At 36.0% G+C, this 57,671-nt stretch carries 33 protein-coding genes; 16 read left to right on the top strand and 17 right to left on the bottom strand.

What is annotated here, in order from left to right:
* Positions 1-260 precede the first annotated feature (260 nt).
* From C1634_RS24695 to C1634_RS24735, 10 genes are all read left to right on the top strand, one after another.
* Entirely contained in the window at positions 261-3,755 is a 3,495-nt protein-coding gene (locus tag C1634_RS24695) for a caspase family protein (protein ID WP_109739306.1), read from the top strand.
* 25 nt (positions 3,756-3,780) lie between these two features.
* Positions 3,781-6,204 carry a S8/S53 family peptidase gene (locus C1634_RS24700; protein WP_109739307.1) on the top strand — a complete coding sequence of 808 codons (2,424 nt, stop codon included), beginning with the start codon at positions 3,781-3,783 and terminating at the stop codon, positions 6,202-6,204.
* Positions 6,205-6,234: 30 nt separating this feature from the next.
* Positions 6,235-6,390: a hypothetical protein gene (locus tag C1634_RS26190; protein WP_165835402.1), complete on the top strand. Its 156-nt coding sequence runs from the start codon at positions 6,235-6,237 to the stop codon at positions 6,388-6,390.
* A gap of 12 nt (positions 6,391-6,402) precedes the next feature.
* Positions 6,403-8,289: a caspase family protein gene (locus C1634_RS24705; protein ID WP_109739308.1), complete on the top strand. Its 1,887-nt coding sequence runs from the start codon at positions 6,403-6,405 to the stop codon at positions 8,287-8,289.
* A gap of 5 nt (positions 8,290-8,294) precedes the next feature.
* Positions 8,295-9,473 (top strand): AAA family ATPase, encoded by a 1,179-nt coding sequence (locus C1634_RS24710; RefSeq protein ID WP_109739309.1) that lies wholly within the window; start codon positions 8,295-8,297, stop codon positions 9,471-9,473.
* Between the two features lie 12 nt (positions 9,474-9,485).
* Positions 9,486-10,706, top strand: coding sequence for a hypothetical protein (locus C1634_RS24715; RefSeq protein ID WP_103233991.1), 1,221 nt, complete (start codon positions 9,486-9,488; stop codon positions 10,704-10,706).
* 5 nt (positions 10,707-10,711) lie between these two features.
* On the top strand, positions 10,712-12,883 hold the full coding sequence (locus C1634_RS24720; protein WP_103233992.1) for a hypothetical protein: 2,172 nt from the start codon (positions 10,712-10,714) through the stop codon (positions 12,881-12,883).
* A gap of 5 nt (positions 12,884-12,888) precedes the next feature.
* Positions 12,889-15,483, top strand: coding sequence for a pYEATS domain-containing protein (locus C1634_RS24725; protein ID WP_109739310.1), 2,595 nt, complete (start codon positions 12,889-12,891; stop codon positions 15,481-15,483).
* A 581-nt stretch (positions 15,484-16,064) separates the two neighbouring features.
* The gene (locus C1634_RS24730; protein ID WP_109739311.1) at positions 16,065-17,201 is read left to right on the top strand and encodes a helix-turn-helix domain-containing protein; all 1,137 of its coding nucleotides are present in this window, start codon (positions 16,065-16,067) and stop codon (positions 17,199-17,201) included.
* A 102-nt stretch (positions 17,202-17,303) separates the two neighbouring features.
* Positions 17,304-18,737, top strand: a complete 1,434-nt coding sequence (locus C1634_RS24735) for a serine hydrolase domain-containing protein (RefSeq protein WP_109739312.1) — start codon at positions 17,304-17,306, stop codon at positions 18,735-18,737.
* Between the two features lie 69 nt (positions 18,738-18,806).
* On the opposite strand, the gene C1634_RS24740 is transcribed toward C1634_RS24735, so the two are convergent.
* The 4 genes from C1634_RS24740 to C1634_RS24755 all read right to left on the bottom strand — a co-directional run bounded on the left by C1634_RS24740 (position 18,807) and on the right by C1634_RS24755 (position 24,677).
* Positions 18,807-19,325: a DUF2911 domain-containing protein gene (locus tag C1634_RS24740; RefSeq protein ID WP_109739313.1), complete on the bottom strand. Its 519-nt coding sequence runs from the start codon at positions 19,323-19,325 to the stop codon at positions 18,807-18,809.
* 35 nt (positions 19,326-19,360) lie between these two features.
* Complete coding sequence (locus tag C1634_RS24745) at positions 19,361-21,052, bottom strand: sodium:solute symporter (protein ID WP_109739314.1); 1,692 nt, start codon at positions 21,050-21,052, stop codon at positions 19,361-19,363.
* 100 nt (positions 21,053-21,152) lie between these two features.
* Positions 21,153-23,657 carry a PIG-L family deacetylase gene (locus C1634_RS24750; protein ID WP_109739315.1) on the bottom strand — a complete coding sequence of 835 codons (2,505 nt, stop codon included), beginning with the start codon at positions 23,655-23,657 and terminating at the stop codon, positions 21,153-21,155.
* 348 nt (positions 23,658-24,005) lie between these two features.
* Positions 24,006-24,677, bottom strand: a complete 672-nt coding sequence (locus C1634_RS24755) for a hypothetical protein (protein ID WP_109739316.1) — start codon at positions 24,675-24,677, stop codon at positions 24,006-24,008.
* A gap of 1,315 nt (positions 24,678-25,992) precedes the next feature.
* Between C1634_RS24755 and C1634_RS24760 the strand changes: the two genes are divergently transcribed.
* The gene (locus C1634_RS24760) at positions 25,993-27,207 is read left to right on the top strand and encodes a hypothetical protein (RefSeq protein ID WP_103235287.1); all 1,215 of its coding nucleotides are present in this window, start codon (positions 25,993-25,995) and stop codon (positions 27,205-27,207) included.
* Between the two features lie 314 nt (positions 27,208-27,521).
* Here C1634_RS24760 and C1634_RS24765 read toward each other — a convergent pair whose 3' ends face one another.
* The 6 genes from C1634_RS24765 to C1634_RS24790 form a co-directional block, all read right to left on the bottom strand.
* On the bottom strand, positions 27,522-28,376 hold the full coding sequence (locus C1634_RS24765; RefSeq protein WP_103235286.1) for a glycosyltransferase family 2 protein: 855 nt from the start codon (positions 28,374-28,376) through the stop codon (positions 27,522-27,524).
* Positions 28,377-28,386: 10 nt separating this feature from the next.
* On the bottom strand, positions 28,387-28,719 hold the full coding sequence (locus tag C1634_RS24770; RefSeq protein ID WP_103235285.1) for a transposase: 333 nt from the start codon (positions 28,717-28,719) through the stop codon (positions 28,387-28,389).
* A gap of 15 nt (positions 28,720-28,734) precedes the next feature.
* On the bottom strand, positions 28,735-29,166 hold the full coding sequence (locus C1634_RS24775; protein ID WP_109739317.1) for a helix-turn-helix domain-containing protein: 432 nt from the start codon (positions 29,164-29,166) through the stop codon (positions 28,735-28,737).
* Positions 29,167-29,177: 11 nt separating this feature from the next.
* A complete protein-coding gene (locus C1634_RS24780) occupies positions 29,178-29,387 on the bottom strand; it encodes a hypothetical protein (RefSeq protein ID WP_103233467.1) in 210 nt (69 codons plus the stop codon).
* Between the two features lie 141 nt (positions 29,388-29,528).
* On the bottom strand, positions 29,529-37,238 hold the full coding sequence (locus tag C1634_RS24785; RefSeq protein ID WP_109739318.1) for a PA14 domain-containing protein: 7,710 nt from the start codon (positions 37,236-37,238) through the stop codon (positions 29,529-29,531).
* Between the two features lie 8 nt (positions 37,239-37,246).
* A complete protein-coding gene (locus tag C1634_RS24790) occupies positions 37,247-37,927 on the bottom strand; it encodes a hypothetical protein (RefSeq protein WP_103233465.1) in 681 nt (226 codons plus the stop codon).
* A gap of 26 nt (positions 37,928-37,953) precedes the next feature.
* On the opposite strand from C1634_RS24790, the gene C1634_RS24795 reads away from it, so the two are divergent.
* The gene (locus C1634_RS24795) at positions 37,954-38,253 is read left to right on the top strand and encodes a hypothetical protein (protein WP_123921575.1); all 300 of its coding nucleotides are present in this window, start codon (positions 37,954-37,956) and stop codon (positions 38,251-38,253) included.
* Positions 38,254-38,826: 573 nt separating this feature from the next.
* On the opposite strand, the gene C1634_RS24800 is transcribed toward C1634_RS24795, so the two are convergent.
* The 3 genes from C1634_RS24800 to C1634_RS24815 all read right to left on the bottom strand — a co-directional run bounded on the left by C1634_RS24800 (position 38,827) and on the right by C1634_RS24815 (position 45,173).
* Entirely contained in the window at positions 38,827-40,326 is a 1,500-nt protein-coding gene (locus C1634_RS24800) for a helix-turn-helix domain-containing protein (protein WP_123921577.1), read from the bottom strand.
* 704 nt (positions 40,327-41,030) lie between these two features.
* Positions 41,031-41,993, bottom strand: a complete 963-nt coding sequence (locus C1634_RS24805; RefSeq protein ID WP_228410162.1) for a beta-1,6-N-acetylglucosaminyltransferase — start codon at positions 41,991-41,993, stop codon at positions 41,031-41,033.
* A 504-nt stretch (positions 41,994-42,497) separates the two neighbouring features.
* Positions 42,498-45,173 (bottom strand): KAP family P-loop NTPase fold protein, encoded by a 2,676-nt coding sequence (locus tag C1634_RS24815; RefSeq protein ID WP_109739320.1) that lies wholly within the window; start codon positions 45,171-45,173, stop codon positions 42,498-42,500.
* Between the two features lie 186 nt (positions 45,174-45,359).
* On the opposite strand from C1634_RS24815, the gene C1634_RS24825 reads away from it, so the two are divergent.
* From C1634_RS24825 to C1634_RS24840, 4 genes are all read left to right on the top strand, one after another.
* Positions 45,360-46,484 carry a helix-turn-helix domain-containing protein gene (locus C1634_RS24825; protein ID WP_109739321.1) on the top strand — a complete coding sequence of 375 codons (1,125 nt, stop codon included), beginning with the start codon at positions 45,360-45,362 and terminating at the stop codon, positions 46,482-46,484.
* A gap of 156 nt (positions 46,485-46,640) precedes the next feature.
* Positions 46,641-47,681 carry a serine hydrolase domain-containing protein gene (locus C1634_RS24830; RefSeq protein WP_103234169.1) on the top strand — a complete coding sequence of 347 codons (1,041 nt, stop codon included), beginning with the start codon at positions 46,641-46,643 and terminating at the stop codon, positions 47,679-47,681.
* Positions 47,682-47,790: 109 nt separating this feature from the next.
* The gene (locus tag C1634_RS24835) at positions 47,791-48,945 is read left to right on the top strand and encodes a helix-turn-helix domain-containing protein (RefSeq protein WP_109739322.1); all 1,155 of its coding nucleotides are present in this window, start codon (positions 47,791-47,793) and stop codon (positions 48,943-48,945) included.
* Positions 48,946-49,034: 89 nt separating this feature from the next.
* Positions 49,035-49,577 carry a DUF3575 domain-containing protein gene (locus C1634_RS24840; protein ID WP_103234171.1) on the top strand — a complete coding sequence of 181 codons (543 nt, stop codon included), beginning with the start codon at positions 49,035-49,037 and terminating at the stop codon, positions 49,575-49,577.
* Between the two features lie 182 nt (positions 49,578-49,759).
* On the opposite strand, the gene C1634_RS24845 is transcribed toward C1634_RS24840, so the two are convergent.
* The 4 genes from C1634_RS24845 to C1634_RS24860 form a co-directional block, all read right to left on the bottom strand.
* Entirely contained in the window at positions 49,760-52,618 is a 2,859-nt protein-coding gene (locus tag C1634_RS24845) for a pyocin knob domain-containing protein (protein ID WP_103234172.1), read from the bottom strand.
* 1 nt (position 52,619) lies between these two features.
* Positions 52,620-54,038, bottom strand: a complete 1,419-nt coding sequence (locus C1634_RS24850) for a phage tail protein (protein WP_109739323.1) — start codon at positions 54,036-54,038, stop codon at positions 52,620-52,622.
* Positions 54,039-54,040: 2 nt separating this feature from the next.
* Complete coding sequence (locus C1634_RS24855; protein WP_103233963.1) at positions 54,041-54,892, bottom strand: hypothetical protein; 852 nt, start codon at positions 54,890-54,892, stop codon at positions 54,041-54,043.
* Positions 54,893-55,663: 771 nt separating this feature from the next.
* On the bottom strand, positions 55,664-57,574 hold the full coding sequence (locus C1634_RS24860) for an amidohydrolase (protein WP_109739324.1): 1,911 nt from the start codon (positions 57,572-57,574) through the stop codon (positions 55,664-55,666).
* Between the last annotated feature and the right edge of the window lie 97 nt (positions 57,575-57,671).

A 57,671-nucleotide genomic window follows, 5' to 3' on the forward strand; every position in this document is an offset into this window, starting at 1 on the left:
GCTTTCCCAGATTCATATTCTTTCAGAATATTGATAATCTGATGTTCTGAAAATTTGCTCTTTTTCATAATGTTTAACAAACTAAATTTAATAATTTTAATTGGTCTGAAAAACAGGGAAGTTTACCTCTCCATTACTATAAGTTTTGCTTTTATTATTGTTAGCAATCTGAATGATCAATAAAAATCATTGTTAAATTTTATAGTTAAACAGTTTTTTCAGTTTTTTGATTTACATCATCACCAAACATTTATAGCAGTATGTCAAAACGGAATCTCTATGCCACACTTATTGGCATTAATAATTACAGGGCAGTTAATAAACTGAACGGATGTATACAGGATATTTTAAATATTGATGATATCCTGCGTAAAGTATGTACTTCTCAGAATGATGATCTGAATTATATGCCGTTGTATTTACTCGCTCCCAATGAAAATGATCATTCTATTGCAGAGCATGGACACAATATTCAATATAGTGAACCAAGCTTTGAAAATATTACAGACATAGGTTTTAACCATCTCGCCCAGGCTGGTGAAAAAGATATCTGTCTTTTTTATTTTAGCGGACATGGCTCTACAATAGCCTCCCCTCCCGAGTTTAAAGATTATAAAGGAAACCCTCAGAATGAAACTCTTGTTTGTGTGGACAGCCGTACTTCCGGCGCGCGTGATATTTTAGATATAGAACTGGCTTACTTACTGTCTAATGCACTGAAAGATAAGCCGGATGTACACTGTCTTGTCATCATGGATTGTTGCCACAGTGCTGATAATACGCGGTCACTTGAAGCAGCGTTCGATGTGATGATGGTTCAGAACAGGCAGGCTCCCCAATCTACTTATATAGTGAAATTCAAGGAGTGTATAGGCTCTGATACAGATTTTTTCAGTTTAAAAGGCGACAAGGTTAGTTATAAACCGGCCCGATATGTACAATTATCTGCTTGCCGGGATCATGAACAGTCAAGAGATAATCCCCAAGGTGGGTTATTTTCCAGAAAACTGGTAGAGCTGCTGCAGAATGAGGGAACAGCATTAAGTTATTCCAACCTGATGAAAAGCGTAGCTGCTGCAGTATCTGTTGCCAACGCAGCCCAGAACCCGGTTGCCGATGCCACCAACCCAAAAGATCTGAATCAGCCGTTTCTTGGAGGTGATATGACTCCTTACCGTGCCAGTTTTAAAGTATATTTCGATCACCAAAAAAAGCAGTGGGAGCTTATGGCCGGGCTTCTGAATGGAATTACCGGGCCTAATAACAACCAGAAAACCATTATAAAAATAGAAGGAACTGATGTGGAAGCAGAAGTCAGCCAAGCCGGTATGAAAACCAGTTTTCTTCAGGGAAGTGATCTTGATCAACTTGATCCAGCCAAACTTTACAAGGCACAGATTATCAGTCTGGCTTTAAAGAAAAAACGCATCGGGGTTTCACAAAAGATCCGGAGTAATGATACAATACTAGATTCCCTGAAAAATGCAGCCAGCCAGAACCTATTATATGTTGAACTGATAACTGACTCATCAGAGGACATCGATTATCTTGTAAACATATATGAAAAAGGCGGGATTTTTTATTATTATCTGTCTGAAATACAGCAAGACATCCCGATATTCAAAGCAGAATCTTCAGCAGATATTTTCTGGAATAATACCGATTCGGTTGCCAAATGGTATTTTGTGAAAAAGCTTGAAAACGGAGCAACCCGCTGCAAAGCCAGCGATTTCATATTTACCGTAGAAAAAATTGAAGGACAAAACATTACCCGGCAAAATGCAAAAAACATAGCAGGTACAGCTTCTGATGTTCCTCCTGAAAATCCAATTGAATTCTCATACAGAAATAATCATGCTCCGGCATTTCGTTTCAGTATCCGTATTCATTCCAAATCGGCTCTCAAGGAGTGCTATATTCACAGTATCTATTTAGACAGCCTTTTCGGTATTGATACTAAAAAAACAAGACAGGCTATTAATCATCTGACAAAAGACGGAGTCATCCGACTGATAAGCTCTGATAATGGTGATGAATACGATCTGACCGGTTTGTTTATTGACCCTGATTATGCTTCCTATGGCATTAATGAAATCACAGACTATCTGAAAATTGTGGTATCCTCCCATCCTGATATTAATCTGGATCATTTTGACCAGCCCAGCCTTCAATTGGATGAGTTGGAAGCCCTTGCTTTTAGAGACGTTGCAAATGAGGAAGAACTCTTTAAAGGTGCAGGATCACCCTTCGCTCAAAAGCCCCCGGAAGCTGATTGGGCGGTATTCAATTTCCCAATAAGAATCATTGGTCCTAATAAAAGTAAAATATTGAAAGCAGGAACACCTGCTGCTTTCGATGCTTTTGAAATATCAGCTCCCGATAATTTTGAAGGATTTGTAACAGCAGTTTCCGGATCCGATATTCAGACATCCCGCAGCATTAAAGACCTTTATGGATCTTCAATCTGGGGAGAAGCTCTTACCGACAGTACTCCTTTTGAATCCGGGCTGGGGTCTGATAACAACTCCATTATAGCCCTTGAAATCAGTGGTGAACATACCTTTTCTCAGCTTGAGGAAGGAAATCCTTTGAAAATAAAATTAACCCCTTCTGTACAATCAAGATCAATAGACGAATATGATTCTACTATTATTCCTTACGGCTTTGATGAAGAAAGCGGATTATTCTACCCCGTGGGTTATATGAACAATGAAGAGGAAATCATTATTGAACAGCTTCCAAAAGCGACTTCAGGCTCGTTGGTAAGTGAAGCCATTACCAGCAGAAGTATTTACAGCTCTATAAAACTGTATTTCAAAAAACTATTCCGGTTATCTACAGAAACCCTCACATTACATTATTTTGAAAACGGCTGGAATTCTACCTCCAATGTAAATATTATAAAAGAAAAACTAAGGCCATTATCCCCAGAAGCTACTTTACCGCTTATTATTCATGGTATATTTGGAGATACCCGATCCATGATTGAATCATTAAAGGCCGATAAAAGAATAGGAAATGACCTGAAAATGATGCTGAGCTTCGATTATGAGAACCTTGAAAATACAATTCCCGAAATTGCGAAAAAACTGGCCTTTCAGTTGAATACAATTGGCCTTCCCGATCAGTCAATGCCTAAGCTCACAGTTGTTGCCCACAGTATGGGAGGATTGGTTACCCGCCAGTTTATCTGTGAAAACGGAGGAGCAGATATGCTCTCAAAATTTATTATGGCCGGAACCCCTAACGGCGGTTCAGAATGGGGAAAGGCATCGGGACTGATTGTACAGAGTCTGCAATTATTACTGACCCATGCACTCAACGTAACCGGTCCTGTAAAATGGGCTATTACCGGACTGAGTTTTTTGATAAAAAACTTTTATAATCCGGGAAATACGCTTAAAGACATGACCATTGCAAGTCAGTTTCTGAATGATCTCAGTAGTAAAACGTTCCCAGCATCTCTTCCTTTTTATATAGTGGGCAGCAATACTGAGTTGGTAGATAATGATTATGCTACCGATGATCCTTTTTTAAAAAAACTTCCCCAAATATTAAAAACAGGAGCGCTATACCCCGCCCTTACAAAAGTATTATTTAAAGGCCATCCCAATGATATGGCGGTAACGCTGGAAAGTATGAAAAAGATCAAAGAATTTAATAACAACATGACAATTTTCCCGGGAGACCATATCTCTTATTTTAGCGAAAAACAAACAAGAGATGCTATTATAGACCTCATCTGTAAAAACTAAAAACTAACCTTAAAAACTCTACATCATGAAAGGCTACAGTATACACATTGGTATCAATACCACAAATCCTGATGTTTACAATAACTTACCTTCTCTCAAAGCGGCTGTAAACGATGCCAAATGGTGGCAGAAATATGCAAAAGGACTTGATTATGAAACTCTGCTATTAACAGACCAGGAAGCCCAGTCAGGAAAAATTTTATCAGAAATTGAACAGCGAGCCCAGGCAATGCAGCCTGGTGATATTATCCTGATTACCTATAGCGGCCACGGAGGTACGCTTCCTAACGAAAAACCCTCGGATCTGGATACGGAACCAATGGACCAAACCTGGTGTTTATACGACAGGCAGTTAATTGATGATGAACTGTACGAAGCATTTAAAGCATTTAAAGCAGGGACCCGTATTCTAATCGTTTCAGACAGCTGCCACAGCGGTACCGTTACAAAAGATATAGAAACGATGGAAACTCCGGGCAAAATTAATCTTACCGAAGTTTTAATTGGCGGAATAGAACAATCGCAAACCTCCAGAGGATTTGCCAACAAGAAACTTCCGGCAGAAGTGGAAAAAGATATTCTGACCAGAGATTATACGAGCATCTACGTTCCCATTCAGGAAAAGTTTAAATACGAATCCAAACGAAGTGAGGTAAAAGCTTCAGTAAAGCTGCTTGCGGCATGCCAGGACGACCAGTCAACTTATGATGGAAAGGAATACGGGTTATTTACCGGTACGCTGAATAAGCTTTTTTTACAGGATGGATTTTCCGGTAACGCCAGAGAAATCATAGCAAAAATAAAAAAATACTATACGTACCCACATCCGAATTGTTTTGAATATGGATCTGTCATTGAAAGTTTTGATAAAGGCTTCCCTTTTACAATCAATATTGAAAATGCAGATACCCTATCAGGATACCTCAACCCTACTCAAACTTCAGTAAAAGATATTGTTTCAGACAATAACATCACAACAGGTAACGTTGATAAAAATGCTTTATTACTGGTTGAATTCCAGGGAGAGGTTCCTCAGATTGAGGAAGGAGATCAGATCAAAATCATCAAACAAAAAGGAACACGGTTCACTCTGGAAGCTTTACATATTCCTTATGAACAGGGCTGGACGGCAGCGCATGCCCTTAAACTTCGTTTGAAACAATCAGGATACACTGCAACGGTGGAACCTATTTTAAGCTTTAGTCCTGCTGATGATCAAAAAATAACCCGGGCAAGCAACGGTAATGATGAATACATTACTGAATGGCCGCCTGCACTTGACAATCCTAAGGTAAAAATAGGCTGGCATTTGGATGACCAGCATTCCCAGCTTTCTGCTGCGGCACAAAAAGTAATGGCAAAAACAGGTTCTTACGTTACAGTCGGGCACCTTGATACAGGATATTTACCCGGCCATATAGGACTTCCTGAAAAGCTTCGGACAGACAAAGAGAAAAACTTTGTTACCGGTAAAGATGAAACAGAAAATCAAGCTCATGATAAAATAGACTCAGGTAATGATGGCCATGGTTTGGGCACTCTCTGTTTATTGGCAGGAAACAACGTTCCTCTCTCTTCCACATTCGATGAATTTCAAGGATATATAGGAGGAGTTCCCATAGCTGATGTCATTCCGATGCGTATCAGTGATTCTGTAGTTATTTTAAATACTGAAAATTTCTGTGATGCTATAGATTACTCTCTGGAACAGGGATGTGAAGTGGTAACCATGAGTATGGCCGGAAAACCAAGCCCACGCATGGCAAAAGCCGTGAACAAAGCTTATGAAGCCGGACTTGTTATTGTCTCCGCGGCAAGCAACTGCTGGTACGCAGGATTTTTCAAAACCTTACTTCCTAAATGCGTTCTGTATCCCGCCGCTTTTCACCGGGTTATTGCCGCTACGGGGGCAATGTATAACCAGCAACCTTATGACAAGGACTTTCTGAATACAGCAAAAGGTGACTTTACAAAATATATGCAGGGAAGCTGGGGACCACCTTCATCAATGACAAGGGCTCTGGCCGCATATACCCCCAATACCCCATGGGCAGAGCATGGAAATAAATTTGTAAGAAGCGGCGGGGGGACTTCAAGTGCGACCCCTCAGATCGCTGCGGCAGCAGCTTTATGGATTGCTTATCATCGGGATGAACTGGAAGCAAAAGGTTATTATCAACCGGGACAGCAATGGAAAAAAATAGAGGCAGTAAGGTATGCACTTTACACATCCGCAGCAAAAGCAAGCGCCTTTAAAGACTGGCAGAAATATTATGGTAACGGAATTTTAAGAGCAATGGATGCGCTCAGCATAGGAGTGCCGGACGAAAGCCTGCTCAGTAAATCTCCGGAAGCGGAATCTTCTTTTGGTGGTATTACCCAGATTCTGGGATCTTTCTTTAAAAACAGGAAACTATTCCGCGATACCAATACCCTAAAGCCTGAATAGGAGCAGCTCGCACTGGAACTGATGCACCTGATGCAGACCGATCCTGCTTTTTTTGAAGATTTTTCTCATTTAGATATGAGCAGTACCACCGAAGCTGAAAATCTTATCAACAATGAGGATTTTCAGAAAAAAGTACTGGAGTCTCCTTTTGCATCGCCTTATCTGAAAGAGGCATTTATTAAATAAAAAACGATAGCCATGCCCGGAAACAACAGACGAAGTTTAACAGTGCAAACAGGAAAGGCACCATCTGAGACCCTCTCTAAAACTGAAGCACTGGCTGAGGATGCCGTTTCTCAATCAGAAAGTAATGCTTCAGCATGCAATAATACGGTATCACAAAACAGTACTGAGCATGAGACTAAGGGAGCGGGACTTCCTTTTAATATACCGAAAACCGATACTCAAAGAAATAAATTCGATGGATTAAATTATCTTTTGTTGATTGCAATTAATGATTATAATAAGAGTACAGGATGCAAACCTTTGAACAATCCTGTCCGGGATGCTGAGAACCTTGAAAAAATATTACAAGAAAGGTACGGATATGAGAAAGAAAACATTAAAAGTCTTCTAAATAAAAATGCAACAAAACGGAAAATAAATCAAAATATCAATGATATAATAAAAAAAATGACAACCCAGGACCAGCTGTTAATCTATTTTTCCGGTCATGGGATAGGAGGTACTGATATGAGGTTGATTCCTTATGATTATGAAGAAGACATTGAAGATTCTACCATACTCTTAAATCAACTACTGAATTTTGAGGTTTTAAAAGGCGGAGTTACTACAATTCCCAATAATTTCAGGAGTGTACTGACCATTGTGGACGCATGTTATGCAGGAAAATCTATGATTGGCAAAATAGATATTAGAGAAAATAAAGAGGTATCAGCAAGAGAAATCATCGCTCCATGTTCCTATGATCAAGTTACTCTGGATCAGGCATTAAATGCTGCAAACGGAGAACTGGGAAGCCCTTTCTCTTTAGCACTATGTAAATTTCTGAAATATAATACAGCTGACACATTTTTCCCTGCAAGTTTAATTCCTGCAAGAATCAAAGCTGATTTCGATAAGATTATCGGTAAAGATTATACACGTGAAGTAATTCATGGTTTAGCCGCAACCAAGGAAAATTCTATTCCTAAATTTTGTTTTTCTCTTTCTGAACAGGAGTATATTCCAACAGACGCACTCGCCGGAAGTATTGTCAATTATCTAAACTTCAATGGAGAAAGAGACTATTTTGATAAATTAAATATTGACAATTACAATAAAAATTATTTTTTTATAAGCTCGGTCTCAAAATGTTTAAAGACAGAATCAATCCGTTGGTATGTTTTTTCAAAACAATTTTATAAAATAACAAGTCTTGCCATTGATTCAAATCTTAAAAAATGTCACACCATCAGTTTTAAGATTGACATGCAGAAAGTTAATAATGATGCTGATTTAATTTTTGCTATCGACAAATATATGGCTTGGACATCTTCATCGGATCAAAAAGCAGAATATCGGTATGATAATATAACCAGAAATATATGTGCCAGGATCAAATTAGCAAATTTTGAAAATTCATCACAATCACATAACCCTTTAATTATTGCTTTTATCGTTACCAACTGTAAATCAGATCAATTTCATATTATTTCTTCTTTTTTACAGGAACTTATAAAACAGATTGAGACTCAAAGAGAAGATAATCAATCTACTCCTCTATTTTTTAATATTATTTCAAATTATGATAGTTCCATATCTGAAGGGGATGAACATTATTTTGACAAAGATCATATGAAGCATCTTTATTATTTATCTGAAAAAGAAACCAGCTTTGTTCAGTTCAAAAATGTAGGTAAAATAAACAAACCAAATGTGAGATTCTGGTATACACATACCAATAATGAATTGAAAAGTGAACTACTTTCCCACTACTTCAATGCCAATTATGATGATATCTGCAGCTCAAATGATGAACTGGACATCATCAAGTTTATTGAAAGGCTTGTTTCTAAAATTTATAAAAACAATCAAAAAAAATACGACGAAATCTATTCTACACTATTCTTTAATAAACTCTAAACAAAATGAAAATCAAACCATATCCACACCCGAATCCTGATGTAGAAGGAAGCATCAGCCGTTTTGAACAGCTAATAGATAATAAATTGCAGCCTTCAATAGTAATCCCTCATTTTCCTGAAGGTAAATTTGAAGAAGTATACAATGAAGGAAAGCTGACATCCCTGGAATTTAAAAAAAATAAAAAAAATACAATAAAAGGAAGACCTATAGCTCCTTATATTCCTTCATCAGAAATCAAAGAAATTGTAAGGCTTGCCCAGATTCTTAAGCGTCCCATACTGATAAAAGGTGAACCAGGCAGCGGTAAAACCCAGTTATCCAAAGCTATCGCTTATGAATGGTATGGGGATGACTATAAACAGTATTATTTTGAATGGATCATCAAATCTACATCAAAAGCCATTGACGGAATCTACAGTTTTGATCATATTGAAAGACTCCGTGACGCTCAATTATCCCAGCAGTTCAGTGAATTAAAAGATAAAAAAACAGCAGACTACCGGAAATTCGGACCTATGGGAATGGCATTTCTTACCTCTACTGAAGAAAATCCCAGCATACTTCTGATTGATGAAATAGATAAGGCAGACATAGATTTCCCTAACGATCTTTTAATGGAACTGGACGAACAGCGGTTCCAGATTCCTGAATCTGAAACAGGAGAGATTATAGAGGCAAAATTTCCTCCCGTTATATTTATCACGAGTAATGATGAGCGTGAATTGCCAGAAGCTTTTCTTAGACGTTGTCTATTTTTATACATTAAATTTCCTGATGATGAACAGATGAAAAGAATAATAGAGGCCCATTTACCAGACCTGGTAAGATCACAAAGATCAGACAAAAGTTTTGTTGAACTTACCATTGAAAAATTTAAAACCCTGAAAAAAGAAAGAGAAGATGATCCGGCGGATAACAAACGCGTAAGCACCAGCGAACTATTAGACTGGCTTACCGCCTTTGATTATGACAGACAGAATAAAATAGATACACCTGCCGCACCTATTCACGATTATCTGAAACATTTTTTTGAACCCGGAAATGATGAAAAAAATACGGAAGCTACAATTGATAGTGATAAAGGTAAATCATTAGGAGCTCTTCCTTTTTATTTTCAGACGATTCTCAAGTCCTATGCCGCTGTACAAAACCATAAAGATAAAAGCAGCCAAAAACCTTAAAACAACTAAATCATGAACGTATTTCCCGATGGACAGTTACCTTTCTGGCCGTTTTTCCATCAGCTTGAACAGCATTTGAGCTACGAACGCTGGATTGATAAATATAAGCTCTTTTTGCAGCTTCTGTTAGATTCACATATCAGTTATGATGATGAGGGTGATGCTTTACTATCAGCCTGTAAAATATTGTATTTACAGGATATAAAAGATGAAGATCGATTTACGCAGCTCTTCAGGAAGACATGGTCTGAGGAAAAGAGCAAATGGGAAGCGTTTTTCAAAACTATAGAGCAGGAAACTCAAAAAGAACCTGTGGAAAAGAATAATTCATCAGAACTTCAACAGCCTCCTTCTGAAAGCAGCCCTGCAGCCAGTGAACCCGCAGAAATAAAAAAAGAAGAAAAAAAAGACACCATTTCACAGCAGGAAAGTAAAAATGAAGAAAAGATTATTGAAGAAAAAGAAAATTATTACTTTACCCCAAGCATCAGCTTTGACAGCCTAATTAAAGATGATGAATCCCCGCAGGATACCACCTGCATCCCTCTATATAATTTTCAGGATGAATATTTACCCATCAACCGGCGTGAGATGATCAAAGGATGGCAATACTTGAGAAGGCACGAAAAAGGAAAACTGACCAGTGAAATAGACATCTACTCTACCGTAAAAAAAATAGCCAGAGAAAACATCTTTACCGAACCGGAATACCTGCATGGATTGCGCAACCGCGAAGATACCATTATTTTCTTTGTAGACTGTAACGGCTCTATGATGCCATTTCATGAGCTTAGCCGCAGGCTGGTAAAAAGCGCCCGGAATTTCGGAGGTCATAAAAACGCACCGGTTTACTACTTCCAGAATGCACCTACAGATTATGTATTTAATGAGTTTCAATTGACATCACCGATTAAAATCGCACAGGCGCTTTCAAAGACCAATTATAACTTCAGCATCGCAGTGGTCATCAGCGATGTGGGCTTTGCAAGAGGATACGGAGCTCCCGAAAGACATAAAATAAGATGGCAGCAGCTGCAGCCCTTCCTTAAACAATTGAATGAAAACTGTGCCCATATACTCTGGCTCAACCCTGTTCCGGAGAACAGATGGCATGAAGAAACAGCACAAAACCTAAAAAAAGAAGTGCTTAAAATGGCTTCTATATTTGATGCAGGAATGAATCCGTTTCAGACCATCACAAGGACATTATTAAAATATCAAAACAAAACTTAATAAAAATGGCAGTTTTACCTGAAAATTTTCCGATAGATGATCTGAGTACTATTGAACGTATTCAGCTGGAATGGTTTTACTCCAAATTTACAGAAGAGTACTACAGTGATTATTTTTTCGGTCATATGATGCTGGCGGCCTATGCCGCAGTTCCTGCTTACCTTACCCCAGATCTGCTTTCCAAATTGTGGCAGAACTTTGGAGAGTATACCTGGAATGAAGAGAAAAAATTTATCCACAGAATGGCTATACCTGATATTTTACTAGCTCCGTTCTGCACCCAGATAAGTTACGAAGTATACCAGATGGATTCCGATACCAGATTCCGTTTTTTAAAATGGATGAACAGTGATGATAAACTATGGACTTTACGTAAACCTTTCAGCATAGCTGATATCGCCAGGTTTGTGGAGCAATATCATAATAATCCCAATGACATTATTACCAGAGAAGGTGCCAAATATCTGGAAATACAGAAATCGGAGGCTCAAATGTATTATAACCCTAAAAGTGTGGTTAATAATTATCTGAAACAGCTTAAGGAACTGCATGAAAATAAAGTTAAAAATGAAAATGAAAAAAATAATGAAATTGTAAATCTGCTAGAAACCATTGAACAGGCCAGACAAAAAGAAGATTACGTAAATCATCATGATAAAAATAAAACCATATTCGGTTCCCTGTTTAAAAGTGAAGAACTTAGCCTATGGAAGCACTCACTATTACAGAATGTACATACACTGGGAAATATTATCACCAATAACAATATTCCTGACTCACTGCTGTCAAAAAGTGTAGAAAGAAAAGAAAATTCTATAGCCATCACTGTTGAAAAAAAGCAGACAACACTGGTTTCAAAATTTGAAAGTGCACTTCCATCAAGAAAAATAGCTCTGATAATAGCAGATAGCGATACCAATATTACAAAAATAAGAAAGATATTGGAAGCATTCGAAGAATGGAATCAATATATCATCGAGGTAACAAAACCTATTTCATCAAAAGAGGAAAACTCTCTAAATGCGAAATATAAGATCACAGAAAAAGATCATTTATTACTATATATCCATGCAAAAAATGCCAGAATGCATGAGAGCCACTGCTATTTTCAAATCTATAAAGAAACATGGATAAGTGACTCTAATATCAGTGTCATTGCTTCTGAAATGAATCCTCTGTCATTTACATTAATACTGGACGGAGCCCTTAAAGCTACTCCCTATTGGATGGATACCACCAAAACAGGATACTCTTTGTTTGCCTTTGAGCAGGATGAAGTCATTGAAAATTTGACTGTTTCTCAACCTAATTCCACAGATTGCGAGGAACTGGTCAAAAAACTGATCAATGATGGTCAAAGAGAAGCCATCAGAAGTGTATTTGTAAAAACAGTCTTCACCAATGAAAGCACCAGCCTGCCTAACTGGATTCAAAACAAGCAACTTATAATGATGAGTAACCGGGAAACCTATTTTGCTCCTTTAGGAAAAGCTTCCGATGAAGCGCTGAGAGTACAGCACCTGCTGAGACTTTCCGGTAAAACGAATACAAGAGAATCCCAATGGCAAGATCAGGAAACTGATTATGCATTAAAGAAAATAGCCGCAGAATTAAAAATAAATCCGAACGTCTACGAAGTTCTACCCGCTTTACAAAACTTACATAAAAAGAACATCCAGCATCAAAAACCCCTCTTTATATTTATTTTTTCGGACCCGGAAAAGATGTTAACCAATTTAGACAGGGAAGCCAGGTCTATCAGAAGTTATTTGCTTAACAGTGAAATAGGCTTATACAATGAAGTTCGTTTTTTCAAAAACAGGGAGTTTAAAGAGATTGAAACCTTCATTCTGCATCCGGATAACAGAAACCGCGTACAATGGATTTACTATTCAGGATTTGATGCGCAGGGATCTCCCAATATCAATGGAAAAGTAATAGATCTTACAGTATGGCAGCACTGGCTGGAGTTTCAGAACCGGATAGAAATGGTCATATTAAATACCTGCAACAGTAAAAATCTTGCCTGGCAATTGACACAAATAGGCGTAAAAACAGCAATAGGCAGCAATGCAATGGTTATGGATAATGTAGGTGCTGATTTCGGAATTGATATGATGAAGAGCATAACCCAGGAAAAATATTTCTTCCAAATAAAAAACTTAATAAAGCAGTAATTTTTATGGAACAAAACGTATATTCAGATTTCATTATGTTCAAGGCATCATGGAACAGCGATCGTAATGACATACCGGAAAACTGGTACCAACAACATGAAGATATAAAACCTAAGCTTCACTATATATACGGGTACAGCACCAACAGTAATCTGGCTTCCAGAAATGTATCTGCATTCCAGGATATGATGGACAGCTTTCTTAAAAATCATCTTTCCGGTTTCATGGTTACTTCACATTCGCTCAATGATAAAACGACACCTGAAGAATTACCTCATCTAAATTCAGAAGACTGCTGTGTTATTTTTTTCAGTGGTGAGGCCAGACAGGATAAAAAAGGAAATATAATTCCTTACTTGGAAAATGTACAGGAGGGATACCAGCAGGCCTTTGAGAAGTATATTATCACTTCTGAAGGACACTTCTTTATCATTATTGATGTTCACATGATTCAGCCTGTAGAATATGATATTCAGCCTATTCAGTTTTCACATGCTCAAAAGCTGATTGTTCTGCAGAGCTACAGTAATAACGGTTATCACAATTATTTTTTCAACCTGCTTTTGGAGACCATTAAGCAGACCGGGGGCAATATCCGGTATTCAGATCTCATTACCAGACTGCACCTCAGGTATTACCATGATAACAGAAAGTTCTTTCCTGAAATGTATGGTCATCAGAAAGAGATCATTAAAACATGGTTATTTTCAGGGCTTGTACCTTATAAAAAAACAGAACAAGTGTATTATAATGACAATATAGTAGCTTGGGTTATAGGGGCAGGGCTTCAGGATGGGGTCATCCCTTCATTAAAGTTTATGAATACTTTAATAAAACTGGAAGATGACAGAGTTTACAGATTAAATGAAGTGAGAGATACCTACAGTATTATTGATGGGTTCTATGAAGAAGACAAAGAAAATATTTTCAATGCAGAATTTTTACAAATGGCCCTTCCTAAAATAAAGATAGGTTTTGGTGAAGATCTCAAAGATGAAATGAAAGATATTTTTGTAAGAACAACCAAAAATTTTGGTTTATATTTCATTGATTTGGTTGAAAATCCCAAGGATGCTGCATTTTTGATTAGAAACAGGGAGAATAGATACTTTTTGACACGGCATACCCACGAAACGGAAGAACAGGGGTACTCCATGTTCTTTCATCAGCCGGATGTTTTTGAATTTATCAAGGAAATAGAATATATAGCTCAATGGAATGCGGTTATTGATCTGGATAATCCTCAGAATAAAATACCGTCGGACGATTATGAGATTGTATTTGAAAGCATTGAGGGACAACAGATCACTAAAGACAATACGAATGAAGTATCCGGACAAATCCATATTGATCCGAAAAATATAGAGTTAAAATACAGAAATGAAATAGCCCCGACTTTCAGATGTCATCTGGAAATGAAAAATACTGATTCCAATAAACAGTATTATGTCAACTTTCTATACATGAGCGGATCTTATGGTATTCAAAATTTCAACGCAAGCAATAACGGCCTGCTTAGGAGCACTGAAAAAGTAGCCGTAAATATCTCTGGAAATGGCATTGTCTGGACATTTATTCAGGATGAGTATATCAACAACAAGATCAATGAATTACAGGATTTCCTCCTCGTCTTTATTTCCAAAGAGCCTATTACGCTCAACCCATTGGAACAGGAATACCTTAAATTCAGAACAGAAACCTCAAGATCCCTGAGTTTTGATGAAAGAACCTCCAAGCAGACATTCTCACTCCCGAGGACGGACTGGACCGTAAAAAAGATCCCAATCAGAATTCTGTATGATCACAGAACATTTAAAGAAACTGTACTTCAGACCATTAAAGACCGTACGATACTTGTTCCCAATGACCTTCAAAAAAAACGCTGGGGCGGGCAGCCTATGAATAAGGGTTTCATCCTTTCCGCAGAAGTAAAAGAGAAAACACTATCTCTTATTGGCCTATATGAAGTGACTTTACGGGTTGCACATACTACGAAAAAAATTCCAGATGACAGCAGAGTGGCTATTCTGCTGCACAACAGTTTTAATGACTCTTTGCGCTATCTCAGATTTAAAGACGGAAAAGCAACAGTTACAGTTACGGCTTATGAAGATTTTACAACCGCTGCCATTTTATATGACGGGACTGAACTGGAACTGGATTTAAGTGAAATCCCCGGACTGCCCCGAAAATTTTATGCCTATCAGCCCACAAACCCCTTTAAAAGAACAGTAAAAAAACTCCTGCAGGGTGAAATACGGTTTCCGGATGATCTGCAGAAAGGCAGATGGGGAGAAAGTCCCTCCAGCAATGACTGGCAACTTTCGGCAGAAGTAAAAACAGAGAACGATTCTCATAGAATTATATTGACTGTACAAAACACTCAACAAAAATCTGAAAAAGAAGTTGCTTTCCTCCTGCATGATAGCTTTGGAGAAGAGCAGACAATGTTCGCAAAAACATTAGAAGGAACCGCCAGGTGCAGCTTTAAAAGCTATGAAGCATTTACTGTAGGAATTTATATTGAAGACGGAACAAAATTAGAACTGAATCTCAATAAACAAGAAGGTTTTCCTAAATCTTTTTATTATAAATTTTAGAAAAATTTAAGGTTATGAGGTGAACAAAGAAATTTATGCAGATTATAAAATATAACAATTTATCATTCTTATTTTTCAGGTATATCTCACTAGTTGATTAAATTAAAAATTCATTCTGAAAATCCTGAGTCATTAGAGTTCAACAAGTTATACGGAAATAATTTTCACTATTTTTATTTATGATTGATATTTATTAGAAAACAAGAATTTTTACAAATCCTTTAAGAATGGAGAAAATTTAATCTCATCCTAAAAAAAACAAAGTCAACAAAATACCAAACCAAAAAGCATCACTTTAAATCAAAGTGATGCTTTTTTATTTACTTATTAAGATCTCGGATCAAGTGTAAAATTTGGGGAGATTTTTCAGCGTTTCTTTTTGTATATTCTGTCTTTCCTTTCTACCTCTTCAACTACTTCAAAATCATATAAAATAATGAAATATTGACACTTACAACAATACTACTTTTAGAATTTGAGCGGAACATTTTTAACATTTGGTAAAGCAGAAGGATAAAACCGTTTATACGTCTTTAAGTTTTCCTATTTAAATATTAAATTGCGCCTATGTTAAAAAAACTATGGACAAATACAGCTTTTTAGAAATAACCGCTTTTATTGGAATTTTTCTTGTATTTTTTCTTGCATTGTTTTTATTGACTGTAAAAACCAAGCACAGACTTGCAAATTGGCTTCTTGCTTTCTTTCTTTTTACAAATGCTGTAGATGCATTGAAATTTCTGATGCGTGATTTCCCTGTTAATTTCATCAATCTGGAGGCATTTCGTTGGAGTATTAACTATTTGGTTCCTGCATCGTTTTATCTGTATGTATTGTCCATTTGTTTTTCCAACTTTCGATTAAAACCGAAACATTTATGGCACACCATTCCGTTTATTGCGTTCAATTTGTATATGGCGTATGGGATTTATTATGAAGACAGAGCTTCGAAAGTGAGTTTCATCAATGCTTTGAGCGAATCACCGATCATGCAATTTTTTCATATTCTTTTCGAAGTACTATTTCAAGTATATTTTATTGCTTCATTTTTGGTGATTAGAAAGTCTAAAACGGTCTATCTCGAGAATTATACGAATCCAGATATATCTATACTTAATGCGCTTTACAAAATAACAATTCTATATTATGTCTTACATTTTATAGTCCTTATAAGATGGCTGGTTACTTTTATCTTTGGGTTGGGAGAACTCAGACAATGGATTGTTACCCTTGACGGATTTGCTTTTTTCTTTTGTACGTGTTGGTATCTATTTGTTGCATTAAATAATCCTGAATTTTTCAGAGGAGTTAATTCTCAATTGAAACCTATCGTAGATCTAATTCCGAAACAAAAATCTTCTCCAATAATTGATGATGAAAAAAATAAGCAAATCATAGCTTTGAAAGAATTTATGAGTAAAAATGAACCTTATTTAGATTCTTCATTAACGATTCAAGATTTGGCAGAACAATTAAATATGCCTGTCAAAGATTTATCAGCTTTGATTAATCTGTATATGAATAAGCATTTTTTTGATTTCATTAATGAATATCGAATCGAAAAAGCTAAAGAAATATTGAAAAATCCTTTGCAAAAAGAACTGACTATTTTAGAAATTCTTTATGAGGTTGGTTTCAATTCCAAATCGTCGTTTAGTACTTCTTTTAAAAAACATACAGGAACAACTCCGACAGATTTCAGAAAAAACCCAAATTAATCCATTCTTTTTCTAAGAAATGCGTTCGACTTTTTTTAGTCGGTCGCGTACTGAAGCGTTTTAAAGCATCTTTGCTGAAAGTTTTTAAAAAATATAATTTCAATGAAGAACAAGTTTTTCTTATTATTAACAACTATTTTATTGACAAATACGCTTTCTGCCCAGGGGTTAAATAACCCCAAAGAAACAAAGAAGATCCATCAAAATCCGACGGAACAAAAATCAGAAATCAATCACATTGATTCGTTAATGACAAAATCTTACGAAAGAGGCTTGTTCAATGGAAATGTCCTTGTTGCTAAAAATAATAAAATTATCTATCAAAAATCATTTGGTTTTACCGATGAAACGAGACAAACTCCTTTAAACAATAAATCAATATTCAACATGGGCTCTATTGCAAAGGAATTTAATGCTGTTGCCATCATGATTTTGGTTGAACATGGTCTTCTTACCCTTGATGACAAGGTATCTAAATTTAATTTAGGATTACCAAAATGGGCAGAAAAAGTTTCTATACGTCATCTGATTAATTATGCCAGTGGTATTCCTCCAATCGAACGATTAAAACCCGAAAATGATGCGGAGACATGGAATATTTTGAGAAGTAATGATAGTCTACTCTTTGAACCAGGAACCAGTTACAGGTATGATAATGGCAATGTTTTTTTACAAAGAAGAATTATTGAAAAGGTAACCGGAATGTCTTTTCAGCAATTTGTCATTAAAAACATTGTTAACCCTTTGAAAATGACCAATTCAATATTTGATCCAACATTTGACTCTAAAAACAGAACCTCCTGTTATGATATGGACAATGTCCGATGCCCGGAATTGAAATTTATTAGCGGCTGGCTTTGGGTAGATATCAATGATTTCTATAAATGGACTGAAGCGCTGAATTCTAATCGTTTAATATCCAAAAAATCCTTTCAAACTTTGTTGAATAACCCATACGCAAAAGAGGAAGGCGGATCGCTTGGCAGATACTTTGAAAAAGAAGATCTACAAAGACACAATGGAATTTCGTATAAATTTGAATCCATCTTTTTAAACGATTTTAAAAATAATATTACGATAATTCTAGTGTCCAATAACCTCAATAGAGTTTGGGATTTAGGGCATATTATACATAACTTAATGTTGTGGAAAGAGTACGAAATTCCTAAAAAATCTATTTATCAAGCAATAAGAAAAGAATCTCTCAACGATGTAAATAAAGGGATAGAGATCTATTATTTACTCAAAGAAAAATCTAAAAATGAATATAGTTTTGAGAACCCGGGAGAACTTAATAAGTTAGGGTATGAACTATCAAGACTTAGAAAAATCAATGAATCCATAACAATATTTAAATTGGCGACAAAAGAGTTTCCTAAAGATGCTAATCTATTCGATAGTTTAGGGGAAGCCTATTTTACAGATAAGCAATATGATTTAGCATTAGAGAATTATAAAAAAGCAATCAGTCTTGGCGGAACCAATGGTAATGCTGAAAAAATGATCGATAAAATAGAGAAAGAAACAGGGAAGTAAAATTTTCAAATCAAATTTTAAACAAAAAAAATCCCGTTAATACGGGATTTTAATTTCTGATATTCAAATTTATTTGATTTCTACAGGAACTGAGATTTTATCCCAATCCATTGTGAATCCATTATTGTTTACTTTATAAACTAACGTTTCCTGTGTTGCTGGTAAAGCTTTTGTTTTTACATCAACACGTAAAGCATCTTTAGCTTCTTCGTATTTATAAGCGCCCCATTGTTTTGGCTCTTTGTTAAAAATCGCAGTCCAGGTTCCGCTTTCTTTAGGGATTAAGAAAAAGCTATATTTACCTGCAGGCAGTTTTTTACCCTGAACGGTAATGTCTTTATCCGTTTCAAAAGTAGTTGCTTCATTGGCACCCGCACGCCAAACTTTATTATAAGCTTCTAAACCACCCCAGATTGTACGCCCTTTCACAGAAGGACTGCTATAGGCAATTGTAACGGTTGCATCTTTAATTTTCCCCGTTGCTGTAGCTGGAGGGCTGGCAGGCTTTTTTGTGTCCTGTGCAAAGGCATTCATGGAGATTGTCATTGTCGCAACAAGTACAGCCGCAGATTTCATGATAGTTTTCATATTATTTTTATTTGTTTGTTTTTATTATTATTTGCTTACGAATTTACTGCTTTCTGTTTACAAAACAGCAATCCGATTGCAGAAAATATAATGACTGCCGCTGCCCCGATTACATTAAGCCAAAGGAAGGAAACGATATCGAACTTATAAACGGCAATAACCGCGATTTCTGATAATATTGCAGCAATAAATACATTCGCGCCGTCGATTTTTTTATAGTAAAAGGCGACAAGAAAAATCCCCAATATCGGACCGTAGAAAAGAGAACCTAATACATTAACCGCTTCAATAAGAGAGCCCATTTGAGTGGCAAACATGGCTACACCGATTGAGAAGATCCCCCAGGCTAAAGTGTGCAGTCGGCTGTACTTCAATTCGGTTGCATCATCAGGGATTTCTTTTTTAAATATCAAATGAACATCTTTTAATGAGCAAGCGGCAAGGGAGTTTAACGCTGCGGAAATTGAACCCCAGCTGGCCAGAAAAATGACGGCAAACAGCAAACCGATCATTCCTACAGGCAAGGTATTTTTTACGAAATACAGAAAAATATAATTCGTATCCGTTTTCTCCGCATTATAATTTGAATTATTGATTGCTTCTTCTACCCTTCCGTGCAAATCTTTTACCTGAGTTTGTGTGTTTTTAAAATCCTGAATTGTTTTGTTAAGTTGGGGAGAATGAGTTTCTTTCAACTTTAGAATTTCTTTCGATTCTGCATTAAACTTTATTTGCAAATTCTGATGCTCTTTTTCAAAAACCGCAGCCTGTTCAGGTTTTTCTTCCTTTAAATGTTGGTAAGAGCGTTCGTTAAAATAAATCGGAGCCGGTTTTAGAGAAAAGAAAGCAAAAAGCAAGGCACCGATCAGGAGAATAGCAAATTGCATCGGAATTTTAACCAATCCGTTCAACAGCAAGCCCATTTTTGCATTGGTATCGTCTTTCGCAGTAATATACCTCCCAACCTGACTCTGGTCTGTACCGAAGTAAGAAAGTGCCAGAAAAAAACCACCAATTAATCCGCTCCAAATATTGTATTTATCTTTCCAATCGAATTCCGTGGTGATTACATTGAGCTTTCCTGATTTCCCCGCCAGATAAAGCGCATCGTTAAAACCAATTCCATTCGGCATATTTTGAATAAGCAAATAACCTGCAAAAGCCATGGTTCCCAGAATAATGAGAAACTGTAATTTTTGGGTGTGAGCGATCGCTTTTGCTCCGCCAACATAAGTATAAATCAGCAGAATACCACCTGTTAAAACATTGGTTAAATAAATATTCCAGTTTAAAACACTTGACAAGATGATACTCGGAGCGTAAATGCTGATTCCTGTTGATAAGCCTCTGGAAAAAAGAAAAAGCAGTGAAGTAAGCACTCTTGTTTTCTTATCAAAACGGTTTTCCAGATATTCATAGGCGGTGTACACATTTAAGCGCTGAAAAATCGGAATGAAAGTGATACAGATCACAATCATCGCCAAAGGCAAACCAAAGTAATACTGAACGAAACGCATACCGTCTGTATACGCCTGGCCCGGTGCCGAAAGAAAAGTAATGGCACTTGCCTGCGTGGCCATAATACCTATCAGCACAATGTACCAAGGCATTTTATTATCTGCTTTCAGGTATGATTCGTTGCTTTTTTGGCCACGACCGATCAATACGCCGTAAACCACCACTGCAACAAGTGTAAAAATGAGAACTGTCCAATCTATATTACTCATGCCCAGAATTTAGTAAACCAATAATAAAATGCGATCTGGAATACTAATGCAACTGCTAATAGTATGTACCAGGTATTCCAATTTTTAAGTTTATTGTTCATCAGTTTTTCTGTGCAGATAAAAAGTTAAAAAATAAACGTGCCGCCCCAACATTTCCCGCAGGCAGCTGTCTGAAAAATGCCAACGGTGTATAAATAAAATTACCCTTCCCGTATTTGGCATATAAAGTTGATCCCTGCAGAGGCTCTTCACCTGTATCGTGCATTTCAAAAAGCGGTTCATACGCTGCATCCCATTGAGCAGGGAAATAGGCGCCACGCTCCTGTACCCAACCCTTAAAATCATCTGCAGTAATTTTGTTCGGAAAGTTCAGTAATTTATGATTTGGATTTAAAAATGTAACCGCAGCATTTTCTTCGGTAACCCGCTTATTGGCAATGCTGAAATTGTACATCCCCAATTGGTCAACGGTTGTATCCTGATTGGTGTTATACTGCATCACCAGATTACCTCCGTCTTTTACATAAGACCATAAAAAAGGCATCCAGCGACCTAATTTTTTCTCTGTGTTATTGGCACGAACACCAAGTACAATAGCATCATATTGCGATAGCTTGTTCTGACTACCGTTTCCGCCAGATTCATCTACGTTGCCATAAAAATCTTCGTCTTTCAGTACCTCTACCTGAACACCTGCAATGCGTAGGAACTCAGGAATAAAATCGCCCGCTCCTTCTATATACCCCACTTTTTTAACCTTCGTCTGAATATCACCTTTCATTACGATGGCAGTTGCAGGCGAAAAATATTGTAAAGAGGGTAAATGAGGGTATTGAATTAATACTTGTTTTTTATTATAAGTGACTCCATCTGCAACAAAATTGGCATCCAACTGCAAGCGAGATGAATGTATTGTGGCAAGCTTCGTTTTTGGAATAACGTAATCGATGGTAGTATCTTTTCCATTGAGTGAATTTATATTAGTCCCACCTAATCGTTCTCCATTATACATCAGGTTTAGAATACCGTTATTGTATTGTTTGTTAGAATTAACCTTAAGATTTAAACTCAAATGTACATCTTCATTTTCTTTGACTACATAAACAGGTTGTGTAAATTTCAGTTCCAATGCAGGAACAATGCGCAAAGCTTCGACCACATCACCACGCACCGGGTCTAATTTCTTGAAAGATAAAGGAAGTTTAACCTGAAAATTTTCCGAACCTATTTTTAAACCAACCCAAACATTTAGGGGTGATTCTGCCTCCGGCAAACCTACTAAAGTATCATTTGGAACAGAGAAAGTCGCCGAATTTGTGGGAGATTTTGCCAACCAGTAAGGTTCTGTAAGTGCTGCATCTGCAGGAATCTGAATATCATGCTGAATGGTAATTAAAGAATCTTTTGATAGTTTTCTGTTAAAACTTTCTGATTGACTTAACCATTTTACATCTTCTAAAACAACAGGATTTGCAGCTCTCGAAATCAAATTTAATCTGAAATTGTAATGATCTCCAGCAACAGCTTCAGCCTGATTGGTAACCACCTCGCCCATAAACCCGGCACAACTTATAATGATATTGTCAAGAGATTTAATTTTATCCCTTTTCAGGTCTGCATCTTGTAGCGCCATCACCTTTTTTCGCAAAGCAAGCAAAGCAGGTAAACTAAGGTCAGGATTATTGAAATTGAAAGCGGAAATAATTTTATCTAATGATTGGTCAATATCAGCGTTTCCTTTTGCGGTCCAGGTTTTAACGACTCCATCAAAAAGTGTTGCTTTTGCAGGTTCACCAATAACATGGGCAAAATATTCAGTTCTGATGCCTGCTACAGACTGTGTTCCCGCACCCTGGCTTTTATGTAAACTTCTGCTTAATCCTGCCAATTCTCCATAACCCATTCCCAATTGCGCATCATATTGTCCAACAGTAACTTTCAGTTGATTTTCGGCTGTCGTATTGACCCCTCCAAATCGGAAAGTATTCCACAATACGCGTTTTGGCTGCCATACATTGACATATTTTAGTTGATTGGAGAAAGCCGTTTTATCGCCTGCCAGCTTAAAAGCTTTTTCTGCAACCACAGCCGAAGCCGCATGTTGTCCGTGCCCTGCCGCAGCAGTAGGAGGAAAACGACAAATGATAACATCCGGACGGAATTTTCGGATTACCCAAACCACATCCGCTGTAATGCTATCTGAATCCCATTGTTTAAAGGTATCGGTCGTATTTTTAGAGAACCCGAAATCAATCGCCCGGGTAAAAAACTGCTGGGCCCCGTCTAACTTTCTTGCTTCTAAAAGCTCATGCGTTCTGATTAAACCCAATGCAGCACCCTGTTCTGTACCTAATAGATTCTGACCACCATCTCCTCTCGTTAAAGACAAATAGCCCGTTTCTACATTTTGGTCGTTGATTAGCCAGGAGAGCAATCCCGTATTTTCATCATCGGGATGAGCCGCAAGGTATAAAACTTTAGGCAGCTGTTTAAGTGTTTTGAGCTCACGGTAAATTTCAGATGATTTTGAGGGTCGAACCTGTTGGGCCGAACAAAAAACCGTATAAAATCCAAGGATAAATACAGTGCTTACTTTTTTGAACATTTAATTTTACTTTGCAGAGCAAATATAAGTAAATCATCTTTCTTTCAACCTTAAAAGAATTAAAGTGTGAATTTCATAAAAAAAGCTGTTTATTTTTTTATTAAACCACAAAAGGCACAAAAGATTCAAACACTTAAGTGAGCTTAAGAGGATATCCTGGCGCACAATAAGTTCAAATAAGTTTTAAAAATCTTTGATTTTTTTCTTCAGTGTACTTTTATGCTGTATTATTTTAAACCTTCTTAAGTGTCCTAAAGTGTTAAAAAAATAAAAACTTTTGTGACTTTTGTGGTTACATTGAAGCAGACTTAATGTATGAATTAGGGTTCCAAAGAAAATAAAAACTCCTTATGTTTTTCTAATTGTATTCCGCGTAAGATAGATATAATTAAACATGCAAAATGTGGCTGCCGCCCCAAAAGTATGCCATAGAAAGTGTGTTCCGAAACTAAACCATTCCCATTTATCAACGATGCGGAAAGTGAGTGCGAGAGCAAACGACAATAAAGCAAAGCCTACCCATTTGCCCGCTTTCCATTGGGTATAGATTAAATAACTTAGCACCGAAAAAAGTACAAATGAAGCCATGATTGCATAATTTACGTTGATAAAGAGAGAAGGGTTATCTACCAAAATCCAATTTCTCAAACCAAACATCAATATCAGATATACAAGAACCATTAAAACAGCATAGTACCATCTGATGCTCTGAGCTACAAAATAAAATCCGGCAGACAAACATAATAACATAATGGGCATCCAATCCATCATGATAAATACCGGCCATTGTCTGAATGAATGGTAAACGGTTCCCCCTATAGCACCAACATATAATAAAACCAAGCAGTAGGTTAAAAAAGGATATTGTTTAAAACTACCCTTTATTTTAAGGGTCCAAAAAATGGCTATGGCTAAAAATAATATAGCAGTTATTGCATTTAAGGGCTCAGGGAAAAACTGAGCCATATCTGTTTCTTTATATAACATGCCTCCATCCGGAGGTAGTGGGTTTATCGGCATTGTCTTTTTTTATATCATATTTATAGGCATGCTTTAGAGTGCAAAATACAAACCCAAGCCATTTTCCTAAACATTAGTAAAACATATACTAATATACTTCTAAATATAGAAAAAATTATGGCATTATAGACCTGGATATACCGATTATATATTATAAAAATGTTAATTCTACTTCTTATACAAATACACCAGATTGATTATTTTTTGATTAAAAAGTTGAACGCAAAGTTTATAAATAATTCCGCTTTATTTTAAGTAGGCAAAGTGATGCTACTTTGTCGCTGATGAAGCGGTATGCTTATACATGCGCTTCTACGAATCAACAAAGTTAATTCTATCTTTTACTCTCTTGCAATCAACAGTTTCAGAAATGAAAACTTTTTTTTAATATTATATTGATAGGCATGTTTTAAAGTGCAAAATACAAACACAGTCCATTTTATAGACTTTAGAAAAACATATACTAATATACTTCTAAATATAGAACAAATTATGGCATTATAGACCTGGATGTACCCGATTGTACTTTAAAACTATTTTATATAAAATAAAAATCGAAGATTCAACGGATTTAAAAGTCACAAAATATTTTTAACACTTTAGTTATTTTTAAGTTTCCAACTTTGTGAATATCAAGTACACCTAAGTTTCATGAAAATCTTTGATTTTCTTCTAAAGTGTACTTATTGATGCAGGAAGCTACTAGCCTTTCTCAAGTGACCTAAAGTGTTCTAAATAATAGATTGGATAAATTTCATTGTGTTTGAAGAATTATAAACCTGTAAAAGTTTAAACAGGTTTTTTATGAAAATGTTAATTCTACTTCTTATACAAATACACCAGATTGATTATTTTTTGATTAAAAAGATGAACGCAAAGTTTATAAATAATTCCGCTTTATTTTAAGTAGGCAAAAAGTGATGAGACTTTGTCGCTGGAGAGTAGATATGCTTATATATACGCTTCCACGAATCAACGAAGTTGATTGTATCCTTTGCTTTCTTGCAATCAACAGTTTCAAAAATGAAAACTTTGCGTCAGAAAAGCACGTAATCATTATATTATCTTTTGAATCAAAAAAACACTCAAAGAATGTGGTTTAGATAAAATTTGAATGACATACAAAAATCAAATTTAGAAATTTAAACAGACTCCTAATATTTCAAATGAAAATTAAACATTACAAACCCATTCAAAACCCCATGTTTAAATAGAATATCACGAATTGGTTATTCTTTTCTCAAATATAAAGGTTTTTTATTTATTTTTTCATAACAAAAGGTTATATTTGACATACCACATAAATCACCTTAACATGAAAACAAAATTTATACAATTCAGTGCAATTCTCATTACTGGATTCTCATTCGCCCAAGTAGGGTTCAATACAACTTCACCAAAAACAACGGTGGATGTATCTGCTAAAAGAGATACTTCAGGACTGATTACGGATAACGCACAAACATTCGGACTACAGGCTCCGAGGCTTACAAGAGCTGAGCTTACAGCAAATACTGCTACCTATAACAGCGATCAGAGTGGAGCATTAATTTATATTACAGACGTTACTGGTGGGGATACTACAGGACAACGCATTAATGTTACTGCTATGGGCTATTATTATTTTGATGGAGCTGTATGGCAAAGACTTACACAAGCAACCAATGCCGTCTCTCCAGCGATTTCCGCATTACAATGTACTACAGCTTACTTAAATCCTTCTACTTACGCTGCCGGTACTCCTTTCAGCGGAAACCTGAGAGTTACTTATAGCCAAGGAAATGGAGGTTCATATAATTCAGGAGCTCCTTTTACAGTAAACGGATTAACCTTCCAACTAAGACCCGGAACTCTAGAGTTTGGTGATGGCGAATTGGTATTCTCAGTGAGTGGAACTCCTACCACTGGTAATGATATGACCCTTCCTCTGACCAGCGCTGCAGTTCCTTTCTTAACAGGAGGACAAAACTGTACCGCTACAGTGGGAAATACCAGTCGTGCAGACATTTCATCTCTCGCTGTGATGGGATATCCTACCCTAACAACCGATCCCAACGGGAAGCAAGCGTACACTTTACCTCTTGCTACTTCAGATGGTAAATATTCGATCAGAGTAATATTTGATACCACAAGTGGTACAACTGCTGCAATTCCTAATGTACAATTGTATAATAATACAGGTTCTACCGTTAATCTGTATTGGAATTATAATACCGAATATGGTGGGTATATTGGTTCAGCTGTAACCACAAACAATATTACTTCAGGAGTATGGGGTGGTATGGCAGACTCATCAACTAGCTGGTTTCCTCAGGGCACAGGGGCAGTAGGATCTGCTTACTGGGGAAACCTAGGAATTATAGACGGATCCAGTGGACCTGAACACAGAAGATATACCTGGATAGACAGTAACCCTTCTTCAAAAACGGCTTATACCGCAACCATTATGGTAGGAGCCCCTACTACAGGCAGCGCTCAACCTAACCTTTCTAAAATATTCATAAAGATAGAGCAGGTAAAAGCTCAATAATATAATGCCCCTAAAAAAAGGGCATTTCTTATTCATCTACGAAGTTTACGGTACATATATCGATGCAAAATCAAATCCTGACGAAAGTTGGGATTTTTTTTGATTAAATTTCCGAAATCTCCTGACTTTAATTTTTTTCCTAACAAATTAAGACAATAATATACTTTAATGTACCAGCAACTGATAGGTATGAAATTACGATAAAGACCTTTGTTTGAATTAAACCTTGCCTGTTTTGCATCAAAGCAATACTAGAATTACATTGGTATATTAAAGTATATTGTCACCATAAATGATTCAGTACAATATGAAATTTAGAGATGAAAAATTGACCAAAAATCATACTGAAAAAAGATTATGATTTTTGTTTTCAATCTGTAAAAAAAACTATTCTGATATTCCAAAAGGTCAAATATTTCGTTGGGTTGATCGAAAGTTTCAGGAACTATCTTACCATTGATTTTTTTCACTCCCCTTCTATGCATCGTTTCCAGAATAATCTGGGCAAATGAGGCCTTTGCAATGTCTTTAGAATTATATTGAGAAATTCCGTTCGGATGTATCCTGTACTTATATAAACTTTTTTTTATAAAAAGGGCTTTTCCAAATTCCAGAATTTTTAAATAAAGATCCTGATCAACGGCATTTTTATGTAATGGATTAATTCCTGTTGTTTTTAAATAGATTTCTCTTTTAAAGGTAAAAAGATGGGTAAACTGAACGGGACAATTAAAAAATAAACGTTCGTTATATATTTGCTTGGTTTTATTAAAAATATTTTGTGAAACTAAATCTTGATTACAAAACATCATTTGAGAGTATGTTGCAACAATTTCAGGATGGTCTTTAAATGCATTGACAGAGCATTCTATAGCATCCGTAGAAAGGGCATCATCAGGGTCCACATATCCACAAATATTACCGGTTGCATATTCCATACACCTTCTTTTTGTAAATCCACACCCTCTGTTTGTGATATTCTGGTATATTTTAAAACGAGAATCTTCTTTAATAAGATTGCTGATCACCTCAAAAGAATCATCAGTAGATCCATCATCAATGATAATAGCTTCCCAGTTTTGGTAGGTCTGACTGATTAATGATGCATGGCAGTCTTTAAAATATTTGCCATTATTGTAATTGGCTATGAGAATTGAGAATTTTATCATTGATCAGTATTTAAAATTCTGCAAAGAATATTTTTCTCCATTTTGCAATTGTATTCCTGCTCATTTTAAAATGTTTTGCCAGCTGAGTATTATTAAGTCTGTTTTTTTTCTGAAAATCCAGGATCTCGAATACGGTAGTCCGGGTATAAGATTTGTGCCTCTGATTAAAATCTAATACTACTTTATTGGATTTATTGCTGAAAAGAATATTGTTAATTTTGATTACATCCAATACCGAAAGAGGATCTTTGGTGAGGAATTTCTCACAGGTGCTCCACTTTTCGGGGTATTTGGTCAAGATAAGATCTTTATAGATTTTGGAATAATTAGGTGTATTTTTCATAGTTTGTTTTTAGGATTATTGTTTGTTTTTATATTTACTGAGCCATTTGTAAAGAGTTGTTTTAGGAATATTATATTCATCAATAACCTGCTGTTTCGTTTTTTTATCATTTACAATGAGCTCCAGAATAAAATCTATGATTTCTTTGTTATAAATATTTTTCCTGAATTCTGGTACAAGTGATGGCTTTTTTTCTTTAAGAGGATTTGAAGATGCAGCTGGGGAATATAAAATAAGATGCCCACTGTATATCCTGAAAAAATCATATTCCAGAAGCTTACTCCACTTTAATAATGTTTCAGTATTGATAGAAGCATGAAGAAACATCTTGTCTACTTCCTCTTCTGAGCATTTGAAAAAATTACAGGTCCTTTCTATCGCCATTTCTTTTTCTTTCCATTTGATTTCAATGAGATTTCCTATATGTATATCTTTAAAATCAATCATATTTTGCGTTTTTATTTGTTCCACAAGTTTTTAGTTACGGTACAGTATCCTTTAATTATATTATTTTCAAAAAACAGATATAAAAATCTCTTCCTTCCCAGATAATTTCTACCCAGACAGACAATCCATTCGTCTGAATAACGATCATTAAACTCTCTGTTTTTCAGCAAGTCTAAAATTTCTTCTCTTGTCTTTCCTATCAGATTACAGTATTGTATCATTGAAGTATATTTTAACGGTCAATTTTATACGATTCTTCTTTTATTGCCTTTTACATTACAAGTATCATTTCGGGGCTATTTTTCACGATAGCCCCAAAAAGGATACTCTATTAAACTAAAATTAGAATCTTATACAATGTATTAGTGTTTGAGTTGTTGTGTACTTGTTGCACGATTGGTGATAATCGATTGCTTACCACACACGGCAGGTCTTTGGATAAACGTGATGTATCTTGTAGCCCCCGCAGCAAATGTGTTTCCTGCTGCTTCCCATTCTTTGGAAGTCGTATTGTACACCATCACAATCTCTGTCTGTACAGCCGTTGGATCTGTAAAGTCAGCTTTATCACTGATGATCATATATACACTATTACCTGAAACCAATGAAGGTAGTTTAGCTGTGGCCGCACCAGGATTGATATTACCATTATAATCTCCCGGAACGGTAATGAACAGATCCGGATTATTACCCGTAGCGGTTACCTTCCATTGTCTCTCGGTTCTCAGAACACAGTTATTTCTTGCCAGCAGTTTGGGTTTTGACGTTGATACCCAAGGTAATGTACCTCCATCATCACCCATCACAACATAGCTTCTGTTTTCCAACCATTTGGTTTTATCCTGACTGTTTTCAGCTAAGACCGCTCCGTCAACACTTATTTTCACCATACTATCCGTATTTGAAGAAGTAGACTGATTCTGAGACAGGCAGCCTCCTAGATCATTACCCACCCCAAATACTCTCTTATTGTAAGGGGCAATAATATCATAAATCGTTGTAGCAGATGCATTCGTGCCATCATAAGAAGGACTGTAATAATTGTGACTTAATGTTCTTCCATATTTGATGGCCATATAAGTATCCAATTTATCTTGTTCATCAGCCGTTAAAACCCGGTTATAAGTAAATGCCTCAGCTATTCTATGGGTAGGTTGGGCAGTACCGCCAGTAAATGTCCCAAAGCTTAGGATATAATCAGATTTTACAGCTAAAGAAGTTAGGTTGCCGGATTCTATTGTTCCTGTTCTGGCTCCATTTGTTCCATCTTCTCTTGAAAACAATCTTGTTGTTGGTGTTGAAGCGGTAGTATTAAACAAAAGACTGCGGATACTAGGTTCTGAGCCTGTTGAATAATTTGAAAATCCGGTTTGAGCATATGTCCCTGTACCGTTAATCCCTACTCTGTCCACTGAAGAAGTTGAACTTGAAACCAGTCCAAACAAACTGTTTACATTATTTCCTGAAGTATATAAGCTTCCTTGGTTTGAACTGAAAATAGCGCTAGCATTTAGACCTGATTTGACAAAGGCAGCGCTGCCTGCCAGATCAGCATATCTGTTGTAGTTATACAGAGTTGCCGTTCCTGCTTTTACAGTCGCAGTAGATGAGGCTACTGTATTTCTGTCCATATTATTACCATTGCCGCTATTGTCAATGAGAACATTGGTTGTTCCATTGGCAATGACTCCTCCGTTGGTAACTGCATCCATATCTGTAGCCTTATACCATGAAGTTAATCCGTCCGTAATACCGACTGGGGCAAGACAAGACTCCAAAGTAGCAAACGTATAGTAATCACCATCTGTGAAATCATACGTTACCGTCCAGTCTGTCCCATTCGGAATCATAGGAACAACGGTAGGATTGTTGAAAGATCCTCCTGATGCCGCATTTGACACAATAAGGTAGATAGGATCATTCGGTGAGTTTTTAGGAACAGGCAGCTTATCTGTCGCTGTACTTGTACTGGCAGGTACCTGTAAAAATACGTTGCCTATAGGATTGGCAGTAGCTCCTGTTTCTTTGACTCTCCAAATCCTGTTCAATTTCATGAGGTTGTTCGTAGAATAAACAATATTGCTTACCCCTTCCCATGTAAGAGATTTGTTATTGTCACCAAATAATAAGAAAGAGTTATTGGCTGCAAAAGAAGCTGTATTCGCTGCATTCGATATCGCCAAACCATTTACCGGATCATTGGATATTTTTACCAAAGCACCGGATGCTTCCTGGCTGAACGATTGCTTCTGCTCCAATGCACTACAGTCATCCCTGCCAATCCCGGTAATATGATTCCAGTAATTTGTATCATTATAAGTTGCTGTACCACTGCTGGCAATATATTGTCCTCCCATTGCCGTCTTGTCTAAGGTAAAGCCATATTTGGTGGCCATATAAGAATGGATCTTACGCATTTCTAATGAAGATGAACTTCCTTTATCATCACTGTAGATTGCAAATTCACCTAAATAGAAGTTGGCAGGACTACCGCCGGTACCCAAAGCATCATTTCCTATTCTAAATCTACCGCTCACGTTAGCCGTTGAATTAGCTCCTGACACCACTCCCGAGCCCACTGTCGCAAGGTTACTGTATAGTCTGTACCCTGTTGATACCGTATTGGCAAAGGTGTAAATTTCAGAAGTCGTCAGCGTAGGTGTTCTGTTCAATGGAAAAGTGGTATCACTGCTCCAATATCCTTTCACACGTTCCAAAGAGGTTTTGATGGTTCCTGCTCCTCCATTATCATGGAACCAGAAAACCTGACCTGTAGGAGCCGCTATTTTTCCGGTAAAGATGCTGGTCATAGTAGTCGTGGTACGATAATCAGTAGAATTGATGTTGCCCAGTGTTGCCATAACATCATTGACACCATCGAATAAAGTTCCGTTATTATAATTGAATGAACCTACTTTATAGATCGGATCAAAACCAGCACCTACACTTTGTACATTAGAAAAAGTCGCCCCATTTTTAAGGTTGCTTAAAAGTTTTACAACATCACCATCGTTTGTGGCATTATTAATCTGATCCACATCGGTAAAGACCCCATAGTCTGAATTAAACCAGGTCGTAAGGCCATTCGTCACACCGCCGGGTCCCGCCTCTATAAATGCAAATGTGAAATATTGATTAGCTGCCAGCGTAACATTGTCAAAATAAGCCATCCCCTGAGAGATGCGTGTAGCCGGTACGATGGTTGCTCCCGCATAACTTCCTGCTGTATTACTAATTAACAAGGCAGGTTTGAAGGTTGCTGCACTGAAGGTAAACAGACTGTTTTTACCTACAACCATGCTAATTGGTCCAGGTGTACCGGTGGTCTGCACCAGCCATTCACGGTTTAAACGTTTGTAGCAAGGGGCACCAAGAACCGGAACGTCAGTACTGAAATTAGTAAAGCTATTGGCAGCAGCATTATTAGCCAATACCACAAAGTTTTTGTTATTTGGGAAATTACTGACATTGTTAGCATTGGTTGTTGTTAAAGCTCCTTTGCTTATCGTTACAATATCATTTCCATCTGTAGCAGTACTCTGTTTTTGATTCAAACTACCACAATCATCACGGCCAATACCTGTAATGTCATTCTTAAATGCTGTGTTGACAGATGCGTTCCAAATTGTAGTTCCATCACTTGCCAGGTAATTGGTTGCTGTACTCTGGTCTAAGGTTATTCCCCATTTAATCGCCAGGTAGCTGTTCACTTTTTGGCGTTCTGTTACAGACAGATCCCATGGATAATACAATACTTCATTGAGATTTTGTGTATAGTTGACTCCTGAATAATCAGGCCCGCTGCCCACTTCCAATTCATCATTATCATTGAAATTTGTATTGATTGCCGTACCTAGCGTAGTGGTTCCCCTTAAGGCATTATCGGCATACAATGATGCTACCGAACCTTTTGTAAGGATAGCATTGATGATATTGGTTGTTACAGTTGAGGTACCATAAAAAGCCGTACTCTCGGTAAGATTATTATTACTGCCGGTAAACAACAGTAGCTTACCACCACCCTGACGGGTTAGGCCGAAGTTTGTTCCAGTACCATTATCTTTTCCGTAACCAGTGTACATTGTTTCGGTACCGTTATTGTTATTTGCACCCAATGCCACAATCGATTTACCCGTTTGCCCATAAGCAAAGCCGTTAAGGTATGCCCCGCTATAGAAATAATCCGCGGTAAAATATAAAGAAGGATTGTAATTACGTATATAGCTTGTATTGGCAGAATAGTAGATTGGATTGTTTCCTGAAGGAGTTGTTACATCATTTCCATTTCCACTCTGGTCAGGCCATACAGTACCTCCCAGGTTAGTGCCATCAGTCTTTGTAGCCAGCAGATTATTGTCTGCCGCATACCATGCTGAAGGACCCTGCGGTGATACAAACAAATTGGCATCCGGAATGGCCGCAAAAGTACCTGCTATAGCACCATCCCACTGAAGGTTAAAATTATTAGGAGCTCCTGCAGCACCACAAATCAGGGTGATGTCGTAATACTGCCCTGCTGTTAGTGTAAGTGTAGTAGGTGAAACCACATTGCCTGCTGTAACTGTAGTCTGGTTAAAGATCAACGTATTGTTTACTTTTAACACCAGTTGATCATCAGTAGCGCTGGTACGGAACTGGTAGGTTCCTGTACGGGGAGCCAGCACCTTCCCGGAAAACGTAATGACATAATTCTGAGCTCTTTTTTGTGAAAAGAAACCTTCAAAATCATCTGAAATATTGTTGTAATATCCACTGCTTAAATTCGTATCTGTGCCAGTACCTGGTGCAGTAGCGGCAGCATTAAAATCTCTTATACCACCACTGGTTCCATATAATTTGTAAGCCAGGCCTTTTACATAGTTGGCACCGGCAATAGTAACCCCTGAAGCTGCATCCGGTTTACTTACGCCCCCAGGGAAACCAAGGGTATAACATATAGTAAATACGGCACCATCGGGCAATGTTACATTATTGAAGGTAGCAACACCGCCATTAACACCCGCTGATGGGTACAAGGTGGTTGTTCCGCTTGCAAAGGTATTATCGCCTGCGCTGTTTACTGCAAGTGTCACATTACTCCAGTTGCTGGCAATCAGGCTGCTGCTGTTACCCACCTGCACCTGCAGGGCGTTTGTAACTGTACCTGTATTTTTTACCAGCCAGTTGCGGGTATAACGGTACGGGTTACAGGAAAGCGCTGTATAACTTGACGGTAAATTAGTATTGCTACCGGTAAGCGATCCGTTGTCATTAGCAACCATTACAAACTGCCTGTTGTTCAAAAAGTTGCCTGCATTGGCAGCATTGCCTGCTGCAGCAATAGACGTAAGGCCAAAGGCTACATTATCTGTTCCATCAATATAGGCTTTGGATTGCTTCTGGTTCAGGCCAGAACAGTCGTCACGCCCGATACCGAACACCCCATATTTATAGGTGGCATTAGCTGCCCAGGGTTTTGTGGTGCCATCACTGGCGAGATAGTCTGTTGACGTACCATCTGCCAGCGGAATGCTGTATTTAATCCCCAAATATGAATTGATCTGGGTAATTTGTGTTACCGATAAGTTGGTATTGTACACAATCAATTCCGGAGTATAGAAGGTATTCCAGTTGGGATTGTTATCAGCACTATTAGCATCCACATCGCTACCAATTCTAAAATTACCAGATAAGGAGAGGTTGGCTGAAGTAGCAGTAGTAGCTCTTATGATACCATTGGTTCTGAAAATGGCGTTGGTTCCATCTGCTGAGTTGCTGTATAAACCCAGATTGTTCATGGTAGGACTTGTGCCTGAACCTGTAGAGCTACTGGCTGTACCAGTACCATACACACCATAAGACCCATTATTTAATCCTACAGCGCTATTTTCCCAACGGTGATTGCCTCCACCCAAAGTGATGATTTCATCCCATTGATCTGAGGAAGTATTTCCTCCGTTTCCGTCCAGGATATAGAACTCAGCGTACTTGTTGATACCATTCATCCCAAGCGAGTTGATGGAAGATATATATTCATATTCAGTATTACCAAAATATACCGCAGGGTTATAATTGTACTTATTGTCTACTTTGACGACTGCGCTGTTTGCAGAACGGGACAGGTTATTACCGCTGGGGCTTAAGTCAGGCCAAATACTAACATTACCTGTTGCGAGGTTATTATCATCTGCTTTTACACATAATTTTAATCCGGGGCTCACACCACCGGGGCTCACTACACTCCATGCAATGGTAATCACATTACCGCTGCTTAGATTGACCCCTGTAAAAGTAGCCACACCCGTACTGGAAACAGAAGCAGCCTGAACGGCAGTCACCGTTCCCGTGGTAAAATCCCCATCGTTATCGGTATCTATCAACAGGCTTATACCTGCTGCATTTCCCGGAAAGCGAAAAGACCCACTGGTAAGACTCCCTGCCTGTATGGTAATTGCCCCAGGGTTATTCGTAGTCTGAACTTTCCATTCTCTTGTCAGACGGTTGCTGGTACAAGCGGAAGAAAAAGAAGCAGGGATCTCGTTGGTTTGTGCGGCTAATGCCCCGCCATTATCTCCCATTAATAAATAGGTCCCCTCTGTAAGTACGCCTGCGTTTGCGGCATTGGTTGTGGTGATAGCTGCACCTTTGGATGCCACCAAGAAATCGTAACCTGTGGCCGAAGCCATCTGGCTCTGGCTCTGTTTCTGGTTGAGACCTTCTGCCGTAAGCTCTCTTCCTATCCCAAAAATACGGTTGGTATAACCTGCATTGGGCGTCAATCCAAACACCGTGGTACCTGTTGTACTGATATAATCGTGTGCTAAAGTGATCCCGTATTTAACCGCCAGATAAGAATTTACTTTTTTCTCTTGCGTTGCATCAAGTTTAAAAGGATAATAAATGGCTTCCGGAAAATAAGCCGTATTCATTGCCTGAACGATAAGTCCCCCACCAGCAGTTACATCTGAAAATACATTAGCACCTGTCCCATTGCTTCCGTTAGTATTTAATTGCAGGGGATTGGTACCCTGTGGTGCAGAAGCACCGGTAACCTGATCGACAAAGCCACCCAGTAATTTAGGTTCATTAGCTGTATATGCCGAAGCCGGACCAGTAGCACCACTTCCCCATACAGCAAGCTGTGTATTGGGTTGAGTACCTTTATAAAAACCGATGGACTTGCTGGTATTATTTGTTCCATTGTCATGATAGAACAACCAGATATTTGACTGTGCTACATTCGAGACATAATCCGTTACCATAAACATACTCTTGGTAGCTCCGCGATAACTTAATCCTTTTTGTGTATTTGCCGCAGCAAAAGCATCATCACCATCGAAGATGAGTCCCGGATTGAAGTTAACCGAAGACCCAACAGAGATTTGAGCGCTGGCATTCCCAACCCCTAAATAGGATAAATTACCATTCCCTGCATAGTCGGGAGCTTTATTGATCCAGATATTTGCCTTATCATAACCAGGTCCGGCAAAATTAGGAGTAACAGAAAGATCAGATGCTTTGTACCATGCCGTCATCTTGCTATTGTCTGACCGCACAAAACGGCCGTCTACATCCGCTGGTAATGTAAAGCCTGTTGCCCCTGCGGGTACTGCTGTAAACTGTAAGGAAGCTGAATTATCACCTCCTAATTCGTAATACTTAAATCTGATCGTATGATCACCTGCTGTAAGATTGACAATATTGGCAGCATTAGTACCGGCTTGAGCTGACAGGACTAAACTATTATCAATAAATAACCATGCTCTGTCATCAGCCGCTGCCTGAAATGTATAATTCCCGGATATTGTAATTTCCAGGGTTCCGGTATACTCCATTCCATAATAATCTCCATCTATATTGTTGAACTCGGTTCCGGTAATCTTGTTGCTATATCCGGTATTTCCGGGAACGGCATTGGAAGTACCCGCTCCAAACTGGGTCTCTGCAGAAAAAGTACCATTATAATAATCTACTTTGTATCCCCGTGTTGTTCCGGAAGAAACCCCTCCCGGGTACTGGGCATAAAGCAGGTTTGCTGTCACTCCTATCAGAATGATGAACAAACTGTATATATATTTTAATTTATATTTCATGTCTTTTATTATTTCTGAACAAATACAATATTGACATAGGTAGCATCTGTTGCCGACCCTATCACATCATAGGTCAGCTGGCCTGTATCAGAAACCTGAACATTGGACAGCACCGTTTTATCATAATAGGTGATGTAATAATTGAGCTGATTAGAGGCTAAAACAGGAATCGCTGCAGGAGCTGCAGGATTTTTTGTTGAAGTAGTGGTATCGGTCAAACCGAACTGAGCGGTGTACCTTGCATATAAGTTGACTATCCCAGAAGGCTGGGTAAGATCTAAAGCAATACTGGGCATGTAGAAGAAGAGCCCTTTGATGGTATTACTGTCGATCTTTGTCGTAATATTATCGGCGGTTAATGTACTTGCTCCACTGCCTATGACTTTCCATAGACTTCCATCAAAATAATAGTATCCGACTGTGGTAACATTAAGGGTTTGCCCTGCAGGTGAAGCAGCAGCGGCAGTAATATATACAATAGCCCCCGTTTGAGCCGTGGTATAGGTTTTTGCAGTGAGCTGATCTCCTGTTAATCTTGGTGCAATAACCCCATCCAGTTTTGACGTATTGGCAGCATCTCCCATTACGTCAAGAGTTGCTTTGGGAGTTGGAGTATTGATACCAACTTGTCCACATACAGACACACCAAATACTAGTGTGAAGAGTGGAAGGTATAATTTTTTATTCATTGTATTTTAAATTTAAATTCTTATATGTGTTAAATGAAAGGTTAGAAAAAACTCAGGGCGGCGGCCGTATAATAGATGTGTTTTTGAGTATAAGAAAAATCAACCTGCATGCTTTAGCTTTTGATGATATATCAATAAAAGCCCTTGGTTTTAAAAAGGGAGTGAAAAAAGGGTTTTTAAAAACAGCAGATATATCTTTATTTTTATTTTTCGATATACCTGCTTCTCCCCTAATAGTTGTTTTTTTTCTTTCAGTTTTTTTCATCATTGTGTTTGTATTTTCTAAACCCTACTCAGGATTGGAAAACAGTACAAATGAACAATAAATCACTTTTAAACTACAAAAAAAGGGGATACCATCTGTGTACCATTTAGTTTTAAATTATTGAAAATCAGAATGATGAATTTTATTCTGTGTAAAATTTATATTTATTAACGTTTTAAACCTTATTCGTTTTTTTTCTTTCGGAGATGATATTCCAGGTTCTATTATGGTATCAGATTTAAAGGAGTAACCGGCAATACATAGTGTGGTAAATCTTAAAAAATACTGGTACATGTAATATAAGTTTAGGGCATTAGTAATTAGCCTGTGCTAATATTCGCACAGGCTATGAGTCAATTTACATTCTTATAAAAACTCTTGTGATGGTCCCTTTGAGTTGGCTGCTTAAAGTTTTTGCTGCAGCAGTTGTTATGAGATTTTGCACACTCACAAAATTGGCGGTATACCCATCTGGCAACTACAAATGTATTGACATTGGCAGAAGTTGGACGTATGCTCACACCTGATGATGCAGTTAAAAATTGGGTTGAGATATTCTTGATGCAGCCTATTCTTCCTGAAAAAGAAGAGATAGTGTTTTGATAGAAATCATTGAAAATAAAGGTGAATTATGTTATAAGGCATCCTCTTTCATTAATTTTCTGAACCACATTCCCATATTTTCTTCGGTAGGAATGTTCATTTTTTTCCTGAGATTGTATTTTCTGTTTCTGACTGTGTTGACTGATTTGAAAGTATAGTCGGCAATATCTTTGGTGTTGAAGCCTAAAAAAGTATAAGCACACAAAGTGAGTTCAGAGGTTCTTAGCCCTGGACTGATCTCCTGGAGTTTTTTGGTAAACTCCGGGTACACTTCCTGAAACCGTATGAAAAAATTAGGAGAATTTGTTTTCGCCAGCATGGCTACTTCTTCAAAAGCCGTATTGATTTTGGATTGAAGTACAGTAATTTCCGATTCTTTTTTGGAGATAACGATTGTTTTTTCTTTGTGTTTTTTCTTAATAAAATTTTTAAAGAAAAACAGACTTCCAATAAATAATGCTATGATTAAAGCTATCCAGAAAAATAAAGTGTTTTTTGTGTGGGTTTCGGACTTAATATTTTCGTCTTTAGTTTTGATGATATTTTTAAGAGATGTCTGAATATTCTTTTTATCAATATCAGTAATTGTATCTTTTAGTAATACATATTCCTTCAATTCTTTCTGGGATTTAGCCAGATCATTAAGCTTTTCTGAAATTCTGTATCTCAGGTCATAAGCCGTATTCAAACCCATTAAGTATTTGTGTTTTTTGGCCCACTTGATGTAAATCTCGTTATATCTCCTGGCATCTTCATACTTCCCTTGGTAGAAGGAAGCATTGGCTAAACTTTGATAGGCATAAACGGCGCTGGAGTCATTACTTCGCGATAAGACTTTCTGTATTGTTGTTGAATACGCTGGGACAGAATCTTTTTTTTTCTTATTTATTTCATCAATGTATATTGAAGCACGCAGTAAAATCTCATTTACTTTTGGATCAATATTGGGTTTATCTTTGAAGGCATTATATACTTTTGTATAATAATAATAAGCCGAATCTGGCATTTTTTTCCCGACCTGATAGGTCGCAGCTAAATTATGATACGCTACATTTTCTTGTAGAAAGCTTTTTTCAGGATCCGGAATCTTTTTTGCATCCGAAACCATTCTTCTAAAGGTTTTTACAGCTTCATCAATCATTTCCATCCCTGCATAGTTACCTCCCAGGACATGATCAATCTTTGTTTTCAAACTATAATCCCCTATCTCATTCGCTGCCTGCTGAGCCATAAGAGTATATGGCAAACTGTTGTTAGGCTCTCTTTTCATCCCATATACTATAGCAATTCTTATGGCGGCAGCCGCTATTCCCTTAGAATAGCCAATTTGCTTAGCTTCTTCAAGAATTTCTTTAGATAATTTAAGAGACTCGTCATGTTTCCTTTCATCAAACAGAGCTTTTGCTTCATCGTTTCTTTTGTCTATTTCAGGGATTGAAGTTTGAGCTGCTATCAAAGTATGACAAATGATAAATAAAAACACCAATAGGGCTCTTATCTTACCGTTCTGTTTACAACACTTAACTTTCATTATGTGTTTTACTGAATTAAGGCTAAATTAATAATTTTTTATTAAATATTATAAAATTATTTTTCATCTTATAATTAAATATTAAATTATCGTTTTTGAATTTTATTTCATTAAATATTGATATATAATTAACAATTATTAAATTATGATGTATTTTAATTAAATTAATTAAAATTTACAATTTACCGTATTACTATTTTATGCAGTGTATTTTTTTTGATTCACTATTGTTAGAAATAACTTTATAATTTATATGATATATATTTATTCATTCCTTTTTATTCAGGTTTTTGCCCAAAGTTCCGTTGAGAATTTGAAGAAGCTATCTCAAAATGATACAGATAACATCGTATATATATGAAGAAACATCTTTAACAATGCAGGAAAGCAAAAACATTGTCATCTGTTTCTCAAGCTTCTATTGTAAAAGGCGACCGGAAAAACTTTTTCAGCTATTCTGAGAAGGAACAAATAGAGAGACCATTTTTTTAATCTTATCATAGTCGAAGTTTTAACTATAACTTAAAATTTATTGATGCCGACTGGCATTTGTTTTATACAGAGAACGCTTATACAAAAGATTAAAGGTAGCTTGTAAAGATGATTATCGATATTCTGTCGAGAGACTTCCCTGTTTTTTAAAGCAATAAAAAAACCTCTATCAAATCTGATAAAGGTTAATTATTACAATTTTAATAATCTTTTTAGTTTAGATGATTAAAATTTTTCTCAATATTTTTCACATTGGTTATTTTTACTAATGTTTTAAAAGGCTCATCATATTTAATCTTAATATAATCAATTATTTTATTGTCAACATTATCATCAAACTTCCGGGCAAAAAGATGATTTCCTGTTTGAAGAAAGTTGATATCTGTTTTGGTGAATGTTTTAGGACGTAATTTGATGTCTCCGTCAGGAATCCAGATAATTGCTCTTTTGTCATCATTGACTAAAGTACCTCTAAATGAAGTATTCATTAAAACGGTTTGAAAGAAAGATTCATCTGCAATTAAGGTATTTAAATAATAATCTTCAAATTTTTTAACCTCAACATTGCTATTGATAAATTCACAGCAATCTCTCGTCAAAATCATCCATTGCCCACCGATATAAGGGATGACATCTTTCATAAAACCTCTTTTATGAGTTTTTTCAGAAATACGATCTTCCAATTCTTCAAAATAATTCTCAATTCTATTCATCGTTTCAGGTCTTATCTTTTCCTGATTGTCAATTTTAATATAACTGTTCCCATTATTTTTCGATAAAAACTCTTTGATGATTTTTTGTGATTTTAACGGATAATCCTGCCCGCTTAGGTTTATAAAATAATCCCATTTTGCATCCATGCTCAACAGGTATTTTATACCATCCAACTCAGCCTGAACCATACTATATCCTCCCCAAATAACATTTTCACTGTTTAGGATATGTACGTTCGGATATTGTTCTAAAAAATCCTTTACATCTTTACCAATTTCCTGATTGGCTTTTTTGTCAATATGAATAAGGTAGAAATTAGTAGAATCGTAGATGGCTTTAAAAAGCTTCTTAAATTGATTCGGTAAGCGATGTACTAAAATTAAGTACGCTATACTTATTGATTTCATTGGAGTTTCACCAATTCTATGTCCGTCGCTTTCGCTTACATAAACACTTTTCATTTTATTTTATTTAAAAATTACTAATGTTTACAACTTATTTTATAAAGTACTAATAGACATTTTTATAAATATACGAAAAATAAACCACTTTTATTGAAAATAATAAAACAAAAACATTCTCAACCCACTGAAACATTGGATTACGAAAGAACAGATTAGTAAAATATGAAGGACTGTTGATGATGAAATACAATATTTGAAAAATGATTATTGACAGCCATTTTTCTTTATTATTTATACCTAGCTCTCCGAAGTCTCCTGGCTTTGGAGTAAACATAAAAAAAAAATGATTTTATTTACTAGCTCAAAGTCGAGAGACTTTGCGCAGCAAAACTTAATCAAATACTTAATGAGTTTGATTTTGTAAAAAAGAATTAAAAATTATTATCAGTAATCAGATACAATTGGAAAACTAAGATATTGATTTATCTTCAATTTAACTGTATTTATGTAATATAGTTTCTTTCAACTGTAAAAACATAAAGTTCTTCATTATGATTTGATTTATTCTTCGTCTCTTAGTGCTTTTAGAATTTTTTCAACTGCAGGCGCATAAGTGAAATTAAAATCAATGAATTTTTTTTTAGAATCAACTTCTTTTGCAAACACTATAAATTCTGTTATAAATTCTGATTCATTATTTATACTCTGAATTAATTTATCAGATTCTAAATATTGTATAAAATTTGAATATGTTTGAAACAATTTTAGAGGGTCTTTATTTGGCAATCCTACTTTCCCGGTATATTCTCCCACATAATGTTCATCCTCTTCTAAAATAACACATTTTAACAGAAATTCATCTAAATACTTAGGAATAATATCATAGAGCATTTTTTCCTTATTTCGTTCAAGTACTGTTAATGATTTAATTAATCTACCAGATTCATTTTCAATATATTCGGGTAATAAGCAAAGGTTATAACAATTAAAAAATCTATTGTCAATTCCAAAAATTTTTGGAACTTCTTTATCAAAACAAAAAAACAAATACTGTATTACTTCTTCTTTATTTAACAAAATATTATTATATCGAGTATTATATTGAGTAGATTCTGTATATAAATATTTAATGAAGTCTATTTCAAAATAATAGCTTTCTTTCTCTTGATAAAGAATACTTTTAATAAATTGGTTTAATTCACTAATATTGTTATAGCCGAATCTTTCAACAATTAAATTTTCATAATTATTTATTGAATTTCTTAGTATGTCAAAATCTATACCTCGATATTGAGTATCAGTCTTATCTGAATTTAAACTTCCAATATAAAACAAAATTCTGACAAAATTTTCATATTGAGATTTTGAAATAATATCATTATAAACATTTATTTTATATAAAAATAGAATGAGACTATTTAATTTATCTTCGATTTCTAGATTATCAATGATTTTCTTCTGTTCAATAAAATTACTTTTTATAAAGTTTTCAAAATCTGATGCTTTATAATTTATTTCTGAAATTTCATCTTCAAAATATTTAAAATAATTATCTCCATATATTATGGACAAAGAACTAACGTTTAAATTATTATGTAATTTAAAAATTTGATTGCAGATACTAACTATGTTTTTAAGTTGTGATTCATTATAGATATTTAATGATATTAAATCAAAATATAAATATGAATTTTCAAAAGTATCTCTAAGTGAGTTCCTTTTGCTCTCCTTATCTATTTTTAACCTATAATGAATGTATTGCATTTCACCACTAAAAGCATTTTCATTGTTTTCGAGATATTTTTGTTTATTAAACAATAACGAATACACATCATAATAGGAAAACTTTAATAGTTTAATAAACAGAAAATCTTCAAATTTTACATCATAAATAACCTGCTCAACACCTATTATAAATTCATAAATAAATCTTTTTGCATCTCTTATATTATTTATTGATTTAAAAATGTTTATTTCCTCATCCAATATCGTTAAAACATTAACATTATTAAATATTCCTTCTATCTCATGTTTCTTTTCAGGCAAGAAATCTGAAAGTTTATTTTTTATATATTCATTTATAATAGATTGTGTTATAGGGAGTAAGTAAAACTCTTTTATAAATATTTTTTCACAATATTTTTCAGGATAAGGTATATTATTATATTCTAATGATTTTATTAAGAATTCTTTGTCATAACCAACAACATAGTTAAATATATCAAAGGATGCTGTATTTCTAATTAATTTCAAGACTTCAAATACCTCGTTTGGTTGGAGTCTATCCAAATCATCAAAAAAAACAATTATCTTTTTGTCAATTTCATTAAGAAGTGTATTTAACTTTTTAAAACTATCAGAAAGATTATCATCAGGTATTAGGTTGATCAAATTTAAAATACTTTCAGTTATGTGAGTTTTGTTTATTGAAAGTACTTGATTTCCATATTTTTTAAATTCTTTGGAAACATCTATACTATGTTTGCTAATACTTTTTTCAATTGTATCAAAAAAGTCAATTATTATTGAGTTAATTGATACATTTAACCAACTGTTAAAATTGACTACGATATATTTACTATCATCTTTAAAAGAACTTTTAACAAAACTCATAAAAGATGTTTTTCCATATCCCCATCCACCTACAATTCCAATTGATAAAGAAGTATCTGGATCACGTTTCTGTATTAATCGCACAACCTGAGCAGACATACTTTTCCTATTTAGAATATCTTCAGTTAATTCCTCAATCGGTTCATCAGATAAAAAAAAACGATCCTTATCTTTTATATTACTCTTTTTATTTTTTAAATAAATTCCAAGCTTCAAAATAATTGGGATAAATCCAACAATAACGAAGAAGTCACAATATTTAATATCCTTTAAAAAGAACGTTTCTAATAACTGATCTTTGTAACATATTCTCATAATGAGATATAAGACAATTATTAATATAGAATATATCACATAGGTATTCTTTAAATAGAATTTAATTTTTAATTTTATATACGTCCAGTATGCTATATACGTTATAATAACTATTAAAATAACATCAGATAAAAAGGATTTATCAAAATGTAATAAAATTTTTATAATATATTTTTCGTAATAACTCTCGTATATTTTCTTTACTAAATTTGGAAAGAAACTTACAATGAGTAAAATAATAAATAATACCTTAAACTGATATAAATAATCTGTTATGATTGTAAATATACTTTTCTCTTCTTTTTTCATTTATAAAAATAAAATTTAACTCATGTTCCCCAAAGCCTCCTAACTTTGAAGCAAATTTAAAGCAAATGATTTTATTCACCAGCTCAAAGTTGGAAGACTTTCCACACCATAGCACAATATTTGAAAAATGATTATTGACAGCCATTTTTCTTTATTACTTATATCTTATTTTTACAAAAAGATTCAATGGATAAATTAAGTTTTCTGGAAGTTATTGCTGCGATGGCCGTTTTTATATCGTTGCTGCTTGCCGTATTTTTGTTAACGGTAAAAACAGAAAGAAAACTGGAAAACAGATTATTTGCCACGTTCCTTATCATTAATGCCATTGATATCAGCGGACTTTTTATGCACCTTTTTGTGGATAGTTATAATCTGAAAGCTTTCAAAATATCTGCTTACTTATTGGTAATGCCGCTTTTCTATCTGTATGTAAATGCCGTGTGTTATTCTGATTTCACCTTAAAAAGAAAGCATTTACTGCATCTTATCCCTTTCATTGTTGTCAATTTAATTTTAGTTCCAAGACTTTATCTGGCAGAAGGTGCTACTAAAGAAGATTTCTTTACAACGATGTGGAACTCTCCTGAAATGTTGGCTTATCAACTCATTGGGGAGCTGCAGTTTTTCTTTTATATCGTTGGAGTATTCCTCGTCCTTAAAAAATACAAGAAGATTTATCTTGAAAACTACACGAATCCCAACACTTTGCTATACAAATGGCTGTCTCAGCTTACCATGATTTTCTTAGTCATCCATGTATGTATTATTTTAAAAAACATCGTAAGATACACGCAACATAAAGATCTATTTATATGGCTGAATATTGTTGCGGGAACGGTGTTTTTATTGGCTGCCTGCTGGTTTATCTTAAAGGCATTACATTATCCTGAGCTTTTTCGCAGAATTGATTCTACCTTACAACCGACAAAAGATTTTGCTGAGACTTTTGAAACTGAAAATACAACCGACGAAACAAAAAGTTTACAGATCGAACAGCTTAAAAATTTCATGGCTGAAAAAGAACCCTTCTTAAATCCTTCCCTAACAATTCAGGAATTGGCGGATCAGGTGAATATTCCGGTTCGTGAGTTGTCTGTTTTGATTAATCATCATATCAATCAGCACTTTTTTGATTTCGTGAATGAATACCGCATTAAAAAAGCAATGACCATTCTGAAAGATCCCACGAAAAAAGAATATACAGTGCTGGAAATTTTATATGAAGTGGGTTTTAATTCAAAATCTTCTTTTCATACTTCATTTAAAAAATATACGAATCAAACACCAACAGCATTCAGAAACAGCTGATAATTAACAAATTGTAAATAATCGGACTTTAGATTGTAAATAATCGGACTCATTTTATTCATTGAAATGAGTCCGACTTTTTTTATACGGACTTTTTTCAGGGTTCTCTACAGCATATTTGCATCAGATTATGAATATCAAATTAAAATTTTGACCATGAAATATGTAACCCTTATTTTATTTTTTGCCTTAGTTGGGTGTAAAAGTGTTCATCCAAGCAATACACAAAACGTTGAACATGCGATTACAAAAAATGCGCTAAAGCTATTAGAGGACAAAAGATTTCATTCTGTTTCCATTGCAGTGCTTAAAGATGGAAAATCCACCATCAAACATTTTGGAGAATTAACGATTGGAAAGGGAAACCAACCCAACGATTCTACCCTTTATGAATTAGCTTCTGTAACTAAAACCTTTACAGGTTATGTAGCTGCTAAAGCCGTACTTGATAAAAAACTCAATTTAGAGGATGATATTAGAATCTACCTTAACGAACCTTATCCCAATTTAGAATTTAAAGGTGAACCTATCAAAATCAAACACCTCATCACCCATACCAGTGGATTTCCTAATTTCCCTATAAAAAGCGAAAATAAAAAGGCTTTTTTTGAAGGATTGAAACTCATCAAAATTGAAACGAAACCCGGAGAAATCTATTCCTATTCCAACACGGCTCCGGAGCTGACCGCCTATATCCTTGAAAAAGTGTATCAAAAATCTTTTGAGGAATTGGTCATTGAATTTATTTTGAAACCCAATGCAATGAACCAAACTAAGTTTACCCTTAATGAAAATGACAGAGAAAGATTGGTAAAAGGCTATAATGATAAAAATGAGCTCATGCCCAACTTCAACAGAACTTTATGGGGTGGAATTTCAGGATTGCATTCTACGACCACAGATTTAGTAAAATATATGAAATTGCAGCTTGACCCATCCAATCTTATTGTCAATGAATCTCATAAAAAACTATATAAAGAAGGTTCTGATTTTTGGGAAGGGTATCATTGGTACATCATAGAAAATGATAATACATTAATCTACAGACATCACGGTGGGATATACGGAATGCAGAATTGGTTTGTGATTTACCCTAAACAAAATATAGGAATATCCATATTGACAAACACCAGCTTTAATGAAACAGGAGAAATTTTAGAAAAAGTAGTTGATAGCTTGTATAATGACATCAAATAATTTTAGCCGAGCTCATTTCCTAATTCTTAAAAAAGTTAATTCTTTTTATCAATCCTTATGAAAGAGGTACATTTAGCCACCATAAATCCTTATAACCACTTTTATAAAATTGATCTATACAACACTTTTAAATATTGCGATTTTCCAGGGAATAGTCTTAGGCGTAGTTATATTAAAATCTTCCCTATTCAATAGTAATTCGAATAAGTATTTAGCCTACTTATTATTTGCACTTTCCATGGTTTTACTGAATTATGTTTTTGAAATTGAAGGGGCATTTAGGTCCTATCCTTGGCTTTGTTTTCTGGACTATATTGAGTGGATATTTTTACTCCCCGTCTTCATCTTCCAGTTTATAATAAACCGAATTGACGATACCGTAAAGAACAGACAAAGAACTTATTTGTATTATATTCCGTTTGTCTATTCCTCTACTTTTGCTATTATATACCATCTTAATGATATTTTAGGAATTTATAAAATCACAGGTTCAGGCATTTTCATCATCAATATACTTAGACTGATCCAGCTTTTATTTGCCTTTATCATCATCCTGTTTCCCCCTTTTTACTCTTATTTTATGATAAGGCACTTAAAAGACCCACAAGAGAAAAAATGGGTAATTACCTTATTAACTACGCTCTACTTATTATTATCTACCTGGCTAATTACGTATATGACTGGCTTCTTTTTTGGAATAGATATTTCCTCTACCATGAGTGGGCTGGCTTTATCGGCAACATTTATTATGCACTGGACAGCCTACATAGGCATTTACAAATACAAGCTTGCAAAAAACAAAGATGCTGTGTACCATTTTCTAAACAACGATTTGGCTATTATACATCCCAATCTGCAAGTTGCAGAAAACAGTATAACGCAAGAAAATAGCACTGCAGAAACATACAAAGAATCTATAACGGCTGATAATCTTTATTTTCAAAAACTAGAGCTGCTCTGCAAAGATGATCACATTTATACAGACAGTACATTAAACAGAGAAAAAGTTGCTGAAAAGCTGGGCATAAGTGCGGGATATGTTTCACAAATTGTAAACACGATCACAGGAGACAACTTTGCTCATTATATCAATCAATATCGAGTGGAAGCTGTCAAGGAAATGATATCAGATTCGGAATATGAAAACTATACATTGCTGACGATGGGCTTAGAATCTGGGTTTACTTCAAAAACGACTTTCTATAAAGCCTTTAAAAAAGTTACGGGCCAGACACCCAATGAATATAAAAACACCATCAAATAAGTACCATTTTCTCCATTTTTAAGCTTTTGAAACCCTTTCTAATTTGAATTATTTGAGTTTTGCCGTTAAATAATTCAAATTAATTTTTTATGAAAAAAACTTTTTTATTGCTCATCATTTTGTTTGCTTTTTATTCTGTCAAGGCTCAAAACAACAAAAACAATGGAGATCCGTATGAGAAAAAAAATGAAATTAAACTGAATCTTATCTCACCATTATCCGGTGCTGTGGAAGCAGGTTTCGAGCGACACCTCAACAAACACTCATCATTGGGAATCTCTGCATTTGTTATATATGATAATACAAAAGAGGATGATATGAATTACTTCATCTCCCCTTATTACCGATATTATTTTGGAAAAAAATATGCTTCCGGTTTTTTTGTCGAAGGATTTGGAATGTTCACTTCTATTGATGGAAAAAAAATATACGCACCAGACAACGTGACATTCACTGAAGGTAAAGATGTTTATGATCTCGCATTAGGTGCGGGTCTGGGTTATAAACTGGTTACCAAGAAAGGATTTGTTTTTGAAGCCAACGCAGGCTATGGAAGACTTTTGTTCAACGCAGACAAAACAGATCATGACCAGGTGATAAAGCTTGGATTGAGTATTGGTTATCGATTTTAATATCAACTCTCTCTAAAAATTAAAGCTAGCAAGACTTTTGTTTATATTAGATACGGTGCAAAACTGAAAAATGAATAAAACCCACAATCAGAAGACTTTCATCCTCTAACTGTGGGTTCTATCTTAAATTATTGTGAGATGTTTTTAATTTCTATATTCCGTAGAACAACTGTTCTATTTTCTTACCAAATAAACTTAGATTTCTGTTCTTGTTCTGCAATCACTCTTCGTGATTTTGTCACATACAATCTAAGAGAACAGCCCGCGCTAATATTGTATACTCTTTTGCCATATATATCAACTCCCATCGTACCTCCATTATAGTCAAAATTATAAATAACGATCTGCTGTTTTGGATAGATTTCTTTGAAATTCACCACCATCTTAATCTGCTCTCCAATAATATGGATAAGTCTGTTTCTATCGTCTATGCTAAGATCTCCAGGAGAAGAGAACTCATATTCGTGTGGATCTAATCTAACGGCATAATTATCAGGATCAGATTGATCATTAACAATTTCATCTTTAAGAGTAGCTGTTCTCCCATTAGGAATAAACATTGTATCTGGGTTTTCCTCCTCTGACTTAAAGTTTTTACTGGCTTTTACGGAGCCTTCTACGGTTAACTTATCATTCTTATTAGATTCCCTTCCCATTCCAAAGAGTTTACTCTCCCCATGGTAGTTGAGACCAGACCATCCATCATGCTCTGAACCATAACAGTAATATTCTTTTCTTTTTGCTGCTACAAGGGCACGCCATTTAAAGTCGATCACACCTGATTCAGCTCCAAAATGACCATCTCCAATGGCTAAAGCTGATCCTGTATTGACCGAAAAGTCCGAGTTGAGCTGTAACCCGTACTGCGCCATATAATTCCATTGCTGAATACTTGTTGCGGTAAAATCCTGAGCAGTCCAAACTTGTGCCCAGCCTGACCAGTTACCCCCAGCCATAGTCCTTTGGTAAGTTATATTGGAAGTGTTACCTGAACCAAATGAAGTGGCCTTTTGTGTAACCCAGGTACCGTCATGAGTTTCAACGGTTACATACCACCAACCGGTATTATTAAAAGGTGCATTAGTTAATCCAGAACCTCTGTAAAAACCTGTTTTAAGGTAATTATTTAGATTTGAACCTGAAATAATAACAGACGTACCATTCGGAGTACTTAAAAAATTGGTTTGCAGATAAGACTGTGTTGCCAACGCTACATATAACCCTGAATTATGATACATATACGGAAACGAATTCCCATCTGAAGTCGGTACATTTCCAGACGAGAAACCAACTGCCGTAGCATTTTCCTGACCATTAGCTTTTGTATTGAGCTGGTTTACATTTACAGCATGAGTCCCTAAAGTTCCTGGTGGAATAACAGGACTCCGCTGAAAAGTATTGGTATTTGTAAAAGTCTGAACACCATTCAATGCAGCATAATTACCTAACTGGTTATTTAAAGTAAACTGTGTTATATAATTTGCAGGATTAAAATTCCCTGAATGATAAACTTCTCTCCAATCTGACCAGCTCGCATTTCCTGAACCTGTAGGAGTTCCGCGGAATTTCATTCCTTTTCCACTTCTATCAATAGTAAGCTGCTGCCTGCCATCAGAAGAGTTTAGGTTTAAAGTAGTGGTATAATTAAATTCGGATGTTGGAAGATCCTGTCTGTAAATACCTGATTCTGAAACATCTTCTAAAACAACCCCATTTCTTAAATTTTTAAAAGGACTGTAATTTCCTCCATGGAATATTACCCATGATTGAGACCCGTCTGCATTTTCAACTCTGGGATCCAGCCCATTATTTCCTTTATTAATATGGACTCCCCCTCCAGCTTTTTTATAGACCTTCCCTCCATCAAAGAAATTAACGCCAGAGTTATCCTTATTAAAATTAATATTTCTATCCAAGTAAACACCATTTACATTAAAGTTATAAATGCTGCCTACTCCTGCATAATTAAATAGAGTATTAGTAGTCGTTTGAAGTACCATATTGGGTAATGATGAATTTCCCAGATACAGATTATCTCCTTGAGAATTGAGTATCTGACCACCCGTTAAATTATCTGACCCCAATAATCCTATATTACCATTCAAAGCTCCATTCTGAGAATATCTAAGATAAGCTCCATTATTCTGACTTCCCGGAACCCTTAAGAGAATTTGGTCTCCATTAGTTCCATCCCATGATGTGGATAATAATTTTTTCTGAGTATATGAATCCCCAACAGTAATTAAATCAGATATAGCCCCATTAAAATGGATTGTTTCATTCTTAGCATAGAAAGCTTCTTTTATCCTGGAAAATACGGAGCTGTTTACTTCATAAATTTCAGCAAAAGCCAAATAGAATTCCAGTGCTGTATTTGGACCGCTAACATATACATGACCTCCATTTCCAAAACTAGTTCCAGTTCCGCACATCACTGCTCTAACATAAGTTTCCCATTTTCCAGTCCCGGCTCTTGATGTTAACCAAATGACTGAAGCATTAGCTCCCATGTAGTTTTCAGCATTATTAAATGAATATCCTACAGGAAGTTTGGCCATAAACTTTTGAATAAATACAGCATTAGTTCTGGCCATAAATCCTAATATAAATCCGCCTAAACCAGGAGTAGCTCCATTACCATTGTAATTGAATCTCAACTGCATTCCTGATCTATTCGGAAGATTAGAGGCCGCTTCTCTGGTCATGGTTACATTACCATTACCATAGTTATTATAAATACCTATACTATTGTTTCCATTTCTGAATTCCTCGTCTCCATATAAAGGATAAGCTCCCTGTAATGCAAGATTAAGTAAAGAGATTGGCCCCATCTGTGGGTTAGCTACTGATGATCTGTCCCATCCGGAATATATCGTATTTTGAATACCTATGGTTTTCGTAGAGTCTATGGTTTGCTCTGAATACCTATCAATATACTCTTTACTATCTAAGGAACCATCCGCCTTTAAAAAGTGGGCGGCTGTACCGCCCACTACTCTATAGCCTTTAGAAGTGCTATAATATGCATATTTTACATCCATTCTAAATATCTTTACGGGTTACTGTTATCGATACAGTATTAGGCAAAGCAGAATCAAATTCAACATCTATTTTATTAGGATCGGTTAATTTTATCCTGCCGTCAATTTTGTAAAATGTCACGGTATCATACATGGCAACATCTACATTTCTAGTCCCTAAGTTGTGGGCCACACTCGATGTTCCGGAAATAGCAGTAGTATATGATTTTACATTATTATTTCCGGCAATAACTCTACCTTTAGCATCCACTGTAACCTCATCATACGTTCCGGCAGTTACCCCTGTTGCAGCTAATGTCAACGCTGAGGTAGCATTTGCTGATCCGTCAAAAGTTGTTGTCCATGCAGCATCACCTGTTGCAGAAATTGTTCTCGGTGTTGTCAATTTTGCAGCTGATCCGGTTGTATTGATTGCTGCAGTCCCTGTAAGTAATGTCGCAGGAACAGCTGTAATAGGAACTGTTATATTTCCTGAACCATCAATTGTTTGTGCCGTTGCAGTAACTCCGGAAAGCGTAATCGTTCGCGCTGTAGCCCATTTTGTAGCAGAAAGAACATTTTTCGCGGCATCTGCCGTATTATCAACATTACTTAAGCCAACATGCGATTTGTTTAAGACGACAACACCTGTTAATCCATTTACAGAATCTACCGCTCCGGAAGTAATATAAACAAACGTTGTTCCCGTCCATCGGTAAGTTTTGTTGGTATCAAGAGATACATAAATTTTACCTGTTTCCCCGGCAATGAGGTTAGTATAAGCTGCTTCTTTGTAAAACTTTCCGTCAGCAGATTTATAATATCCTTCCAAAACATCATCCACGTAAGAAGGCAATTGAGATGCTGGCACCTGCCCGGATGCATCCAGCGTAGCAACTCCATTCGCTGCCGCTTTTTGTGATAACGGGATATAATTAGCCAAATCCGAAGAGGTAGGCACAGAGCCCAGATTCACTGTTATTCCATTGGCTGTCTGAGTAATTCCCGTAACCACATTTCCTGTACCTGAAGTAGCAACCGGTAAAGAGAATGAAGTTCCTGTCAATGTCAAACCATTACCCGCACTATAGGTTGTATCCGTAGAGGCTAATGTGATTGTATTTCCGGCTTGACTAATCGCCATATTAGAACCAGCAGCAAGGGTAACATCCCCGGAAACCAAAGAACCTGATGCTCCTCCTTTAAGACGGGTGATGGTGTCTGGTGTTGTAAATGATCTGTTTGCTGACAAATCATAAGCCGTTCCGTTAATTGTTAATGTTCTTGTTTTTGGCACATAGTCTAACGGATTTAAATTTCCATCATGCCAGAAAGAATTGATTGATCTCGTGTTACCGCCAGCGGTTAAAATATCATTGTCTGTTTTCCCTTCTATTTTGTATCCAACAGAACTTCGATAATAAGCGTATTTAATGTCCATAATTATATTTTTTTAATTGTTATTTGAATTATATTTGGTGGTAATGAATCAAACAGCACTTCAATATTATTGGTGTCTATTCTTCTCACTTTAAGGGGTACTGTAAACTTTGTAACGATGTCATAAGCATTAATCACAAAACTTAATGTATCAAGATCATGTTTGATCCTGGAGTCTCCCCTCACTCTCTCTTCGTATTTAATTTTTTCGGAACTGGCCAGATCTTCGATCGTTTTAATTTTATCATATACCAAATCATTAAACTGATTTTGATAAGTGATCGCACCCCAGTTTGTATACCTCCCAACGAGGTAGATTTTATCATCTAAAATGTTTCTGATGACCGCCTCTTGAAGCAACTTTATCCACTCCCTGTTTTCTTTGATATAGTCTACGATCTCCTGAAGTTTATCAAGATTTACATCATTAGAGACTAGCATTTCGTTAATTTTCATAATACCCTCAAGCATTTCCTCATCCTTTGCCTGAAATATATTTACAATTTCTCCGATTTGCTCTTTTGTATAGACGTTTCCAGTTTCTTCACCTCCATCTATAGTAGCCGCTAATTTGATTTTTAATTTTTCCTTCCATTCATCTATATTGGCAGCAGTAAGATTGGACGCATTAAGCTTTGCCAGCGCTAAATGATGTGCATTTTCATCCTCCAGATGATTGGTAAAAGTTGTGGTAGACAACGTTTTTTGAAAAGCTTCATATAAGCCCATCACCTCATCCATTTTGATTTTATCATCTAAATGGCGGAATGAAGAAAAGGTCTCCTTAAATTGATATTCTGTAGGAATATCACCTTTTTCGAACCAGCTGAAAATTATATTTAATGGTGTACTCATTTGATTATTGAAAATTAATTTTGATAAAATTGATAATTGGAAAGATCTCTATTGTTCATGGACTGTTCACCCTAGATAGAATTCTCTATTTTTTTGAGCAATTTTTGATTTCACCCTTCTTTTATCGTCCTATCAATTAGTGAATTGTTTATACGATCATCTAGAAAATCATGAATTTTGTCAATGCCTTGTAATGTTGTTTGATATTAACAAGATCCCTTACGTTTTCCTATACTACTTCAAGACTATTCTCTTGGTATACTATTTTTTTGAATTCAATGATTATTCGGATTCCTTAGAGCTCAAATTTCATCTTTCTTGACTTCTTATAAAAGTTTTTGAGCCTCTCTATTCTGTAGTTGCAGTGGACTTTATTTTCCCTAAATAGAATGATCGTGTTTTGTAATTACAGGGTTCAAAATTCATTTTTTTTTATTTCCTGTGAAAGTTTTTTGGCCCCTCTATTCTGTAGTTGCAGGAGACTTTATTTTTCTGAAATGAAATGATCGTGTTTTGTAATTACGGGGGTTCAAAATTCATTTTTTTTTATTTCCTGTGAAAGTTTTTTGACCTCTCTATTCTGTAGATGCAGGAGATCTGAGGTACTTTAAACAAAAATTTCAGATCACATTTCAACTAACTAAGAATCCGAATCCTTCTCTGAAAGATCCCTGCGATCAACTGGAATCTGGGTATAAAAAAATCAGAGTAGAAAATAATCTACTCTGATTGATATCTGATTAGCTAATCAGACCATTTTTGTGTGACTTGTTACTGGTTTTCTGAAAGAGTCATGTCTTTTTCGGTCACTACTTTTGCATTTTTATCATTTATATAAACAGGTATACCACCCACCCAGGTTTCCAATACCGGGATGTTTCGCATTTTCATATATTGTGAGGCCTGAGTCGTTAATGTAAGAGGATCCTGCTCCAATATGACGAAATCAGCAAAGTACCCTGTATTTAATGAACCTACCCATTTATCTGCATAACACTGCCATGCAGCATCATAAGTAACAGCAATCAAAGCCTGTTCAGGGGTAATACATTCCGCGCTATTTAAGACTTCAATGCTTGTGGTCTTCCTTTCCATAATTCTGGTAATCGATTGTTCCATCATTCTCAAAGGTCCTAATGGGCTTACCTCATTATCACTATGAAGAGTAATTCTCATACCCGCAGCAAGGGTTGAACCGCAAAGGTCAAGCATTTGTGCCTTTTCACCGAATATTACTTTCTTAAAAGCATATCCCCAATACCCCACGTGCCCGATAAGGAAACTCGGTGAAACTCCCATTTGCAGCATATTAGTAATTTGATCCGCTGTCAGAAGCGAGCAATGTTCTATACGGTTACGAAGCTCAGCACCTCTGTATTGAGCGAGAGCACGCTGATAAGCATTAATCGCAAATGTTACGGCCTGATCGCCATTGGCATGCACCATCAGCGGCCAGCCTTTTACTGCTACAACAGTATTGATGAGGGTATTATAACTTGGCGGAATCGTATGGGCAGGAATACCTGCCTGTGGAAAATTGAATACCCCTGTATTATCAGCAGGATCACACAAGTATGGAGAACTCTGATACCCGGTAAGCCCTTGATTGGAACCATCCGAAACCACTTTTATGTGTCCACAATATACAGGTTTGTAATGATCCGGTTCTTTATAAGGATCCAGCTTATCAACATCTTCCTGGCTTGAACAAAGATATGCCCCACCTGTCCTCACCAATTCAGGGTGAGTCTCAAAATATTTGGTTAAAAGTATTTCTGAACCTTTATTCAGTCCGGCATCATACATAAAAGTAACTCCTCTGGAATTTGCTGTTTTAAAAAGATCAGTCAGATAACTGTTAATCTGTATGCTCATCACAATGATCTGCAGCTTTACGACCTTCAATGCAGGTGTCATTTGTAAACCTTCCTGCAACTGGCCTTTGGTCTCACTAATATATCTTTCAACAGTTTTATAATTGTCCTGTATCTCAGTGCTGTGATCAAAAACATGCTTCAATGCCTTAGTGTTCAGATAAAGCGTATGCATGGAAGCACTTAGCAGCATCATAGGTGTATCAGCATTAATACCATCAAGTACTGTATTATTAATTGTTATTAACTCTTTTTTACCATTTATTTCTTCAAAAGGCATTAATGACGGATCTAATCCTCTTCCTAAAATGACATATCCGGGAATTTTAGGAATATTCTTGTTGATGATTAATCCAACAGAAGTCAAATCGTATATAGGACGTAAATTCTGTTCCTCAAAAGGGCTCAAATCCAGCCAGCCATGCATCATTGCTGTAGGAACCATATGAACATGGGGCTCAATAAGACCAGGCAGTAAAGTTTGGGTTCCCGTGAGTTCTTTTTTATGAAAACCTGGATGATTTTTAACCATGTATTCTTCTACCTCTTTTTTCTCACCGGTTATAACGACTTTTCCATCAGCCAACCCAATAGCTTCCACATTAGCTGTTGATCCGCCGATCATAGGCCGGATGGTTCCTCCACTGATCATCAGAGTTTGTGGTTTTTCGTGGGTAGCCTTTCCGGAACCGGGATTTATTTTCGTGAGATTTTCTGCACTGAAAAGTTCTTCTTTAAAAATTTTCAAAATAGGATTGTCACAAGAGCAATGGGTGCAGCCATGCGTGTGCGTGTGTTGTTTTTCCATAAGAATGATTTGGTTTGATTGTATGTTTAAGTTGAGTTCTGTCGGTATATATTTTTAATGACACAGTATCTTATACCCATAGCAAGACCAGCTTACC

This window comes from Chryseobacterium viscerum, from assembly GCF_002899945.2.
Lineage (GTDB): Bacteria > Bacteroidota > Bacteroidia > Flavobacteriales > Weeksellaceae > Chryseobacterium > Chryseobacterium viscerum.

Coding starts and splice junctions, on each gene's coding strand:
- C1634_RS24845 (WP_103234172.1), bottom strand. CDS start 52,618: ATGGATGTAAAATATGCATATTATAGCACTTCTAAAGGCTATAGAGTA.
- C1634_RS24860 (WP_109739324.1), bottom strand. CDS start 57,574: ATGGAAAAACAACACACGCACACGCATGGCTGCACCCATTGCTCTTGT.
- C1634_RS24780 (WP_103233467.1), bottom strand. CDS start 29,387: ATGATACAATACTGTAATCTGATAGGAAAGACAAGAGAAGAAATTTTA.
- C1634_RS24785 (WP_109739318.1), bottom strand. CDS start 37,238: ATGAAATATAAATTAAAATATATATACAGTTTGTTCATCATTCTGATA.
- C1634_RS24755 (WP_109739316.1), bottom strand. CDS start 24,677: ATGCCGATAAACCCACTACCTCCGGATGGAGGCATGTTATATAAAGAA.
- C1634_RS24790 (WP_103233465.1), bottom strand. CDS start 37,927: ATGAATAAAAAATTATACCTTCCACTCTTCACACTAGTATTTGGTGTG.
- C1634_RS24720 (WP_103233992.1), top strand. CDS start 10,712: ATGGCAGTTTTACCTGAAAATTTTCCGATAGATGATCTGAGTACTATT.
- C1634_RS24730 (WP_109739311.1), top strand. CDS start 16,065: ATGGACAAATACAGCTTTTTAGAAATAACCGCTTTTATTGGAATTTTT.
- C1634_RS24750 (WP_109739315.1), bottom strand. CDS start 23,657: ATGTTCAAAAAAGTAAGCACTGTATTTATCCTTGGATTTTATACGGTT.
- C1634_RS24815 (WP_109739320.1), bottom strand. CDS start 45,173: ATGAAAAAAGAAGAGAAAAGTATATTTACAATCATAACAGATTATTTA.
- C1634_RS24695 (WP_109739306.1), top strand. CDS start 261: ATGTCAAAACGGAATCTCTATGCCACACTTATTGGCATTAATAATTAC.
- C1634_RS24740 (WP_109739313.1), bottom strand. CDS start 19,325: ATGAAAACTATCATGAAATCTGCGGCTGTACTTGTTGCGACAATGACA.
- C1634_RS24745 (WP_109739314.1), bottom strand. CDS start 21,052: ATGAGTAATATAGATTGGACAGTTCTCATTTTTACACTTGTTGCAGTG.
- C1634_RS24770 (WP_103235285.1), bottom strand. CDS start 28,719: ATGAAAAATACACCTAATTATTCCAAAATCTATAAAGATCTTATCTTG.
- C1634_RS24735 (WP_109739312.1), top strand. CDS start 17,304: ATGAAGAACAAGTTTTTCTTATTATTAACAACTATTTTATTGACAAAT.
- C1634_RS24715 (WP_103233991.1), top strand. CDS start 9,486: ATGAACGTATTTCCCGATGGACAGTTACCTTTCTGGCCGTTTTTCCAT.
- C1634_RS26190 (WP_165835402.1), top strand. CDS start 6,235: ATGCAGACCGATCCTGCTTTTTTTGAAGATTTTTCTCATTTAGATATG.
- C1634_RS24725 (WP_109739310.1), top strand. CDS start 12,889: ATGGAACAAAACGTATATTCAGATTTCATTATGTTCAAGGCATCATGG.
- C1634_RS24775 (WP_109739317.1), bottom strand. CDS start 29,166: ATGATTGATTTTAAAGATATACATATAGGAAATCTCATTGAAATCAAA.
- C1634_RS24855 (WP_103233963.1), bottom strand. CDS start 54,892: ATGAGTACACCATTAAATATAATTTTCAGCTGGTTCGAAAAAGGTGAT.
- C1634_RS24710 (WP_109739309.1), top strand. CDS start 8,295: ATGAAAATCAAACCATATCCACACCCGAATCCTGATGTAGAAGGAAGC.
- C1634_RS24830 (WP_103234169.1), top strand. CDS start 46,641: ATGAAATATGTAACCCTTATTTTATTTTTTGCCTTAGTTGGGTGTAAA.
- C1634_RS24840 (WP_103234171.1), top strand. CDS start 49,035: ATGAAAAAAACTTTTTTATTGCTCATCATTTTGTTTGCTTTTTATTCT.
- C1634_RS24805 (WP_228410162.1), bottom strand. CDS start 41,993: ATGAAAAGTGTTTATGTAAGCGAAAGCGACGGACATAGAATTGGTGAA.
- C1634_RS24765 (WP_103235286.1), bottom strand. CDS start 28,376: ATGATAAAATTCTCAATTCTCATAGCCAATTACAATAATGGCAAATAT.
- C1634_RS24760 (WP_103235287.1), top strand. CDS start 25,993: ATGAAAACAAAATTTATACAATTCAGTGCAATTCTCATTACTGGATTC.
- C1634_RS24825 (WP_109739321.1), top strand. CDS start 45,360: ATGGATAAATTAAGTTTTCTGGAAGTTATTGCTGCGATGGCCGTTTTT.
- C1634_RS24700 (WP_109739307.1), top strand. CDS start 3,781: ATGAAAGGCTACAGTATACACATTGGTATCAATACCACAAATCCTGAT.
- C1634_RS24705 (WP_109739308.1), top strand. CDS start 6,403: ATGCCCGGAAACAACAGACGAAGTTTAACAGTGCAAACAGGAAAGGCA.
- C1634_RS24850 (WP_109739323.1), bottom strand. CDS start 54,038: ATGGACATTAAATACGCTTATTATCGAAGTTCTGTTGGATACAAAATA.
- C1634_RS24800 (WP_123921577.1), bottom strand. CDS start 40,326: ATGAAAGTTAAGTGTTGTAAACAGAACGGTAAGATAAGAGCCCTATTG.